47 protein-coding genes, 3 pseudogenes and 1 riboswitch (1 of these 51 running past the window's edge) are annotated in these 57,671 nt (G+C 71.3%); of the genes and pseudogenes, 26 read left to right on the top strand and 24 right to left on the bottom strand.

Annotated features, from left to right (window positions below):
• From MXD59_RS20695 to MXD59_RS20675, 5 genes are all read left to right on the top strand, one after another.
• Positions 1-662: the 3' portion of a U32 family peptidase gene (locus MXD59_RS20695; protein WP_248826288.1), read on the top strand. 325 nt of this gene lie to the left of the window's left edge; 662 of the gene's 987 nt are visible here — the last part of the coding sequence; its start codon lies off the left edge, out of view; it ends in the stop codon at positions 660-662.
• The gene (locus MXD59_RS20690) at positions 659-1,840 is read left to right on the top strand and encodes a mandelate racemase/muconate lactonizing enzyme family protein (protein WP_248826287.1); all 1,182 of its coding nucleotides are present in this window, start codon (positions 659-661) and stop codon (positions 1,838-1,840) included. Before MXD59_RS20695 ends, MXD59_RS20690 begins: the two co-directional genes overlap by 4 nt.
• Before the next feature lie 66 nt (positions 1,841-1,906).
• Complete coding sequence (locus MXD59_RS20685; protein WP_248826286.1) at positions 1,907-2,929, top strand: zinc-dependent alcohol dehydrogenase; 1,023 nt, start codon at positions 1,907-1,909, stop codon at positions 2,927-2,929.
• Positions 2,930-2,973: 44 nt separating this feature from the next.
• The gene (locus MXD59_RS20680; protein ID WP_248826285.1) at positions 2,974-4,560 is read left to right on the top strand and encodes an aldehyde dehydrogenase (NADP(+)); all 1,587 of its coding nucleotides are present in this window, start codon (positions 2,974-2,976) and stop codon (positions 4,558-4,560) included.
• Positions 4,561-4,586: 26 nt separating this feature from the next.
• Positions 4,587-5,453: an SMP-30/gluconolactonase/LRE family protein gene (locus MXD59_RS20675; protein WP_248813073.1), complete on the top strand. Its 867-nt coding sequence runs from the start codon at positions 4,587-4,589 to the stop codon at positions 5,451-5,453.
• A 333-nt stretch (positions 5,454-5,786) separates the two neighbouring features.
• Here the strand turns inward: MXD59_RS20675 and MXD59_RS20670 are convergent, their stop codons facing one another.
• The 10 genes from MXD59_RS20670 to MXD59_RS20630 all read right to left on the bottom strand — a co-directional run bounded on the left by MXD59_RS20670 (position 5,787) and on the right by MXD59_RS20630 (position 13,381).
• Positions 5,787-6,275, bottom strand: a complete 489-nt coding sequence (locus MXD59_RS20670) for a DUF4362 domain-containing protein (RefSeq protein ID WP_248826284.1) — start codon at positions 6,273-6,275, stop codon at positions 5,787-5,789.
• 167 nt (positions 6,276-6,442) lie between these two features.
• Entirely contained in the window at positions 6,443-6,997 is a 555-nt protein-coding gene (locus MXD59_RS20665; protein ID WP_248826283.1) for an ABC transporter substrate-binding protein, read from the bottom strand.
• A 115-nt stretch (positions 6,998-7,112) separates the two neighbouring features.
• Positions 7,113-7,910, bottom strand: coding sequence for a MerR family transcriptional regulator (locus tag MXD59_RS20660; RefSeq protein ID WP_248826282.1), 798 nt, complete (start codon positions 7,908-7,910; stop codon positions 7,113-7,115).
• Between the two features lie 12 nt (positions 7,911-7,922).
• Positions 7,923-8,717 carry an ABC transporter permease gene (locus MXD59_RS20655; RefSeq protein WP_248826281.1) on the bottom strand — a complete coding sequence of 265 codons (795 nt, stop codon included), beginning with the start codon at positions 8,715-8,717 and terminating at the stop codon, positions 7,923-7,925.
• Complete coding sequence (locus MXD59_RS20650; RefSeq protein ID WP_248826280.1) at positions 8,714-9,670, bottom strand: ABC transporter ATP-binding protein; 957 nt, start codon at positions 9,668-9,670, stop codon at positions 8,714-8,716. The genes MXD59_RS20655 and MXD59_RS20650 overlap by 4 nt, the downstream gene beginning before the upstream one ends.
• Positions 9,671-9,727: 57 nt before the next feature.
• A complete protein-coding gene (locus tag MXD59_RS26650) occupies positions 9,728-9,856 on the bottom strand; it encodes a hypothetical protein (protein WP_283097225.1) in 129 nt (42 codons plus the stop codon).
• Positions 9,857-10,242: 386 nt separating this feature from the next.
• Entirely contained in the window at positions 10,243-11,055 is an 813-nt protein-coding gene (locus MXD59_RS20645) for an enoyl-CoA hydratase/isomerase family protein (RefSeq protein WP_248826279.1), read from the bottom strand.
• A 335-nt stretch (positions 11,056-11,390) separates the two neighbouring features.
• Positions 11,391-11,831 carry a YbaK/EbsC family protein gene (locus tag MXD59_RS20640; RefSeq protein WP_248826278.1) on the bottom strand — a complete coding sequence of 147 codons (441 nt, stop codon included), beginning with the start codon at positions 11,829-11,831 and terminating at the stop codon, positions 11,391-11,393.
• Positions 11,832-11,900: 69 nt separating this feature from the next.
• The gene (locus tag MXD59_RS20635) at positions 11,901-13,085 is read right to left on the bottom strand and encodes a cation:proton antiporter (RefSeq protein ID WP_248826277.1); all 1,185 of its coding nucleotides are present in this window, start codon (positions 13,083-13,085) and stop codon (positions 11,901-11,903) included.
• Positions 13,082-13,381 (bottom strand): hypothetical protein, encoded by a 300-nt coding sequence (locus MXD59_RS20630; protein WP_248826276.1) that lies wholly within the window; start codon positions 13,379-13,381, stop codon positions 13,082-13,084. The genes MXD59_RS20635 and MXD59_RS20630 overlap by 4 nt, the downstream gene beginning before the upstream one ends.
• Positions 13,382-13,457: 76 nt before the next feature.
• On the opposite strand from MXD59_RS20630, the gene MXD59_RS20625 reads away from it, so the two are divergent.
• Positions 13,458-13,931, top strand: coding sequence for a Rossmann-fold NAD(P)-binding domain-containing protein (locus MXD59_RS20625; protein ID WP_248826275.1), 474 nt, complete (start codon positions 13,458-13,460; stop codon positions 13,929-13,931).
• A gap of 158 nt (positions 13,932-14,089) precedes the next feature.
• Here MXD59_RS20625 and MXD59_RS20620 read toward each other — a convergent pair whose 3' ends face one another.
• The 3 genes from MXD59_RS20620 to MXD59_RS20610 form a co-directional block, all read right to left on the bottom strand.
• Positions 14,090-21,784, bottom strand: a complete 7,695-nt coding sequence (locus tag MXD59_RS20620) for a LamG-like jellyroll fold domain-containing protein (RefSeq protein ID WP_248826274.1) — start codon at positions 21,782-21,784, stop codon at positions 14,090-14,092.
• Positions 21,781-22,602 carry an HNH endonuclease family protein gene (locus MXD59_RS20615; RefSeq protein WP_248826273.1) on the bottom strand — a complete coding sequence of 274 codons (822 nt, stop codon included), beginning with the start codon at positions 22,600-22,602 and terminating at the stop codon, positions 21,781-21,783. Before MXD59_RS20615 ends, MXD59_RS20620 begins: the two co-directional genes overlap by 4 nt.
• An 88-nt stretch (positions 22,603-22,690) precedes the next feature.
• Positions 22,691-24,703 (bottom strand): HNH endonuclease, encoded by a 2,013-nt coding sequence (locus MXD59_RS20610; RefSeq protein ID WP_248826272.1) that lies wholly within the window; start codon positions 24,701-24,703, stop codon positions 22,691-22,693.
• Positions 24,704-25,170: 467 nt separating this feature from the next.
• On the opposite strand from MXD59_RS20610, the pseudogene MXD59_RS20605 reads away from it, so the two are divergent.
• From MXD59_RS20605 to MXD59_RS26645, 9 genes and pseudogenes are all read left to right on the top strand, one after another.
• Positions 25,171-25,394, top strand: a pseudogene (locus MXD59_RS20605) (hypothetical protein); the annotation flags it as partial.
• A 3-nt stretch (positions 25,395-25,397) separates the two neighbouring features.
• The gene (locus MXD59_RS20600) at positions 25,398-25,757 is read left to right on the top strand and encodes an LLM class flavin-dependent oxidoreductase (RefSeq protein WP_248826271.1); all 360 of its coding nucleotides are present in this window, start codon (positions 25,398-25,400) and stop codon (positions 25,755-25,757) included.
• An 853-nt stretch (positions 25,758-26,610) separates the two neighbouring features.
• The gene (locus tag MXD59_RS20595; protein WP_248826270.1) at positions 26,611-28,272 is read left to right on the top strand and encodes an ABC transporter substrate-binding protein; all 1,662 of its coding nucleotides are present in this window, start codon (positions 26,611-26,613) and stop codon (positions 28,270-28,272) included.
• Between the two features lie 6 nt (positions 28,273-28,278).
• Positions 28,279-29,241, top strand: coding sequence for an ABC transporter permease (locus tag MXD59_RS20590; protein WP_248826269.1), 963 nt, complete (start codon positions 28,279-28,281; stop codon positions 29,239-29,241).
• Positions 29,238-30,125: an ABC transporter permease gene (locus MXD59_RS20585; protein WP_248826268.1), complete on the top strand. Its 888-nt coding sequence runs from the start codon at positions 29,238-29,240 to the stop codon at positions 30,123-30,125. Before MXD59_RS20590 ends, MXD59_RS20585 begins: the two co-directional genes overlap by 4 nt.
• A 71-nt stretch (positions 30,126-30,196) precedes the next feature.
• On the top strand, positions 30,197-32,401 hold the full coding sequence (locus MXD59_RS20580) for a dipeptide ABC transporter ATP-binding protein (protein WP_248826267.1): 2,205 nt from the start codon (positions 30,197-30,199) through the stop codon (positions 32,399-32,401).
• Positions 32,401-33,462 carry an alpha/beta fold hydrolase gene (locus MXD59_RS20575; RefSeq protein ID WP_248826266.1) on the top strand — a complete coding sequence of 354 codons (1,062 nt, stop codon included), beginning with the start codon at positions 32,401-32,403 and terminating at the stop codon, positions 33,460-33,462. Before MXD59_RS20580 ends, MXD59_RS20575 begins: the two co-directional genes overlap by 1 nt.
• On the top strand, positions 33,459-34,490 hold the full coding sequence (locus tag MXD59_RS20570; protein ID WP_248826265.1) for a 2OG-Fe(II) oxygenase family protein: 1,032 nt from the start codon (positions 33,459-33,461) through the stop codon (positions 34,488-34,490). Before MXD59_RS20575 ends, MXD59_RS20570 begins: the two co-directional genes overlap by 4 nt.
• A gap of 78 nt (positions 34,491-34,568) precedes the next feature.
• Positions 34,569-34,694 (top strand): hypothetical protein, encoded by a 126-nt coding sequence (locus MXD59_RS26645; protein ID WP_283097223.1) that lies wholly within the window; start codon positions 34,569-34,571, stop codon positions 34,692-34,694.
• A gap of 53 nt (positions 34,695-34,747) precedes the next feature.
• Here the strand turns inward: MXD59_RS26645 and MXD59_RS20565 are convergent, their stop codons facing one another.
• The 4 genes from MXD59_RS20565 to xylA form a co-directional block, all read right to left on the bottom strand.
• A complete protein-coding gene (locus MXD59_RS20565; RefSeq protein ID WP_248826264.1) occupies positions 34,748-35,944 on the bottom strand; it encodes a cytochrome P450 in 1,197 nt (398 codons plus the stop codon).
• Between the two features lie 197 nt (positions 35,945-36,141).
• Positions 36,142-36,720, bottom strand: a complete 579-nt coding sequence (locus MXD59_RS20560; protein ID WP_248826263.1) for a zinc-binding dehydrogenase — start codon at positions 36,718-36,720, stop codon at positions 36,142-36,144.
• Between the two features lie 603 nt (positions 36,721-37,323).
• Positions 37,324-38,766, bottom strand: a complete 1,443-nt coding sequence (xylB, locus tag MXD59_RS20555; RefSeq protein ID WP_248826262.1) for a xylulokinase — start codon at positions 38,764-38,766, stop codon at positions 37,324-37,326.
• Positions 38,767-38,779: 13 nt separating this feature from the next.
• Positions 38,780-39,958, bottom strand: coding sequence for a xylose isomerase (gene xylA / locus MXD59_RS20550; protein WP_248826261.1), 1,179 nt, complete (start codon positions 39,956-39,958; stop codon positions 38,780-38,782).
• Between the two features lie 75 nt (positions 39,959-40,033).
• On the opposite strand from xylA, the gene MXD59_RS20545 reads away from it, so the two are divergent.
• Complete coding sequence (locus tag MXD59_RS20545; RefSeq protein ID WP_248826260.1) at positions 40,034-41,308, top strand: ROK family transcriptional regulator; 1,275 nt, start codon at positions 40,034-40,036, stop codon at positions 41,306-41,308.
• A gap of 1,687 nt (positions 41,309-42,995) precedes the next feature.
• Here the strand turns inward: MXD59_RS20545 and MXD59_RS20540 are convergent.
• Positions 42,996-43,592 (bottom strand): TetR/AcrR family transcriptional regulator, encoded by a 597-nt coding sequence (locus MXD59_RS20540; RefSeq protein ID WP_248826259.1) that lies wholly within the window; start codon positions 43,590-43,592, stop codon positions 42,996-42,998.
• Between the two features lie 139 nt (positions 43,593-43,731).
• Between MXD59_RS20540 and MXD59_RS20535 the strand changes: the two genes are divergently transcribed.
• Positions 43,732-44,925, top strand: a complete 1,194-nt coding sequence (locus MXD59_RS20535) for a cytochrome P450 (protein WP_248826258.1) — start codon at positions 43,732-43,734, stop codon at positions 44,923-44,925.
• 15 nt (positions 44,926-44,940) lie between these two features.
• Positions 44,941-45,240, top strand: a pseudogene (locus MXD59_RS20530) (hypothetical protein); the annotation flags it as partial.
• A gap of 111 nt (positions 45,241-45,351) precedes the next feature.
• Here the strand turns inward: MXD59_RS20530 and MXD59_RS27050 are convergent.
• Positions 45,352-45,876, bottom strand: coding sequence for a hypothetical protein (locus tag MXD59_RS27050; protein WP_248826297.1), 525 nt, complete (start codon positions 45,874-45,876; stop codon positions 45,352-45,354).
• 1 nt (position 45,877) lies between these two features.
• Between MXD59_RS27050 and MXD59_RS27045 the strand changes: the two genes are divergently transcribed.
• Positions 45,878-46,003, top strand: coding sequence for a hypothetical protein (locus tag MXD59_RS27045; RefSeq protein ID WP_308301749.1), 126 nt, complete (start codon positions 45,878-45,880; stop codon positions 46,001-46,003).
• A 229-nt stretch (positions 46,004-46,232) separates the two neighbouring features.
• Here the strand turns inward: MXD59_RS27045 and MXD59_RS20520 are convergent, their stop codons facing one another.
• Positions 46,233-47,372, bottom strand: coding sequence for an NAD(P)-dependent alcohol dehydrogenase (locus tag MXD59_RS20520; RefSeq protein WP_248826257.1), 1,140 nt, complete (start codon positions 47,370-47,372; stop codon positions 46,233-46,235).
• A gap of 1,066 nt (positions 47,373-48,438) precedes the next feature.
• Between MXD59_RS20520 and ltrA the strand changes: the two genes are divergently transcribed.
• The 3 genes from ltrA (at position 48,439) to MXD59_RS20505 (ending at position 51,381) form a co-directional block, all read left to right on the top strand.
• On the top strand, positions 48,439-49,668 hold the full coding sequence (ltrA, locus tag MXD59_RS20515) for a group II intron reverse transcriptase/maturase (RefSeq protein ID WP_248826256.1): 1,230 nt from the start codon (positions 48,439-48,441) through the stop codon (positions 49,666-49,668).
• An 87-nt stretch (positions 49,669-49,755) separates the two neighbouring features.
• Entirely contained in the window at positions 49,756-50,205 is a 450-nt protein-coding gene (locus tag MXD59_RS20510) for an MmcQ/YjbR family DNA-binding protein (RefSeq protein ID WP_248826255.1), read from the top strand.
• Positions 50,206-50,463: 258 nt separating this feature from the next.
• Entirely contained in the window at positions 50,464-51,381 is a 918-nt protein-coding gene (locus tag MXD59_RS20505; protein ID WP_248826254.1) for a class I SAM-dependent methyltransferase, read from the top strand.
• A gap of 65 nt (positions 51,382-51,446) precedes the next feature.
• Here the strand turns inward: MXD59_RS20505 and MXD59_RS20500 are convergent, their stop codons facing one another.
• From MXD59_RS20500 to MXD59_RS20490, 3 genes and pseudogenes are all read right to left on the bottom strand, one after another.
• On the bottom strand, positions 51,447-52,049 hold the full coding sequence (locus tag MXD59_RS20500; protein ID WP_248826253.1) for a hypothetical protein: 603 nt from the start codon (positions 52,047-52,049) through the stop codon (positions 51,447-51,449).
• Between the two features lie 116 nt (positions 52,050-52,165).
• Positions 52,166-52,243: pseudogene (locus tag MXD59_RS27455) on the bottom strand (IS6 family transposase); the annotation flags it as partial.
• 120 nt (positions 52,244-52,363) lie between these two features.
• Complete coding sequence (locus MXD59_RS20490) at positions 52,364-52,666, bottom strand: VOC family protein (protein ID WP_248826252.1); 303 nt, start codon at positions 52,664-52,666, stop codon at positions 52,364-52,366.
• Positions 52,667-53,692: 1,026 nt separating this feature from the next.
• Between MXD59_RS20490 and MXD59_RS20485 the strand changes: the two genes are divergently transcribed.
• The 4 genes from MXD59_RS20485 (at position 53,693) to MXD59_RS26630 (ending at position 57,307) form a co-directional block, all read left to right on the top strand.
• Positions 53,693-55,069, top strand: coding sequence for a transposase (locus tag MXD59_RS20485; protein ID WP_248826251.1), 1,377 nt, complete (start codon positions 53,693-53,695; stop codon positions 55,067-55,069).
• Between the two features lie 219 nt (positions 55,070-55,288).
• Positions 55,289-55,380: riboswitch (SAM riboswitch) on the top strand.
• A gap of 7 nt (positions 55,381-55,387) precedes the next feature.
• Positions 55,388-56,032 (top strand): GNAT family N-acetyltransferase, encoded by a 645-nt coding sequence (locus MXD59_RS20480; RefSeq protein WP_248826250.1) that lies wholly within the window; start codon positions 55,388-55,390, stop codon positions 56,030-56,032.
• Between the two features lie 212 nt (positions 56,033-56,244).
• Positions 56,245-57,000, top strand: coding sequence for an alpha/beta hydrolase (locus MXD59_RS20475; protein ID WP_248826249.1), 756 nt, complete (start codon positions 56,245-56,247; stop codon positions 56,998-57,000).
• Positions 57,001-57,181: 181 nt separating this feature from the next.
• Complete coding sequence (locus MXD59_RS26630) at positions 57,182-57,307, top strand: hypothetical protein (protein ID WP_283097221.1); 126 nt, start codon at positions 57,182-57,184, stop codon at positions 57,305-57,307.
• 69 nt (positions 57,308-57,376) lie between these two features.
• On the opposite strand, the gene MXD59_RS20470 is transcribed toward MXD59_RS26630, so the two are convergent.
• Complete coding sequence (locus MXD59_RS20470) at positions 57,377-57,577, bottom strand: hypothetical protein (protein WP_248826248.1); 201 nt, start codon at positions 57,575-57,577, stop codon at positions 57,377-57,379.
• Positions 57,578-57,671 lie beyond the last annotated feature (94 nt).

Below are 57,671 nucleotides of genomic sequence, written 5' to 3'. Positions count from 1 at the left end.
TCGCCACCGGTGCCGCGGGCCTGGGCGCCCAGGCACGCGGCACCGAACAGCTCGTGCACGTGCTGGAGGACATCCGCCGCACCTGTGAGGCGGGGATCCGCGGCGTCCTGGTCACCGATCTCGGGGTGCTGTCCCTGGCGGCCGACATGCGAGCCGCCGGCGAGCTGCCCGCCGGGCTGCGGTTCAAGACCAGCGTCCAGATGGGCCTGGCGAACCCGGCGTCGATCCGGATCGCCGCCCGCCTGGGCGCCGACTCCTACAACGTGCCGACGGACCTGTCACTGGCCCAGCTCGCGGCGGTCCGGGCCGCCGTGGACATCCCGATCGACCTCTACGTCGAAGCGCCCGACGACCTGGGCGGCTTCGTGCGGCACTTCGAGATCGCGGAGATCGTCCGCGTCGCCGCCCCCGTGTACCTGAAGTTCGGGCTGCGCAACGCGCCGAACATCTATCCGGCGGGCACCCATCTGAACGCGACGGCGGTGGCACTGGGCCGGGAACGGGTCCGCCGCGCCGAGATCGGCCTGGAGCTGCTGGCCCGCTACGGGCCGACGGCCACCGGCTCGACCCTGCCCGCGGCCGACCTGGCGGTTCCGGTACCGACGGCACAACCACCAACCGGGACCGAGCCGAAGGACGCACCGCGGCTGGTGACCCGGTGAGGATCTCCAGGCTCGAGACGTTCGTGCTGGGCACACCGTGGCGGGACCTGACCTATGTGCGGCTGCACACCGACGACGGGCTCGTCGGGGTCGGGGAGACCCGGATGCTCGGCCACACCCGCGCCCTGCTCGGCTACCTCGACGAGGCGGCCGGCAACCACGTGCTCGGTTCCGACCCGTTCGACATCGAGTCGCTGGTCGGACGGATGAAACGCGGCGACTACGGCCGGGCCGGTGAGATCGTCATGTCCGGGATCGCCTGTGTGGAGATGGCCTGCTGGGACATCATCGGCAAGGCGCTGGGCCAGCCGGTGTGGCGCCTGCTCGGCGGTAAGGTCCGCGACCAGGTCAAGGCGTACGCCAACGGCTGGTACACGGTGGAGCGCACGCCGCAGGAGTTCCACGCCGCCGCCCGCCGGGTGGTCGAACGCGGCTACCGCGCGTTGAAGTTCGACCCGTTCGGCCCAGGCTGGGCCGAACTCGAACCCGCCGAGCGCCGCCGCTCGATCAGCCTGGTCGAGGCCGTCCGGGACGCGGTCGGCCCGGACGTGGAGATCCTCGTGGAGATGCACGGCCGGTTCTCCCCGCACGAGGCGATCCGGATCGCCACCGCGCTGGTGCCCTTCGAGCCGTCCTGGGTCGAGGAGCCCGTGCCACCGGAGAACCTGCGCGCGCTGGCGAAGGCCGCCGCCGGCATCCCGCTGCCGGTCGCGACCGGAGAACGCATCCACGACCGCATCGAGTACCGCGAGCTGTTCGACCTCGGCGCCGCCGACATCATCCAGCCCGACATCGGCCACCTCGGGGGCATCGCCGAGACCCGCAAGCTCGCCGCCACCGCGGAGACCCACTACATGCTCATCGCCCCACACAACGTCGGCGGGTCGGTCCTGACCGCCGCCAACCTCCACCTGGCCGCGACCACCCCCAACTTCAAGATCCAGGAACATTTCAACGACTTCGCCGACGAGGAGGTCAAACAGGCCGCGCCCGGCCTGCCCGAGGTCATCGACGGATACTTCGCGCTGCCCACGGCCCCGGGCCTGGGCGTGGAACTCGACGTCGACTTCATCCGCGACCGCCCCTCCCAGGGCGCCCACTTCGACCTGTACGCCGACGGCTGGGAACTGCGCGGTACCCGACCGGTGACGCCGGCCGACCGGCGGCCGTCGACATGAGACCGACCCGCGCGGTTCGGTCCGAGGCCACGGCCGGTGGTATCACCGGAGCACCAGGTGGCAGCCGTGGGTGATCGGGCGGTGTGGATCGACGCGCCCGGCCAGCTCCGTGTTCGTCCGGCGCGACCCGCGGCGCCGGCGGCCGGGGAGGTCCTGGTCAGGGTGGCGTGGGCGGGCCTGTGCGGTTCGGACCGGGAGATCATGCGCGGCACCCGACCCGCCGGCTACGTCCGCTATCCGGTGCTGCCCGGCCACGAATGGTCCGGCACCGTCGAAACGGTGGGTCCGGGGGTGGCGCCGTCGCTGGTCGGGCAGCCGGTCGTGGCGGAGGGAGTGTGGTCGTGTCGGATCTGCGCCGCCTGCCGACGCGGCGACACCAACCTGTGCGCCGGCCCGTACGACGAGACCGGCTTCACCCGCCCCGGAGCCTGGTCCGACCACCTGATCGTGCCGGCCACGCTGCTGCACCCCCTGCCCGCCGGCATCGATCTGCGTGCCGCCGCCGTGCTGGAACCAGCGGCCTGCGCCGCCGCCGCGTGCCTGCTCGCCGGCGCCGTGCCGGGTATGCGGATCGCCGTGGTCGGCGCGGGGACCCTGGGCCTGCTCGCCACACAGCTGCTCGCCGCGGGAGGACCGGCCGAACTCGTCGCCGTCGACCCGCGCACCCACCGGGCCGACCTCGCGGTCGACTGCGGCGCGACCACGCTGATCAGCCCCGACGAGGCGGCCACCGGCACCCGTTGGCGGCGGCGCTTCGACGTCGTGGTGGAGGCGGCCGGCGCGCCCGGCAGCGCCCACCTGGCGACCGCGTTGGCACGCCGCGGCGCCCACGTGGTTCTGACCGGTCTGGCCTCGACCGAGGACCATCCGTTGGTACCGGTCGATCTCGTCGTCGGAGGAATCACCCTGCACACGGTGTTCGGCGCGCCCTCACGGGCCTGGACACACGCGGTCCGCGCGTTCACCGCCGGCCTGCTGCGCCCCGAGCCGTTGATCACCCACGAGGTCGCCCTCGACGACGCCGCGCGGGCGTTGGCGCTGCTGGACACGCCGTCATCCGACATCACCAAGATCCTGCTCCGCGTGTGAGACCGGACCGCGGGCACGGACAGACCCCAGAGCGGGAGCACCCATTGACCCCGACCCTCACCCCGCCGGCCGGTACCGATCCGCTCGCGGCGGCCCAGGCCGCGGCCCGGCCGTTCGCCGCGCTGGCACCGAGCCGGCGCGCGGACATCCTGCGCGCGGTGGCCACCACACTGGACGCGGACGCCGACCGCCTGACCGCCCTGGCGGGGGAGGAGACCCACCTGCCGCCGGCGCGGCTGCGCGGCGAACTGGTGCGCACGACCTTCCAGCTGCGGTTGTTCGCGGACCTGCTCGACGACGGCGGCTACCTGGAGGTGGCCGTGGACACCGCGGATTCGGACTGGCCAACCGGACCGCGCCCACAGCTGCGTCGGATGATGGTCCCGGTCGGCCCGGTCCTCGTCTTCGCCGCGTCGAACTTCCCCTTCGCCTTCAGCGTCGCCGGGGGTGACACCGCCGCGGCCCTCGCCGCCGGCTGCCCGGTTCTGCTCAAAGCACATCCCGGCCATCCGCGGCTGTCGCGGCACACCGCGCGGCTGGTGGTCGCGGCGCTCACCGACGCGGGAGCCCCGAGCGGTGTCTTCGCCCTGCTCGAAGGCGACGACACCGGACGGGCCGCCCTCGTCGACCACCGGGTCCGCGCGGCGGCGTTCACCGGATCCACCCGGGTCGGCCGGCTGCTGTTCGACCTGGCCGCGGGCCGCCCCGACCCGATCCCGTTCTACGGCGAGCTGGGCAGTATCAACCCGGTGTTCGTGACCCCGGCCGCCGCCCGCGCCCGCGGCCCGCGGATCTGGTCCGGCTTCGTGGAGTCCTTCACCCTGGGCGCCGGCCAGTTCTGCACCAAGCCCGGCCTGCTGCTCGCCCCGGCGGGTGCCGCCGAGCAGGCACTGGTCGAAGCCCTCGAGGGCCATCCGGGCGCCGCGATGCTCAACGACCGCCTCCAGGACGGGTACGACCGGGACCTGGCCGCGTTGACCGCCCATCCGGCCGCCACCATCCTCGTCAACACGCGAACGCCCGAAACACCGGACGTGCCAGCATCGGACGTGCCAGCATCGGACGTGCCAGCGCCGGTCGGACCGGCACTGGTGACGGCGACGGTGTCCGCGCTGGTCGCCGACCCGGACGCGCTGGCCGCCGAGGTCTTCGGACCGGCCTCCGTCCTGGTCACCTACACCGACCCAGCCGAGCTGCTCGACGCCGCCCGGGTGCTCGAGGGCCAGCTGACGGCGACCATCCACGGCGAGGCCGACGATCCCCAGGACGCCGCGCTGGTCCGCGGGCTGCTGCAGGAACTGTCCGAGCGGGCCGGGCGGGTGCTCTGGAACGGCTGGCCCACCGGCGTCTCGGTGACCCACGCGATGACGCACGGTGGCCCCTACCCGGCGACCACCTCGCTGTTCACCTCGGTCGGGACGAGTTCCATCGGCCGGTTCCTGCGCCCCGTCACCTACCAGAACCTGGCGGACGACCTGCTGCCCGAGGCGCTGCGCGACGCCAACCCGTGGCGACTGCCGCGACGCCTCGACGGCCGACTCTTCCAACCCGACACCACCGACACGCCCGACACGCCAGACGTGCCCGACGTGCCCGACACCGCGAGCGTGGCACCGGTGTCCCCGCAGTGACCACGGTTGACCAGGTAACCGGGCCCGTGACGACCCACGGCGAGGGGCCGCTGTGGGTGCCGGCCTGGGGCGGCCTGCACCTCGTCGACCTCCTCGCGGGCGACGTCCTCGCCCTCGACACGAGGACCGGTGCCGTCGAGCGCCACCATCTCGGCACGATCGCGGCGACCATCCGGCCGAGAACGAGCGGCGGCGCGGTCGTCGCACTGGAACGCGGCTTCGCCCTGCTCGACGCACCCCCCGCCGGGTCGCCCTTCCGGTCGGACGCGGCGGGTTCGACGTCCCGGCGGGTGCTGCCGAGCCTGTGGCCGGCGGCGCGCGGCCTGCGGATGAACGACGGCGGTTGCGACCCGCACGGCCGTTTCTACTGCGGCTCGATGGCCTACGACGAGACACCCGGCGCCGGCTCCCTGCACCGGCTGGATCCCGACGCCACGACCACCGTCGTCCTGAGTGGGGTCACCATCTCCAACGGTCTGGCCTGGAGCCCCGACGGCACGCGGGCCTACTACGTCGACACACCCACCCGCCGGATCGACGTGTTCGACTACGACCCCGCCGACGGCCTCACCGGACGGCGCCCCTGGGCGGCGGTCGCGGACGGCCCGGGCCAGCCCGACGGCCTCACCGTCGACGCGGACGGCGGTGTCTGGACAGCGCTGTGGGGCGGCGGCGCGGTCTGCCGGTTCGCCGAGAACGGCAGCCTCGACCAGGTCATCGAGCTACCCGTGCCACGGACCACCGCCTGCGCCTTCGGCGGCCCCGACCTGGGCACGCTCTACGTGACGACGTCCCGGCTCGACACCGACACCGACCGACACCCCGCCGCCGGCGCGATCTTCGCGATCGACGCCGGCACCCGCGGCCTGCCCGTCCTTCCCTTCGCCGGCTGACGACGACCACCGTGCCCGGCGCTACGGACCACAGGCGATGTTTGTGGTTTGGATGTCGAACTCTCCTATGTACACGATTCCTGGCGTTCCACGAATCTCCTTCTCCGGGAAGCCGTCCCGCGCGACAGCAGGGTCGGCGTCTTTCCGTTGTCGCAGAGCGTCCGCGCTGCTGGTGGGAATCAATCAGGCCGCCGACGCGCACCGGAACATCGAAAGCGGGCATGGCCGCGGGAAAGTCGTTCTCGTCGTGGCCTGAGCGCCGCCGTGGTGTCGACCTGGCATCGACCTGGCCCCGACAACGAACGTCTCCAGGCAGGTGGTCCGGCCGCCGTCTCAGAACGGGGTGGGGGTGCCGCAGCCGTGCAGGTGGGCATTGATGTCGTCGGGGATGCCGTGTTGCATGCGCGGGACGGGGTCGAGCGAGGCGCAGACGTAGCGTGTGCGCGGGGGAACACCGGTGCCGCGGAAACCGTCCTGACTGGTGTCCATCACAACGGTGATGGTGCCTCGCTGGTCACTTGCGAGGAAGTAGACGATCGGATCGCCCTCGGTGGTGGGCACCGTGCTCTTCAGGGATGCCACCCGCCTGGCGGCGACCGCGTCGAGGAAACACCGCCTGGCATCTGCGGGCTCCGGCCGATCCAGGCTGATCCGTTCGCTCCCGCAGTTCTGGCCTGCGACCGGCCGCGAGTTTCCGCCACCCGGGCGAGCAGGAGACGGTCCGGGGTCAGGTGAGTCCGTGCAGGCGGTCAGCGTGAGTGCGGCGAACGCGGCGAACGCGGCGGCCACCAGGAGATATCGGCTGTACGCGGCAGACCTCATGGCGGATGGTACGCACGTACCGACGTCGACGTTCCGCTTCGACCGCGCGGAACGTGCGCGGGCACCCGGGTGAGATCCGTCCTGGAACGGCGGGTGGCCGGCTCCCCGCTTCTTGCGGAGCCGGCCACCGACACCGTTCGGATGTGGCTGCTCTTCGGCAACCTGCGCTATGCGGGATTCTGGGCGTTGATGATTCGTGTCGCCTCGGCATCGGTCAGGTCGTAGTGCAGGAAGTCGTGATAGAACGTCTTCGTTTTCTGGACGATGTTCTGATCGGTGAACAGGTCGGGGTTCAGGGTCCTGGCTGCCCACTGGATCTGCAGTGCTCCCTCGACGCCGTACCGGTCCCAGAGGAAGACGCCGGACGGGTTGATGTAGGCCCGGTGGTTGCGCAGTGCCGGCTCGTTGGCCCAGAACGGATCGGTGGCCAGCTTGTCCAGTGTCTGCTGCCCGGTGTCGTTGCCGGCGATCGTGCTGCTGGCGAAAACGATCACGTCGGGGCTCCAGCTGGCGATCTGCTCCTTGGTCACCTGCTTGCCGTTGCCACTGATCTGGGCGGCGTTGCGGCCTCCGGCCAGGGTGATCCAGTCATCGATGATGGTGTTGGTGCCGTCGACGGTCAGCGGGTTCAGTTGCCCCGCCCGGAGCGGGTGACTCCGAGCCCGGCAGCACCAGCGCCGCCACCCCCGCCGCCCAGGGGTGGTGCTGGGTCGCCTGCACAAGCCAGCGGCGTCGCAAGGCGTGGATGGCGAGGATGATCGAAGATCCACGAGATGCGCCGTAGCGATCCGTCGATGAGCCAGTCGTCCCGGCGGGGCGACCTTGTCAGCCTCGGCCTCAGTCGAAGGCAGCTGCCCGCTGGGGCGTGGGGATGCGCTCGAGTTTGGTCCATCCGCGCCAGCCGCGTTCCTCCAGTAGCTCGAGGAGTCGAGGGGCGATCCGCACCGAGGCCAGGAAAACGGCATCGAGGAGCTGCGCGAGCTCGTCGGGCATGGCCTCCTGGTAGCCCTCCGCTCCCGCTCCCTCTCCCTCGCCGTCAGCCTCGAAGAGGGCGACGAGCTGGTCACTCATGGCCGCGACGCGTGGGTTGTCCGGCTCCCAGTCCGCGGCGTGGACCAGATCGCGGTAGAGCTGGAGGGTCGCCGGATCGTCGAGTTGCTGCTGCTTGGCCTTCATGTAGAAGGGCATGTGCTCCGGGAGCTGGGCGGCGATCAGGATCCAGGCGTCCCGCTCGCCTTCGACCATCCGGTCCGGCAGTCCGAGCGCGCGCATCCGGTCCAGGTAGGCCACCGCCTCCGGTGGTAGTGCCAGGCTGTCCCCGGCTGCCAGCCGCGCGATCCGCTCGCGGTGTCGTTGGAGCTGTCTGATCTCCGCGCGCAGGCGCCGGTCGATGTCGGTGACGGCCGCGCCGAACTCCTGCTCGCCCGCGGCCAACAGTTCGCGCACGCGCGCGAGTGGCACACCGGCTTCGGCGAGGGTGCGGATGCGGACGAGCTCGACGACGGCGTGGGCGTCGTAGCGCCGGTAACCGGAGTGGTCGCGCTCCGGTTCCGGCAGCAGGCCCCTGGCATGGTAGTGCCGCACCGCGCGCACGGTGACGCCGGCGTACGACGCCAGCTGGCTGATCGTGAGCACCGTGCCAGTCTCCTACTTCGCGGGCACGCGCAGGAACAGCCGGCGCGACCAGAGGTAGCCGGCCAGCGCGATCAGGGCGGACCAGCCGAGCGCGAACCACAGGTCGGAGTCCGTGTGCGCCCCCGTCACGAGCGCCCGGAGAGTGTTGATCATCGGGGTGAACGGCTGATGCTCCGCGAACTGGCGCAGCCCGGCCGGCATCGCGTCGGTCGGCACGAAGCTGCTGCTGACGAACGGCAGGATCATCAGGAACAGCGGGGTGTTGCTGGCCGTCTCGACGCTGTCCGCTGCCAGACCCATGCCGACGGTCAGCCAGGTGAGCGCGAACGCGATGAGCATCAGCAGCCCGACCGCGCCGAGCCAGCCGAGCGGACCCGCGTCGCCGCGGAACCCGAGTCCGAACGCGAACGCCGCCACGATCACCACGGCACATCCGGTCCTGATGACGGCGCCCAGCACGTGGCCGGTGAGCACCGACAGCCGGGCGATGTTCATCGTGCGGAACCGGGCGATGATCCCGGTGGTCATGTCGGTCGCGGTCGAGATCGCGGTGCCGAGCGCGACACTGGTGACGGTCAGGAACAGGATGCCCGGCGTGATGAACACCAGGTAGTCCCCGCGGTCTCCGCCGCCGTCCTGGCCCGGCAGGCCGGCGCCGAGAGTCCCGCCGAACACGTACACGAACAGCAGCAGGAACAGGATCGGCTGCGCGATCAGCATGATCGAAAGCGATGGATAGCGGCGGATGTGCAGCAGGTTGCGCTTCAGCATCGTCGCCGAGTCACGGACGGTGTGGGCGGTGCTCATGCGGGGACCTCCTCGGCTGCGGGCGCCTCGGCCGTGCGGCCGGTGAGCGCGAGGAACACGTCGTCGAGGTCGGCGGCCCCGACCGTCAGGCCGGCCACGGCGGCGTCGTCGAGGCCGTGGAGCACACGGCGCAGCCCGGCGATGCTGCCGTCGCCGGGTATCTGCAGGGTGAGCGTCTCGGCATCGGTGGATGCCTGCGGATGCGCCGCCGCCGCGGCGGACAGCCCCGCCGCATCGGTGAACTGCACCGACACGTGCCCGCCGGGCACCCGACGCTTCAGTTCGGCGGCCGTGCCCTCGGCGACCAGGCGGCCCCGGTCGAGGACCCCGATCCGGTCGGCCAGCTGATCGGCCTCCTCGAGGTACTGCGTCGTCAGCAGCACCGTCACGCCGTCGGCGACCTGTTCGCGCACGATCGCCCACAGGCCGCGACGGCTGCGCGGGTCAAGACCGGCCGTCGGCTCGTCCAGGAAGATCAGCCGGGGCCGGGTGATGAGCGTCATCGCCAGGTCGAGGCGCCGTTTCATGCCGCCCGAGTAGGTCTGCGCCCGCCGGTCGGCCGCGTCGACCAGGTCGAAGCGTGCCAGCATCACGGTGACGGCGGTTGTCGCGGTCGCCCGGTCCAGGTGTGCCAGGTCGGCCATCAGCCGCAGGTTCTCGCGGCCGGTGAGCAGCTCGTCGATCGCCGAGAACTGCCCGGTGACACCGATCGCGGCGCGCGCCCCGGCAGGCTCGCGTCGTACGTCGAAGCCGGCGACGCGGATCTCGCCGTCATCCGGGGCCAGCAGCGTGGAGAGGATGTTGACGACGGTCGTCTTGCCGGCGCCGTTGGGCCCCAGGAGCGCGTAGACGGTGCCCGGAGCGACGGTCAGGTCGACGCCGTCCAGCACGGTGTGGTCACCGTAGGACTTGGTGAGTCCGAAGACCTCGATAGCAGGCCTGGTAGCGGTCATGCCGCCATGCTGGAGGCCTGACGCAGGGTCAGGGTCAAGCCCCGGTTGGTCCCCCGCTCAGTCGAGGGCGGCGGCGCGGGCCAGCAGGTCGGCCCGCACGGTCGGCAGCAGGTGGTAGCCGCGCAGCGCCGGGTCATCAGCCAGCGCGTCGACGAGCGGCAGCGCGATGGCCGGCCCGTCGGCCATCGACGCCCCTCCAGCAGCTCGACCAGGCCGGCCTCCAGACCGAGGCCGGCCAGCAGCAACCCGATCCGATGCCGTGGCAGCCGTAACCGGATGAGCAGGCCGGCCCCGCCGAGCGCGATCGCGTTGAGGGGCCAGAACGCGGTGTCGACGGCGGGCTCCAGCCCGGCCGACAGCGGCGGCGAAACCCGCGGCCTCTGTGGATCAGCTGAACTCGGGCACCTGCTCGTCGAATCCGAGCGGGGTTGTTCTGGCGTTGACCCGCAGATTCAGAACGGCTGCCCGGTCAGCGGCCAGGTCACGCGGCTTTCGAGAACGTCGGCTCATGCGCTGGCAACGATGTGGCGGCGGGCCGAACGGGTCGGCTCGCCGCCTGCCCGTATGACATGTCAGCGCCGGTCGTCGCGGGAGGCGAACTCGCCGGGAATCCAGGCCGGCGCACGCTTGTCCATGAAGGCGCGCATGCCCTCCCGAGGTTCGGGGGAGTGCTGCAGGCCCCAGAACATCGTCGGGTAGTCGATCGGCCGGTAGTGCTCGCCGAGCATGCGCTTGACGTGCATCCGGGTGTCCGGAGCGGTCTGCACGATCTCCCGGACGGCCTGGACCGCCGCGTCCCGCAGCTGCTCGTGCGGCACGACCCGGCTGATCACGCCGAGGCGCTGCGCCTCGGTGGCGTCGAACCGGCGGGCCGACAGCATCAGGTCACGTGCCACCGCGACGCCGACATGGGCGGGCAGAACGGCGGCGTAGGTCGCGTCGATGATGCCCCGCAGCAGCTCCGGAACCCGAAACGTCGCCCGGTCGCTGGCCACCGCGATGTCGGCCAGCATCGCGATCAGCAGCCCCCCGCCCTGGCAGATGCCGTTCACCGCGGCCACCACCGGGGCCTGACTGTCCCGGACGGTGACGAACGGCAGGATGTCCGGACCGTCGAGACCGGGCGGCAGCGAATCCCCCGGCTCGGACCGGCCACCCAGATCGCCACCCGGGGCGAACACGTCACCCGTGCCGGTGATGACGAGCGCGGCCAGGTCCGGATCCCGGTTGACCAGCCACACCGCCCGTTTGATCCCGAAGTACATGGCCGGCGTCAGCGCGTTACGCGCCGCCGGTCGGTCGATGACACACCAGCCGATGGCGCCGTCCCGCTCGAACCGCAGCCCGGCCGCCCCCAGATCGTCCGTCCCCAGACCGTCCGCCATCCGCCCACCCCTCACCGTGCCATACCGCCCTCTTCGTCATAGCACTGTGGCGGTGTCAGGCGGTGCAGGTGCGTTCTTCGGACGGCGGTGGCCAGGGTAGAACCGGTCGGTCTGGTTTCCGGGCCATCGGCCGGCCTGTGGTGCGTAAGAGCCCAGGATCATGGTCCGGGTCGAACGAACGTACTGCCCTCGTTGTTTCAGGGCTGCTGGTATCCGACCGGCTTCAAGGACGTGTCGCCCTTGATCCAGATCTCGCGTACTGGGGTGCTTGTCGTACAACGTCGGCGGTACAGGTCGGCTGCTCGGCGCGGCGGCAGGCGCGCTTTGCCGACTCGTCATGCGGGAACGACGGTCTGCCGTCGGGCCCGCCAGGCGGCTGGCAGTCCCACCGGGGTGATGCCGCCGTACTCCATCCCGGTGCTGGACACGGCGGTGTCCATCGGGGCGAACGACACCTTGCGGGCAGCCAGCCGGCGCCGGACCAGCCCGTTCACATCCGCCCGGGTCGTCGCGAGAACGACGCACGCCGCGAGCGTGGTCTCGGCTCCGCGCCGAGCGGCGACGATGACGCAGTTCGCCGAGTCGGCCGGCTCCACCCCGTAGCGCGCGCAGAAGGCCGCGGTGTCGGCCAGCTCGGGGTCGATCTCCGCCACCTCAACCTGCTCGGCGGGCGGCGCGGACGCCGCCTGCGGCCAGGCGGCCAGCGCCGCCGCGGTCGCTGCCGCGAGCAGGTCTGGTCGGCGCAGGGCCGGTACCGGCCGCAGAACGTCGGTCACGGCAGTGATCCTACGGCGCTTCTCGTCGCCCTCCTCCTGCTCGTGGCTGCTGGCGGCCGTCACCCGCGGTCAGGTTGGCCTGGGATCCGGCTTGTCGGTTGGGGTGGGTCCGGCCGGGTCGACCGGCGTGACGGGACCGCGGCCGGCGAGTGCTGCTGCCACAGAGGTGACGGCGATCGTGACGAGGGCGCCGAGGACAAGGGCGGCTGGTTCGCCGGTGGCCAGCAGGTGCGACTGCGCACCGAGGGTCGCGGCCGCGACCGGCACGCCGAGTTGCGCGGCGGCCAGCGCACCGAGTGCTGCCGGCTGGCCGATCAGACGGTTGACGAGGTGACACACGACAGCCCCGAGACCGAGCGCCAGGCCGAGCCCGATCAGGGCGGGGCGCTGGGCGAGCGCCCGCAGGTCCAGGGACGCTCCGAGCCAGAGGAAGAACAGCGGGCCGAAGAAGCCTTCCGTGATGGCGAAGAGCTGGCGGGCCAGGCGGCGCGGTTCACCGGCGGCGGCTACGGCCAGACCGAAGGCGAACCCGGCCAGCATGATCGACACCTGGGAGGTCTGGGCGATGGCGGCCAGACCGAACAACAGGGCGAGATTGATCCGCAGTTCCAGGGCGAACTTGCGTCGTTCCGACAGGTGGTGGAGCTTTCTACGCCACCCACGGCGTTCGGTCTCGCGCAGGACGGCGAACAGCGCACCGGCGCAGACCAGCACCACGACGGCCCCGATGGCCGCGCGGCCCGCCCTGGTCGGATCGATCGCCAGGGGCAGGGCGACGATGCACACGGCGTCGGCGATGGCCACCTGGGGCAGCAACTGCAGGACCGCGGTGCCCTTGAGCCGTAGCGCGTCGAGGATGGGCAGGACGAGGGCGGCGGAGGACGAGGACAGCAGCACGGCGTACAGGGCCGGGTGGCCGGTGCCGAAGACCGTGGAGATGGCCAGAGCGACGGGAACGGACGCCGCCCCCACGGCGGCGGCACGGCGCAGCCCGACCGGCAGCGCCCGCCGAAGGCCACGGTCACCCACCGGGACATGCGAGCCGGCGACGAACATCACCAGCGCGAACCCGACGTTGGCCAGGAACGCGAAGGTGGACGCGGTCGGGTCCAGGCATCCCACGCCCATCGGGCCGAGGAAGATCCCGGCCAGGAGCTCACCGACCACGACGGGCAGTCGCCAGCGGTGCGGGAGCGCCAGCAGCGGACCGGTGATCCCGGCCAGGCAGACCAGTGCCAGAAGGGCGAAACTCACTCCTGCTCCGCCGCTGGGGCCCCTGGCTGGGTCAGCTGGCTCGGGCGGGTGCTGGGGGCCGCCAGCCGGCAGGGGATCTCGGTGTTCTCGTCGGTGTGGTAACTCGCGCAGACCCGGTGGTAGCCGTCGGCGACCTGTAGTGCCCGTCCCGACATCAGGTCGCCGCGAACCAGTAGCACCGGAGACAATGCCTTGCGGGCGACGATCTCCTCGGGCCCGGCCAGAAGCCCCAGATAGGCCGCCGCCGCGGGGTAGTCATGCTCTTCGGGGTCGCTCTTCCACCGGACGTCGGACATCCGTTCATGTTCCTCTTATCACCCACCTGGCACGTCGACGCCAGGCCGTCCCGGCCGCGGGGTCAGAAGGACAGTCATGGCACCGAAAGTCGCCCTGGTCACCCACGCCACCCAGGGCCTGGCCCTGGCCCTGATCGAGAGTCTCTCCCAACAGCTGACTGCTGCGGACATCATCTATCTCACCGGCCGCGACACCGACCGTGTCACGCAGGCCGCCGGTGCGCTGCTGGACCTGGTCTTCAACAGCGGACTAGGTGTCGATGACCGTGGCTGCGATCTTCCACTGCCGTCCCCGACGCCATGGGCCGGTGCGCTTCAGCCCGACCTCGGCGAGCAGCAGGTCGGCGGCCCGTTCGAGCGAGCCAAGGTCGGCCTCGCGGTCTGGCCGGCCGAGCCGGGCGACGCCGGTGTTACCGATGCTCTCGCCCTCATCATTCTGGTGCCGGATGATGCGCACCTCGCCGGTGTCATAGTCGGCCTGGGCGCGCAGGTCCCTGTCCGTCAACGGGTCTCCTTCGGTTACCGGCGTCGCTGCGCAGCTCAGTTGTGACCCTCGCCGAGCGCGGACGCCCGGCGCCGCGGCTGCGGCCCGTACGGGATGTCTACCGCACCAACCCGTTGTGACCCTCGCCGAGCGCGGGTCTTGGCACCGCTGAGGTAGGCACAGGTCGGGAGACCGAGGTCGGCCAGGTGTGCCCCGGGCCGTACTTACGGCGCCCCCCAGGCGGTGTTGCGCAGGGTGAGGTTGTTGGCGTCGATGGCGTCGGTCGCGGTGGTGCCGGAGCCGTCGCGCAGTGGCCAGTAGGCGCCGAGGCCGTGCGGGATGAGGTCTCCCAGGCGTGGGCGCAGGTCCTGGCCGATGGTCGCGCCGATCTCCTCGGGTGGGCGCGGGCCCTTCCACACGCGGATCTCGCGCAGGTAGCCGCGGAAGTGGTCCTCGCCCGAGCGGCCGACCTCGTAGACGTCGAAACCGGGGTAGGTGGCGCTGTAGTAGCCGCGGGTGACCTCCTGGCCGTCGACGTGGAGGATGGTCGGGCCGCTGTAGGGCTGGGTCACCGCGAGGTGGGTCCACGTGCCGGTCGCGATCGGCTCCGGGGCGGCGATGACCTGGAAGCGTGGGTTGGACGGCACCCCGCTGTCCCAGGTGTAGCAGGTCATCCCGAAGGCGGCGTGGCCGTCGCGCAGGAACAGCAGGAGTGACGGACCGTCCGCGAGGTAGGGGCTGCCGTCGGCCTGGGCGACGCGCAGGATCGGGCGTTCGCCGGTCAGGTCGCCGACGTGGACCTCCGCCTCGAGGGTGAAGCCGTCGTTCATCAGGTTGTACAGGGTGTTCACTCCGACGTTGGGGCGGCGGGAGTCGCGGGTCCGGTAGCGCACCGAGCCCCAGCCCTCGCCGGCGAGCTCCAGGAACGGCTGGCCGCCCGCGACGGCGTCGGCGAGCTCCGTCCATGGTCCGGGCAGGAGGTCGCCGCGCGCGTTCTCCGCGCGGACACGCACCCGCGGATCCGTCTGCGGTGTCGGCGTGGTCGTGGGTGCCGGAGCGAGGAGTGTCACCGACGTCGACGGGGTGACGAGCTTCGCCGGGGACGGCCCGGCGCCGTGCAGTTCGACCCGGTACAGGTCCGCGCCGGCCACCGGCTCCCAGCTCGCCGTGATCGAGTCCCCGAACCGGGTTACCGCGGTGAGGGGCGGCGGACCGCCGAGGCGGGTGATCCGGGCGTACTCGCTCCACGGCTCCCGCTGCGACTCGGCGGTCCCGTCCGGCTCGTTCCAGCGGTTGGCCCGCAGGCGCAGGCTGTACTCGCCGGCGGGCCACCCGTCGGCGACGTCCGGCGGCGGGAACTCCAGTGCGAGGGCGTTACCGGTGGCCTCGGTGGCGATCATGACGGTGCCGTCCGGGCCGGTGAGTTCCACCTCGTACGACGGGCCCTGCGGGTCGGCGGGCTGCCAGTTCGCCGTGATCCGGCTGCCGTCGTACCCGAGGTAGGTCAGCGACGCCGGGGTGTGCGGAGCGCGGCGGACCCTGATGGTTTCCGACGGCGGGCCGAACGAGCGTCCCACCCGGGCCTGGACGCACACCGCGTACGTGGCCCCGACCGTGAGATCGGTCAGCGGGCCGACGCCCGGTTCGGCCGCCGCGGGAACGTCGTGGGACAGCGGTGGCTGGTTCTCGGCGTCGGTGTCGGTGAGGGTGAGCCGGTAGCCGTCTACCTCGGCGCTCACCGGCGTCCACCAGATCCGCACCCCGCTGGGCAGGTCGTCGGCGAAGGCGTAGCCGACACCGGGCAGGAGACGCACCGTCAGCCAGGTCGCGGCGAGCGGGTCGAAGGCGCCGGGGTCGCTCCACGGGCCGGCGCAGACGTCGTTGCGGGCGCGCATCCGCGCGCCGACCCGCTGGCCGTCCTCGAACGTGGCGCTCAGATGGGCGGTGGGCGGCCGGTCGTTGTCGGGGCCGGGGAGCTGGTCGACGTAGCCGTCGACCCACTGCGGCCAGGGCGCCCCGTCGCCGTCGACGAGCGACGCGTCGTAGTCCGTGGCGCCCGCGACCGACGTGGCGACCACGACGACGGCCGAGCGGTCGAAGCGCACCTCGCTGATCGTCGGGGCGTCGAGGGTGGGCAGTGTGAGGTCGCGCGGCTCGCCCCAGACCAGCCGGCCGTCGGCGGCGCGGGAACCGACCCGGGCGCGCACCGCGCCACCCGGGGTGAACCCCGGGTCGGTGAATGTCGCGTCGCCGCGACGTTCCCGGTCGAGCACCGTCGCCGCGTCGAGGACCAGCGGCGCCGCCGCGTCCGTGCCCGCGGCGGCGGTGCCGGTGGCGAGCAGTTCGACGCGGTAGCCGCCGTCGGGATACCGCGGCGCGTCGGGCCAGGACAGGACGACGGCGTGTTCCGCCACGTCGAGGAAGAGCCGCAGGTCCGCCGGCGCCTGCGCGTCGAACAGGGTGACGGTCGTGGTGATCGGCGCGACGGGGTAGGCGGTGCCGGTGGCGGTGACCGTGATCTCGATGGGTGTCTCGGCTGGCAGCCCGTCCGGCGTCGACCACGCGGCCGGCCCGTCTCCCGGCAGCGTCATGACGATTGGCGTCGTGACGTGCGGTTCGGTGTCGTCGCCGTGCGCGTCCGGTTCGCCGGCCTCCTCGTCGTCCGCGCCGGCCGGCGCCGCGGGGACGGGCCGGGCGGCGGGGGTGAGGGAGACCCGCCAGCCGCCGGGTGCCGTCGCACCCGAGTGCCACCACAGCGACAGCCCGGCGCCGACCTGCTCGACGCCGAGGTCGCGCAGGTCGTACGAGGGCATCAGGTAGGTCGTCTCGGCGACGGCGCCGACGTAGCGGTCGAACGGGTTCGTGGGCTTGGGGATGGAGGCGGTCACCCGCAGCGTCACGCGCCGGCCGGGGCCGAGACGGGCGTCGGTGACCTCGATCGAGGTGGCGTTCTGCCCTTGGGGACGGGCCAGGACGGTGACGCGGTTCGCGCCGTCGCCGTCGCTGACGACGAGTTCCGGTTCGTAGCTCACCTGGTCACCGGGGACGTCGGGCCAGCTGGCCCGCAGGGTGTGCGCGGCGGTCGCGGTCAGGCTCACCTCGGTGATGCGCAGCTTGGCGCGGACCGCGGCGGCGGCCTGCGCGGCCAGGGCCTGCGCCCGTTCCCGTTTGTGTCGCGCGTCGCGCTCCTCGTCGGACTCGGCGCCGAAGAAGCGGGTGATGGCGGACAGCAGCGACCCGAAGAAACCGACCGCGACGGCGACGGAGGCGAACACCAGCTCCGCCGAGGTGGCCGCCGCCTGCGCGGTCGCCGCCTCGGCGGTCCGCGCGGTCAGCTGCGCCGCGCGGGCCAGCTCCGCCTCGCCGGAGTTCGGGTCGTCGGGGTTCTCGGCGTGGCGTTCGCTGTACTGCCGGCGCAGCGCGGGGTCGTCGGCGCCGCGGCAGATCAGCGCGCCGATGGCCTTGCTCGACAGATGTTCGAGCGCGATCGCGCCGGTCAGCTCGACGAGCGCGGCGGGATCGTCGAGGATCGCGTGGACGATGCCCGCCACCCCGCCGAGCACGGTGTTGACGATCATGGCGGCGAGATCGCCAAGGTCAGCGGACGCCGGCGCCTCGATCGTCGTCGAGATCGTCAGCGGGTCCATGCCCGGGTTGAGCAGGACCGGGCCGGCCGGCGTCCGGACGGACACGTCGTAGTACACGTCGACGTCGAGGCGCGCGCGGGCGCGCTCGCGCGGCCCCGCCGGCTCCTCGCCTGACGCAGCGCCTGACGCGGTGGCCGACGCGGCGGGGACCGGCGAGAGGCGGATGTTGGTGCGGCACTGGCCGGTGACGATGTCCGGGCCGATCCCGAGCGCGCCGAGGGCGCCGCATGGATCACCGGAGCCGATGCTCTCCAGCAGCCCGACCAGGTCGATGTCGGGCAGCGTCGGCAGCGCCGGCCAGTCCGTGACCCGAAACCCGCCCGTCTCGGTCCACTCCACGGCCAGGGTGAACGTCGAGCCCAGCGGGGTCGACGTCCCGTCGTAGGTGATCTGGCCGGCGTAGACGGCCGCCCGGGTCGCCGTCGCCGCCGTGTAGCTGAGCCGGCCGTCCCGCAGGCGAAGGCCGAACAGGTCCAGGCCGAAGCCGAGGGAGAGGATCGTCGGCGCGGTGCGGCGCATCTCGACGGCGGCCCGCGGGCCCGCGAGCCCGGCCGGCCCCAGAAGCGTCGCGAACCCGAGCTCCAGCGGGTCGCCCAGGCCGATGCTCCCCGTCAGACCCGTGCCTTCGGTCAGCTCGGCGGCCAGCGCGAAGTCGACGCCGAGGACCTCCACCGTCGCCGCGAGCCGCGTTCCCGGCCGCGCCGGCGTCCCGTCCGGACCGGCTGGCGCGCCCGTCGGGACGTGGACGAGCTCGCCGTCGCGCAGGATCAGATCCGGCAGCCCGGTGGAACTCCAGTCGCCGGCGCCGACACACTGGCTGAGCACCTCGCCGAGGCCGACGGACCCGGCGAGGCCGACCCGGGCCAGCGCGGCGACACCGTCGCGGAAACGCACCTCACCGGTCAGCTCGGCGACCGAGCCGACGGTGACCGTGCCGACGAGGGCGAACCGGGTCAGCCGCCGCGCCGGCGCGGTGCCCGCGGGGCTGCCCGCCGGCGCCGACTGGCTCGTCCATTCCAGCTGGAGCGCGACCGAGCGCAGTGCGATGCCGGGCATACCCAGCGGCCGGCGCAGCGGCGCGGTCGTGCTCAGCACGGCGCTGGCCCGCGTCGCGGTGACGACGAACGCGCCGGTGAGGTCGAGCAGGACGGTGCCGGGGCGGCCCGGGGTCGCCTCGCCGGGCACCGAGACGCTGCCCGCGCAGGTCACGTTCACCGGTGCGCCGTCGCGGGCGACGTAGCTCAACCGCGTCCGCGCGACGGTGACCGTGCGCAGCAGGACGAACTCGCCGAGGTCGGCGGTCAGGACGGTGGCCGCCGGGTCGAGCGGGTCGACGGTGGCGTGCACGATCACCGCCGTGTCCGCCCGCGTCTCCAGGACGACGGCGAGCATCTCCCACACGTCCCCGCCGCCGCGCAGCACGAGCTCGCCGTCGACGTTCAACCCCCGTCCCCGGACCTGCGCGACGGGCACCGCCGGGATCGCCACCGGCGTTGGCAGCGCGGCGGCGGCCGCTCGCAGCCGGGCGACACTCGCGTAGGGACCCGGCGCGTCCGCACCGCCCGCGGGCAGCGCGAACGAGGACACCGAGACGCTGGCATGGCGGATCCCGACGAACGCGTCGATCGCCGCGAACGCCGCGCGCAGTGTCGCGGCCGGGCCGCCGGCGCCGTCGGGGACGAGATGGGCGAACCGGAAGCCGTCGGCGAGGTCGAGCACGAAGGTGACGCCGAAACCCGCCGCCCGCGGCGGCGACCCGGTCCGCTCATCCCCGCCGGGGGAAGTGCCGGCCACGGCCGGCAGGCGCTGGATGATCAGTGCGGCGGTGCCGAGGCGGTTCGCCTGGCCGAAGACCATCAGCGTCTCGGCGGTGAGGTCCAGCAGGACACCGCCCGCCGCGCCGAGACCCGGCACGGTGAACCCGGCGGGCACGGGGATGGCGGACCAGACGCCCGCGCCGGCGAAACCGTCGGAGACGGCGGCGACGTCGAGACCGCGGGCGTCAGTGGAACTGAGGACGCCGAGCAGGGCGGTGCCGTCCGGGCCGATCGTCGCGACCGCGTCCAGGGTGGGCAGCGGCGCGAGTGCCAGCGAGCCGGCGACGGTCAGCGTGGTGGCGCGCCGTCCGGAGCTGTCCGCCGCCGCGACCGCCAGCGCCATCGACAGGTTCGCCATGCTCCCGGTCGTGCCGGCGAACGACGGCCCCCAGGTCGCCTTCGTCGCCAGCGACGCGGTGGTCGCGAGCGTCGCGGGCACGACGCGGACCGAGGCACCCGTCAGAGCGATCTGGGGGAAGCCGCCCGGCAGCGACAGCGGACCCGCCGCCGCGGTGAGCAGATCCGTCATCACGATCTGTTCGCCATCCGCCAACGCCAGACTCACCTGCCAGGCATCGGCGGAGCTCCCACCCACGCCGTCGCCGTCGCCCTCGGTGTCGGTGGGCTCGGCCGCGGCGTCGTTGACGGCGGAGATCCAGAACAGTGCGCCGCCGAGCAGCAGCTCCCCGTCGAGCGCGACGCGCACTGTCGTCGAGGGAGGCACCGTCGTCGCGGGAGGCACTGTCGTCGGGGGAGGCACTGTCGTCGGGGGAGGCACAGTCGTCGGGGGAGGCACAGTCGTCGCGGGGGGCACAGTGGATGCCGGGGCCGCGGAGCCGGACGGCGGGGGAGCCGGGCGCTCGACGTCGAGGGACAGGGACAGCTCGGGCAGCTCCAGGCGATCCTCGAGGAGCACCCAGGTGTCGGCGAGTTCGACCTCGCTGTGGACCGCCACGGCCCGCCGCGCGCTCAGGCTGTACACGATGTCGAGGCGTGACAGGCCCAGATCGGCGACCGGCGACAGACCCGGCGGCAGCGCGGCGGCGAAGGCGGCACCGTCCAGGCCGACCAGTGTCAGCAGCTCGGGCGTGCCGATCGGGTCGGAGGCGACCAGGCGGATCAGGCACTCGTCGGAGCCCGGTTCCCGCGCGAGGTCGACGGTGACGGCGCACTCCGCGACGGTCGTGCCGACGATGGCACGCCCGCCGATCGCGCGCCTGGCCTCGTCCAGTGGACGCGTCGCGACCAGCTCGACGCTCAGCGACTCGAGGCTGAGACCGGGCAGATAGGGCAGCGACCAGCTGACGTCGTCGGGGATGCTCAGTCCGACCGAGACCCGTTCCAGCGTGCCGGCCGCCGGATCCACGGTCAGGGCGAGCTGGTCGACGGTGACACCACCGATGGCGGTGATCCCCGGCGGCAGGTAGGAGCTGAGATCGTCCACACCGAGCAGGTGGGCGAGGCCGTCACCGAGCTCGCCGAAGGTGGGCAGGTCGACGCCGGGCCGGCAGGACAGCTCGAGCGGGCCGCCGCCGACGGGCACCTCGACGTCGATCGCCAGCCCGAACAGGGTGAGCGTCCCGTTCAGCGAACCGATCGTCGACCAGCCGGTGACCGCGCCGTCGATGTCGGTGCGCGGCTCCAGACGCAGCCGGGCGCCGAGGGCGTCGACGCTGAGCACATCCGCGACCAGGACCCAGGGGCGGGCCGTGGCGATCTCGAACGACGCCGACAGCGGGTCGCGTGCGGCGTTCGGCGCGAGCTCGGTCTCCAGCGCGGTCAGCCGGAAGGCCCCGGGCAACCCCGGCGGCAGCGCGACGGCGACGCCGACACCGGTCACGGCGAGCAGGTCACCGGCCAGGTCGGCGAGGTCCGCGCCGACGGGATCCGCGCCGCGTACCCGCCAGGGCAGGCCGCCGCCGGGCAGGTCGATCGTGACCGGCAGCCCACCGCCGGCCCCCGCGGTGGCGGGGTCGGTGGCGGGCGGGGCGAGCAGCGCCGTGATCTCGGCTTCGGCGTAGCCGACGTCGGATCCGGCGCCCGGGACGAGCAGCATCCGCAGCTGGCCGGCGCGCAGCGGCAGCGGATCGGTGAGCAGCCCCGCCCGCGGCGGCAGGGGCGCGGTCGCGACGATGTTCCCGCGTTCCGGCTCGGTCCTCAGGGTGAGTGCCGCCACGGTGAGCTCCGGCAGCGCGTCGACGTCGACCTCGGCGCCCAGCCAGCCGCGCGCGCCGAGAGCGCGCAACGTCGTCGGACCGGTCGCGACCGAGGCGGTGACCGTGAGGCCACCGGAGCCGTCCGGGCGGATCGTCGCCGTGACACTGCCGTCCCCGCCGAACACCCGAGCCGGCCCGATCACCGTCACCTCGCCGGCGGTGACAGTGATCGTCGCCGCCGCGAGCGTCAGCCCGTCGGCACTCAGCCCAGCCAGGTCCGCCAGCGTCTCGATGATCAAGATTTCGCCTTCGTCATGACCGGCAGGCCGGTGTATCCGGAGTAGGGGAGTTGCTGGGTGACGCGCAGCCGCCCGCGCAGCGTGCCGGTGAAGGTGTCGCAGAACAGTCTGTCGAGCTGGCCCTGCACGATCGGGTCCGGAAGGTCGGCCGCGTACAGGCGGTCCTCGAACACCGTCATCCAGACCGACCAGAAACCCAGCGTCGTCGCGATCGCCTTGATCTGTTCCGCCAGCAACTGGGGGAAACGCCGGTCGAACCCTCCGGTCGCGGCCCCGGCCTGGATGTACCGGTCGGCCAGCGTGACGGCGGTGTCCCAGGTGTTCGTGCGGTTGCGGACCCGGCGGTCACTGGAGCGCCTGTCGTTCTCGGCGGGAACGTTGTTGAGGCCGAACAGGGCGATCGTCGCCGCGGCCCTGGTCGCAAGCGTCCCCGCGACGGGCTCGACCAGCACCAGGCCGTTCACCCTGCGGTACCGGAACGCGGTCGAGGTGTCGATCCGCATGTCGCACGGCCACAGGAAGTCGCCCAGGTTGATCGACGTTCCCTTGACGGCCTTACGGGAGTTGCAGTTCGTGCAGGCGAGCAGCAGGTTGTTCCAGGCGTTCTCGAACTGCGGCTCGAAGCCCTTGCCGGCCAGGTGCTCGATCGCCGCGTTGCCACACAGGGCGACCTCACAGTAGGAGCAGTACTCACCCAGGCGTTCCAGCAGCGCGCCGCCGTAGGCGTGGTAGTCGTAGACGACGGTGGACGCGCTGCGGCTGGCCCGGCCGTACAGCGACAGGATCGACGGCGCGGCGTTGCGGAAGACGGGACGCATCGGAGTCCTCGGGTGGGAGAGACGGGTGAGGGCCGCGCGTCCCGCGGACGGCGCGCGGGGACGGGCCGCGAGGGCGACCCGGCGGGCGTCAGGTCCCGGGCACGTGGCTGGTGGTCGTCTGCGTCGACTGGCCCGTCTGCGCGGTCTGCGCGGTCTGCGCGGTCTGCTGGACCGGCGGCGGGGGTGGGGGCGGTAGCCGGGTGCCGAGGAACTGTCCGTCGAGGGCGGTGAGCAGGGCCGCCTTGAGCTCCCGCTGGGCGCCGGTGCCGCCGGGGAGGCTCCTGATCAGCGTTGTCCACACGGTGGCGCAGCCCGTCGCGCCGGCCGTCATGCCGATGGCGTCGATCAGCACCTGTCGCTGGGCGGTCGGGAGGTCCGCGGCCAGGGCGTCGAGGGCGCGCCGCAGGCTCTCGACGGCGACCGTCCAGGCGAGGGTGCGCCGGTAGACCCGCCGGTCGAAGATCCGGTTCTCCTTCCTGCCCTTCGCGGCGCCGCCTTTGTCGTTGCGGTCGTCGTTGAGGTTGACCATGGAGATCGTCCTCGCGCTGGGATGTGGCTGCCCCAGCGCCGGCGCGGGTGCCACCGAGCGCACGGACAGCTCCAGCGGCATGTCGGAGATCTCCCCGGCCCGTAGCGTCGCCTCGCGCGGCGCCTCGCTGCCGGGATGGAGCTCCGTCAGCTCCACCCAGTGCCGCTGGGCGAACGTGATCTCGTAGTTCTCGGTGTCGATGACCTTCACGCCGGCCACCGCGGTCCAGTCCGGCAGACCGAGCTGCCCGGTGACCGCGGGAGTGAAGGTCCGCGCGAGCAGCATCAGGCGCGCGTCGATGGCGTCGACGGTGATGGAGCGCGACGACGTGCCCAGCGTCACCCGGCACTGCTTCACCTGCCCGCGTCCCCTGGCCCCGGGGATGTTCATGGTGATGACGACCCGATGCTCCAGGTAGAAGGCGCACGCGTCGTCGGTCAGGCGTGTGCGGGCCGCGACCCGGTAGGTGCCAGCCGTGCGGATGAACAACGGCGCGATCACACGCACGGCCGGGTGTACCTGGTTCCAGTCGGCCGCGGCGGTGGTGCCGGAGAAGGTCCTGATCGCGTCGAGCGCCGCCGCGTTCACCCGGGTCGCCCCCATCCGGTTCGGGGCGGCGACCCGGGCGACGAGGACACCGACCGGCGACGTCGTCCGACTGAACGCGCCGCGGGTGAACCACTCGGTCACCCGGGCGCTCGGAATGTCCACGCGGTGCACGACCGCCGAACCGATCCGCACGACGTGCTGCAGGACATGGGTGTACTCCGCGCCGAAGTTCGTGTACGCCGGATCGCGGGGGCTGCGGAACGTCGCACGGGCCCGCGTCGCGGCGGTGGCGAGGGTGAGCGTGGCGCCGGGGTCGACCGAGTCGTAGGCGGGATTCTCGCCTTTCGCGCTGTTGCAGGCCGCGCAGGCGAGCAGGAAGTTGTCCCAGGCCGCCCCGTAGACGGGGAACGACGCCTTCGGCAGCACGTGTTCGGTGGCGAGGGAGGTGACGACGGGAAGCTCGCAGTAGCTGCAGAAGGCGCCGAGGCGCCCGATCAGTCCACGCCGTGCCCGTCGGTAGATCTTGAGTCGTTCGGCCCCGGCCGTCAGCGCGGGCTTCACGAGCGGGCTGAGCACGCGCCACAGCTCCGCGCAGATCTGCGCCTTGTTCCGGAGGTCCCCAAGCACCCCCTGGCTGCGGCCGGTCAGGTCGGGAGTCCGTCCCTGACCCGCGACATCGCGCACGTCGTCGAGGCGGTCACCGAACTCCTTGAGCAGCTTCGCCGGGTCGCGGCCGCAGAGTTTCAGGATCTCGTCGGCGTCGACCTCCGCGAAGTCGTGCAGCACCTCGTCCACGGCGGTGACGACCCGGCGGCAGAAAACCGCGTCTGTCGCCCCCCGCAGCGACGCGAGATACAGGTCCTGCAGGTAGGAGGCGAACGGAGCGATGTCCTCCTCGAGATCCCGGTAATCGTCGACGACCGTGCCAGGATTGACCGGACGCACGTGCTCTCCCCACGACAGAAAAGCCGGCCCGACCGCGGGCGCGACGAAGAAAATCCTGAACGAAAGCCTGTGTGGCACGCACGCATGCGCGCACACTCGACCGCGCCGCAAGCGAGCGCTCACGAAATGATGTGAAGGTGTCGGCTCGTCCATCCCCCCATGACGACGGCGAACCTGGCAAACGTTATCGCGTGGTTCGAAGGACGACAAGTGCCCGTGGGTGGCCGCCTGGCGACGCCCATGGAGCATCATAAGGTACATTTTAGCTGTAATATCGCTATTAGGATTAAAAGGGACGTAGCCCGTCGAAAGGGGGAGATGGCTCAGGCGTCGACTGCGCGCCGCGGGCGCTGGAGTGGTTCCAGGATTCGATGACGGTGGCGTGGCCCGCCACGATCGGAGCCCGAAAAAGAATACGGAACACCGTCGAACTGTTGGCCGATCCCCAGGGCAGGGGAATTCGCGAGCCCCGCCTCTGGTCATAGTCAGCGGACGCACCGCCGAACTGTCGACTGTCGTGGCGGCCACCGCTGTGAACGGCCGGAATCGGCTTCAGAGGGCTTTGTTGCATCGGCGAAGTCCGCCGTCATGCCTACCTGCGGTTCGCGCTGTCTTACAAGGGACGTCGAGGAGCTGATCGCCGAGCGCGGCATCAAGACCGATCACGTCACGATCTACCGGTGGGTGCAGCGCTTCACGCCCTCGCGTGTCGACACGGTCCGCACCCTACCGACACCGTCCTGGTGACAGATGGTGCGTTGAGGAGACGTAGGTGAAGGTCGCTGGCCGTTGGACCCACCTGTACAGGGCGGTTGACCAGCGACGATCAGCATCGGGTCTCGTCCAGCGGCACCTCCTTTCGGCCTCCTCACGCACGTCGAGGGTCATGCTGTTCGGCGGCGGGCTGCCCTCGCCCTGGACGTTCCTGGCCCACGCCGCCGCACTCACCCGGCGCATCCGGCTCGCCACCGCGATCACCCTTCTGCCGCTGGAGGACCCGGTTCGCCTCGCGGAGGACGTCTCGGACGTCGACACGCTCAGCGGCGGACGGGTCGAGATCGGGGTCGGCAGCGGCGCCGGTGAGCAGGAGTACGCCGTGTTCGGCCGGGACGTGGCCGCCGACGTGAGCTGACCAGTCAGGGTCTGGCGGTGCTGCGTAAGGCGCTGTCGAACGAGGAGGTCGGGGCGCCCGGTATGCGGCCCAGCCGGGCTCCGACCTGCTGCTCAACCGGGCCACCTACGGCCATGACGCGCCGACCGACGAGGTGCGGCGGCCATGGGCCGACGCCTATCTCGACACCTGGGACCCTTCCACGACCGGGAGGGCCTCGACGTGCTCGCCACCGAGGTCCACCCGCGGCTGCGGCGCCGCGAGGACGCGCTCATCCCGAGGCCCGGAGGTCAGAGGATGGCGATCGCGGCTCGGGTCGTTCCTCATGTTTGTGCTGGGCGCGCTCAGCGCTTTCCCGCTCATCACCTGGATGTCAGGAGCGACATCGCCTCAGGGCCGAACCCGACGTCGGCTCGCCGCCGATCCAGGTCATGTCGGGGCCGGGTATAGGGGTAGATAGGGGTCCGGGGCAGGAGGAAAATAAGGCCGACTGGGGTGTGACATACGGGCCGTGTATCCGTCCGATACCCAAGGTTGCGCGAGCGTGCGTTATTGCGCTGCGCCCGACCCTCCGCTATTGTTTGGCCGTGGCGTTGCAGCGGGCATTTTTTACCCGGCGGTACCTCGACCTCCGCCGCGCGGCAAGCTCGCTGTGTTGTCGCTGACCGGGAGAGTGGGCTGGTCGCGTACGGATTTGGCGGCCAACGCTATTCCCGAAGATCTCCCTTGGATTTTCAGTAGCCTTCCCCCGGGATGATCACCGGGGTCGGGTGTCGGATCCGATCGCCGACTTCGCGGGCGGGCGTGTGCCGTTCGGGTGATCGTGTCGTGCCCGTCCGGTCGTTCTTCTCGTCCATCGCGCAAAGGACCCCCCATGCCGCTGTTCCCGACCGGTCCGATCGGTAGTGCCGGGGATCGGGCCGCCCGCTCCGCCGAGCATCCCGTGCGGGCGCTGCTCACCCGCCGGGGCCTGCTGGCCGGGGTTGGCGCGGGCGGTGCCGCCGCCTTCCTCGCGGCCTGCGGCAGCTCCGGATCCGGCGCGCAGCCGGGTGCGGCCGGCGCGTCGGCCGGCTCGGGCGGGCGGCGGGGCGGCCTGATCACGCTGGGAGCTCCGACACCACCCACCGCCCTGGATCCGGTGACCATGTACGACGGCACCGCGATCGCGCTGGTCCAGCTGGTCGCCGAATACCTGGTCTGGCTCGATGAGGACTTCCAGCTGCGCCCCGCGCTCGCGACCGCATGGACCTCGTCCGAGGGGGGACGGACCTGGTCGTTCACGTTGCGCAAGGGGGTGGTCTTCTCGGACGGCACCCCGCTGGACGCCCCGACGGTGAAGGCGTCGTTCGACCGGCTGCTCGACCCAGCGAACAAGTCCGCCGCCCTGTCCGCCTTCGCCTCGGTCCTGACCGCCGGTGGCGTGGCGGTGTCGGGTCCGGACACGGTGGTCTTCCACCTCCAGCGGCCGTTCTCCGACTTCCCCTACCTGGTGTCCGCGGGCAACTACAACGCCCTGGTCCTCAAGTCCGACTACAAGGTCGGCACGTTCGCCCGGCAGGCGATCGGCACCGGCCCGTTCCTGCTCGACTCCTACGACGTGGGCAGGGGGGCGTCCTTTGGTCGCAACCCGAAATACCGGGATGCCGCCAAGCTCTACCTCGATGGCGTCAGGGTGGTCTTCCACAAGGACGCTCAGGCCGACCTGCTGGCACTGCAGAGCGGCGCCATCGACGCCCAGATCCTCTCCCAGGCCGACCTCGTCACCCCGATCGCCGGAAGCGCCTCGATCGCCGTCGACAAGGTCGACGGAACCGTCCTGGCCGCGTTCACCCTGCGCGTGGACAAGGAGCCGTTCACGAAGAAGGAGGTCCGCCAGGCCATCGCCTGTGCGCTGGACCGCCCGGGTGCGCTCAGCACCGTCTACAACGGGGTCGGCGTCCTGGGTAATGACCACCTCGTCGCGCCCGCGTTCGCGTCCGCCCCGAAGGACCTGCCGCAACGTGGGAAGGACGCGGCGAAGGTCAGGTCGCTGCTGTCCGCCGCAGGGGTCGACAAGCTACGGTTCACGCTCAGTTTCGACCCGCCCAACAAGGACTATGCGCTGGTCATCCAGGACCAGCTCAAGCAGGTGGGGATCACTGTCGATCTCGACCAGCAGACCTCCGACGCGTTCTACGGCGGCAACCAGGAGACCGACACCCCCTGGCTGTTCACCGACGCGAACCTCGTCGGCTGGGCGGGCCGCCCGACACCGAGCCAGTTCATCATCCCGATGGTGAAAAGCCACGGTGTCTGGAACGGTTCGAAGTACGCCAACCCCGCCCTGGACGCTGCGGCCGACGCCTACGACGCCGCGACCGACCCCGCCGAGCGGGGCAGACAGGCCGAGATCATCGCGCGGGCCCTGCACGAGGACGTGCCGGTCATCGTCTCCGCCTGGGCCGGAGCGGTGCGGGCCTACCGCTCCGATCGGGTGAAGGGGCTGCGCGCCCACCCGTCGGCCTACCTCGACCTGACGACCGTGAGCCGGGTCTGATCCGGCGTGGGACGCTTTCTGGCCCGGCGGCTGGTGACGATCCCCATCACCATGCTGGCGGTCAGCTTCCTGGTGTTCATCGCCACCGAACTGGTCCCCGGCGACGTGGCGCGCGTCGTGCTGGGCCGCGAGGCCAGCCAGTCGTCGGTGGACGCGCTGCGCCACCAGCTGCGCCTCGACGAGCCGCTGCTGCCCCGCTACCTGCACTGGCTGGGCGGGTTCGTCACCGGTGACTGGGGCCGCTCCTACACGCTCGGGGTCGACGTCCGCCCGCTGGTGATCGAGCGCCTGCTCGAGAGCGCGACGCTCGCCCTGTTCGCCTTCGTCCTGCTGGTTCCCGTCGCCCTGACGCTCGGCCTGGTCGCGGGACTGCGGGAGGGACGGCCCACCGACCGGATCATCAGCGTCGCGGGGCTCAGCCTCGCCGCCATCCCCGAGTTCGTCACCGGCATCGTGCTGCTGGTGGTCTTCAGTGTGCAACTGCACTGGCTGCCCTCTTCGGCGCAGGCGCCGCCGGGGGCCGGCCTGCTCACCAGGCTGCAGCATCTGCTGCTGCCCGCGATCAGCCTGGTCCTGCTGTGTGCCGGCTACGTCGCCAGGCACGTGCGGGCGAGCACGGTGGCGGTCCTGGCCAGCCCGTTCATCCGGGCCATGCGGGTGCGGGGGATGTCCCAGGCGCAGCTCATGCGCGGGCACGTGCTGCGCAACGCGCTGGTGCCGGCGACGAGCGCGCTCGCCGTGCAGCTGCAGTTCCTGCTCGCCGGGCTGGTCACCGTCGAGCTGCTGTTCGGCTACCAGGGCATCGGCGACCTGCTGTTGTCGTCGGCGACCAGCAAGGACGTGCCCACCCTGCAGGCCAGCGCACTCGTGCTGGGCGCGGTGGGGATGGGCATCTACGTCGTCGCCGACCTGGTGTGTGCGCTGCTCGATCCGCGGGTGCGGGTGCGGGTGGGGCGGGCACGAGCGTGAGCACCGCCGAGGCCGACGCCACGGCGGTGCGTCCCCCGCGCGAGCCGGCTCGCGGGCGGCACGGATCGCGCCACCCGCGGGGAGTCGTCCGCCGGCCGTCGTTCGTACTCGGCGTGGTCCTGTTGGTCGGCTGGGTCGTTGTCGCGGTGTTCTGGCCACAGCTGGCGCCGGCGGACCCGATGGCCCAGCATCCGTCCCAGCGGATGCTGGGCCCGGGCGGTGGCCACCTGTTCGGCACCGACCAGTTCGGCCGGGACGTGCTGTCGCGGGTGCTGGCGGGAGCCCGTCCGGTGCTGGCGGTCGCCCCGCTGGCGACCGCGCTCGGGGTGGTGATCGGCAGCCTGCTCGGGCTCGTGTGCGGCGTGCGGCGCGGCCTGTTCGACGAGATCGTGATGCGGGTCGTCGACGTGTTCGCGGTCTTCCCGAACCTGGTTGCGGCCGTGGTCGTGGTGGCGCTGCTGGGCCGCTCGGCGACCACCCTCATCCTGGTCATCGGCACGTTCTTCGTTCCGATCGTGACGCGTAGCGTGCGGGCGGCCGTGCTGGTCGAGCGGGAGAAGCCCTACGTCGAGGCGGCCCGGCTGCGCGGCGAGCCGAACTGGTCGCTGCTCGGGCGGGAAGTACTGCCCAACGTCACCCCAACCGTGCTGGTCGAGGCAACATCGAGGCTGGGCGACGCGATCTTCGCCGCGGCGACGCTGTCCTTCCTCGGGCTCGGCCAGCCACCGGGATCCCCGGAATGGGGCGCCGCCGTCGCCGACAACCGGGTCTTTCTCCAGCAGGCCTGGTGGACGGTGCTGTTCCCGGCGCTCGCGGTCGCAAGCCTCGTCGTCAGTATCGCGCTGATCGCCGACAACCTGCGTGAACAGGCCGCACGGCGATGAGGGGACCGGCGGGAGACGTGTCGGTAGGCGGTGACCGGAGAGTGGGCGGTGACCGGAGAGTGGGTGGTCTCGTGGGTACCGAGGGGCTCGTCGTCGAGAAGCTGACGGTGAGCTACCCGTCGCCCGCCGGACCGGCCGTCGCCGTGGACGATGTCAGCCTGCGAATTCGACCTGGCGAGACCTACGGGCTGGTGGGGGAGTCGGGGTGCGGCAAGAGCACACTGGCCGCGGCGCTCGCCGGTGTGCTGCCCGGGGGCGGTCGCGTCGACGCCGGGGGCATCGCGCTGGACGGGGTCGACGTGCGGGCCCTGTCCGCCCGCGCGCATCGGCGGTGGCGGGCCAGCGCCTTCGCCATGGTCCACCAGGGCACGAGCAGCAGCCTGAACCCCACCGTCCGGGTCGGGGCGCAGGTGGCGCAGGCCTGCCGGTTGGCCGGTCTGTCCCGGGTACAGGCCCGCTCCCGGGCCGTCGAGCTGCTCGACGCGGTACGGCTGCCCGAGCCCGCGGCGTTCGCCCGACTCTGGCCGCACGAGCTCTCCGGCGGCCAGCAGCAGCGGGTCGGTATCGCCGCCGCCCTCGCCGGCAGCCCCCGCCTCCTCGTCCTCGACGAGCCGACGACGGGCCTCGACGCCGTCGTCGAACGGGAGGTCCTCGACCTGATCCAGGCGCTGCGCCACCGGTTGGACGCCGCCGTCCTGCTGATCAGCCACGACCTGGCCCTGGTGGCGCGCACCTGCGACCGGGTGGGCGTGCTGTACGCGGGCCGACTGGTCGAACAGGGCCCGGCCGCCGACCTGCTCACCGCGCCCCGCCATCCCTACACCGACGCCCTCGTCGCCGCCGTCCCGCGAGTGGGGGTGAGCCGGCGGGACCGCCGGATGCCGACGCTGCCCGGGCAGCCGCCGGCCCCCACCGACCGGCCGGCGGGCTGCACCTTCGCGGACCGGTGCGCGTTCGCCGACGAGGTGTGCCGCGCCTCGGAGCCACCGCTCGTCCCCACCAGCTCCGCCGTCGCTGCCACTGCTACTGCTGCCACCTTCGCCGGTTTCCCAGCCCGATCCGCCGGCTCCCTGGCCAGACCCGCCAAGCTTTTGGCTGGACCCGTGGACGTCCCGACCGGGCATACGGTGCGCTGCCATCACAGCGACCGCGCCGACTGGCTGCGCCGGCCCGAGCGGCCCGAGCGGGTCGCCGGTGTGCCGGCCGGAGAGGTCCGCCCGGGGCTGTTGACCGTGCGGGGGCTGTCCCGCGGCTACGGTCGCACGCCCGTGCTCACCGGCATCGATCTTGACATCGGTCACGGGGAGGTGCTCGGTCTCGTCGGTGAATCCGGCAGTGGGAAGACGACTCTCGCCCGAGCCGTGGTCGGGCTGGGGCCGACCGGCCCCGGCGAGATCCGCCTCGACGGCCGGCTGCTACCGGCGCCACTGTCGCGCCGCCATGCGCAGGACCGTCGCCGGGTGCAGATGGTCTTCCAGGACCCCGAGGGCACCCTCAACCCGAGCCACACGGCCGCCACGGTGCTGCGCCGGGCGCTGGTGACCCTGCGCGGCGAGGGCACGGTCGCCGACCTGGCCGGACGCGTCCAGCTCGGCCCCCGGCTGCTGGCGATGCGGACGCCGCGGCTGTCGGGTGGCCAGAAGCAGCGTGTCGCGATCGGCCGGGCCTTCGCCGGCAACCCGCGGCTGGTCGTCTGCGACGAGCCGGTGTCCGCGTTGGACGTCAGCGTCCAGGCCGCGGTGCTTGAACTGCTCGCCACCGCCCGGGACACGCACGGCGTGTCCTACCTGTTCGTCTCGCACGATCTGGCCGTCATCGGCTATCTCGCTGACCGGGTCGCCGTCCTGTACCGGGGCCGGATCGTGGAGGTCGGGCCAGCCGCCGCGGTGCTGGTCGGACCGCACCATCCGTACACCCACACGCTGAGCGCCACTCCCACGCCGACGACCATGCCGGTGGATCCGGCCCCGTCTGGGCAGGGCAGACCGAACAGGCAAGATGGCCGGCCCGGCCGGCAGGGCTGGCCCAGGCGGGTCCGGCGCGCTCCGACCGCGACCGCGGGATGCGGCTATGCCGGGAGCTGCCCCCGCAGGGTGGACGGTGTCTGTGACCGTGTCGACCCTCCCCTGCGGCTGCTCGGCGGGGCCGCCGCGACGACAGCCCACACCGTGCGCTGCCACCTCGACGTGGCCGATCTGCCCGTGCTCCCGCCGTCGATGGCGCCGCGTGGCGAGGTGACAGCGGCCCACGCGACGACCGAGAAGGAGAAGCTGTGATGTCAGAGAGACCCGCCGTGGCCGCGCTCGACCAGCTCGACGAGACGACGCTGCCGAACGAGTTCGCGCTGCTGGCGGAGGTGGCCGCGGATGCCGGGCTCGGCGGGAACACCGCACCGCTGGTCCAGCGCCGCTGGTTCAACCCCACGACCGGCGGGCACGTGAGCGCTGTGGTGTGGGGATCAGGACCACCCGAGGTGGTCCTCCTGCACGACGCCGGTCGCGGGGCCCGCCAGTGGGACGCGGTGATCCTCGCCCTCGGGCGTCCGGCCGTCGCGCTGGACCTGCCCGGCCACGGCCGTTCCAACCGGCGGCGCGATGGTCGGTACGAACCGGTCCGCCTCGCTGTCGTCACTGCCGAGGCGATCGCCTCGTTCGCCCCGCGGGCCCGCCTGGTGGTGGGCAGCGGCCTCGGCGGGCTCACCGCCCTGGCGCTCGCCGCCCGCCGGCCCGAGCTCGTCCACCGCCTCGTCCTGCTCGACACCCTGCCCGGCCTGGGCCGTGCCGTGCGGCCGGCGCCCGGCGCTGCCCCGGCCTCCCGTACGGACGCGGTCCGCCTGCTCGCCGCGACGGTGCCCCTGACCGGTTCTCCCGAGGCGGACCGTCCGGTCAGCGCAGGCGAGCCTGCTGGCCGCAGCGGGCCGGCCGAGGGCCTGGGATCCGCCGGGGGTGTCGCTCTGGTGGACCGGGCGCTGCGCCGTGAGGTGCTCTACGGCACGGTCCGGGAGCCTGACGGTCCCTGGGCCTGGCGCCATGATCCGGCGCTCGCCGCGGTCGACCATGATCCGCAGCGGTCCTGGGACCACCTGACCGCCGCGGTGAGTGCCACCGCCGTGTCCGTCGTGCGGGCCGCATCGTCGTTCTGGGGCGATGACCTCGACGAGGCGGCCCGGCGGGCTGGGGTCCCGGTGCTGACCATCGACGGCGTCGACATCGACGCGGAGATCGAACAGCCGGTGACGCTGGCCCGCGTACTCGACGGGGTCCTGGCGGACCCGGCCGACAGGACCCGTACCCCTGCCCCGAACGCACCCCTGCTGGAAAGGACACCTCGCTCATGACCGACGAGATTCCCGTCGTTGACCTGGCCGCGGCCCTGGCCGAGGACGCACCCGCGGACCTGCTGGCCCGCGTGCGCACGGCAGCCGAGCGGATCGGCCTGATCCAGGTGGTCAACCACGGCGTTCCCCTGGAGCTGATCGCGGATTTCGAGCGTCGGGTCGAGCGGATCCTGCGCCTGCCCCAGGCGGAGAAGGCGAAGCTGGCCAGCCCCACCGGGCACCCCTTCCGGGGCTGGCGGCAGTGGCCCGACGACTTCGGCCGGCTCGAACTCGAACGGTATTCCGTGGGCCAGTTCGACAACCCGGCCGACGCCGCCTCCGCGGGCGTGTCGCAGCGGTGGCTCGGGCTCTACGAACACGCCAATGTCTGGCCGCCGCAGGACCCCGACCTGCGCGAGGTCACCTTCGCCTATGCCGCAGCGACCACGGTCCTGGCCCAACGGGTGCTCGGCCTGTACGAGCGGGTGCTCGGCCTGCCGGCCGGCAGCTTCCCGCACGACGGGCCGCACCACACCAACCTGGTCGTCAACGACTACCCGACCTGGACCTACCCGGATGTCGAGTCCGACGAGGACAAGCTTCTTCTCCTGGAGCACGCGGACGGTTCCGCGGTGACGGTCCTGCACCAACGCGGCGACTACTCCGGGCTGCAGGCGCAACGGCCCGACGGCACCTGGATCCCGGTGCCCGTCGTGCCCGGGGCGTTGCAGGTGTTCTCCGGAACGATTCTCACCCGCTGGACCAACGGTCTGTTCCGGCCGGTGCGCCACCGGGTCGTCGCCGGCGGTGGCGTGACCCGACGGTCGACCGGAATCTTCTTCCATCCGAGCCTGGACACCGTGCTGGAGCCGCTGGCGGAGTTCGTCGGGGCGGACGGCACGGATTTCGAGCCCGTCGTCCTCGGCGAGATCGACGAGACCAACGTCGAGGACTACCTGCGGGTCTTCGGCCGGCCGGAGCAGGTGGCCGCGTGGCGGGAGGGCCGTCCGTACGTCTCGGAGCTCGCGGAGACCTCCGCCGGCCGCTGACCGGCTACGGAGACCAAACGCCGGCTACCCGTCAGCGTGCGGCCCAGCCCCGCCACCACGCTGGCGCTGAGGGTGGCGATGCTCGATACCGTCGCGGCGCTACTCAGCCCCGCCCTGGCCGTCATCGCGTGGAAGCTGGGCGGCCGCCAGCACCCGCCGCCGCAGGGAACGAGCTGCCGGCTGAGTCACCTGCCAGGGGAGTGACCGGTCCGGCAGCGACCAGGGTCCTGATCGCTGCGGGCCTCGGCAGGGCAGGGTCAGGCGATGCCGGCGCCTTTCAGGGTGACCGGTAGTTTCGACACGCCGCGGACGTTCGAGGAGACCTTCATCTCGGCGCGGGCGGGGTCGGCGATGAAGTCGGGGTACCGCTTGAGGATCTCCTCGAAAGCCACCTTGATCTCGAGGCGGGCCAGGTGGGCGCCGAGGCAGCGGTGGATGCCGAAGCCGAAGAACACCGTCGTCGGCTCCTCCGTGCGGTCGAGGCTGAACACGTCCGGGTTCTCGTAGACGCGCTCGTCCCGCAGCGCCGAGCCGGTGATCAGCATGACCCGCTGACCGGCGGGAATGGTCACGCCGTGCAGCTCGATGTCGCGGGTCGAGGTCCGGCCCTGCAGCTGCGACGGGGCGTCGAAGCGCAACGTCTCCCCCGCGGCCCGGTCGTAGAGCGACGGGTCGTCGAGCAGACGACGACGCTGCTCCGGAAAGCGGGTGAGCGCCATCATCCCGTTCGGGATGGTCTTGGCGACGGTCTCGTGGCCGGCGGTGCCGAGCTCGAGGAATCGGAAGGCGATCTCCTCATCGGTCATCCGCCGGGTGGTCGTGCCGTCCTCGTCGTCGGCGACCTCGGTCTCGATCAGCAGACTGATCGGGTCACCGGTCGGGTTCCTGCGCCGCTCGGCGATCAGGGACAGGTAGAGGTTGATCAGGGTCCCGGTGCTCTCGAGGAAGTCCGTATCGGCCTCCTGGCTCTCGCCGCGGGCCAGCATCCGGTCGGAGCACTCGTTGACGACAGCCCGGTGTTCCTCCGGGATGCCGATCAGTTCGCTGATGACGTCGAGCGGAAGCGCGACGGAGAAGTTCTGCACGACGTCGAACTCGCCGGAGTCGGCGACCGCGTCCAGCAGTTCGCCGGCCCGACGGCGGATGTAGGGCTCGAGGGCGAGCATCCGGTTCGGTGTGAACACCCTACCGATGATCTTCCGGTGCCAGCGGTGCTCCGGCGGGTCCTTGAGAATGATCATCGGGGCGCCGGCCTCCGCGCCCTCGATCGTCACGCCACCCGCGCTGGAGTACGTCTGCCAGTCCTTGTGCGCGGCGGTGACATCCGCGTGCCGGGACAGCGCCCAGAACTTCAGATCCGGGTTGTGGTACGCGGGCGCCTCGTCCCGCAGAGCCCGATAGACGGGGTACGGATCGCGGTACGTCGCGAGATCATAGGGGTTGAACTCGACCATCTGCCTTCTCCTACCGTCAGGTGGGTACATCCTGCCTCCAGTCCGCTATCCGCGCCGCCGTCAGCGGTATTGGTGAATATGGGGGCGGCCGCAGCCCGGATCAGGCACCGGAACGGCCGCCAGGGGCGTGCGGCGGTGACAGCGTGGTGGCTCATCGTGTTTCCCTCGGCCTCTGGTCGAACACCACCGGACCGGAATCAGGTCAGGCCCATGGGGCTCCAGAACCCCGATTCGGGCGGTGGTCCGCGCGTTTTCCTGCCGGGCAGGGCCCACATCGGGTAAGCATGGCCGGCCATGCTGTGATCGCTCTTGTCGAACAGGTCCATCATCGGCATCGGATCCAGCTCACCGCCGTACACACCGGACAGCGACACCGTCCCGCCGCGGCGCACCGCCCGGATCGCGGTGTGCAACGCCGTCAGCCTGTCCACCCCGAACCGCTCGGTCAGCGGCCGGGCGAGCAGATCCGGCAACCGGCCGACCGCAGCCTGTGCGGCCTTTCCCAGCGGCGCGCCGTGCGCCTCCATGCCGACCGCATCCACCACCGCGTCCGGCCCGCGCCCGCCGGTGAGTTCGACGAGCTGGGCGGGGACGTCGTCGACCTCACCCAGATCGACGACCTCGGCGCCGAACGCCGCGGCCAGTCGCAGGCGGGCCGGGACCCGGTCGACCCCGATCACCCGGATGTCCCGCGGCACATCCGCCCGGACACCGCCGGCGCCCACATGCCGGGCCACCCGGACGCACATCTGGCCCACCGGCCCGAGCCCGAGCACGGCGACCGTCCCGCCGTCGGGGACGTCGGCGTAGGGGTACGCAGCCGGAGACGGAACGCGACTTTCGATCCTCGCAATCCTCGAAACGAGCCCGAAGACGCTGCCCATCGGCACGCCCGAAAAATATCTGTTCCTGCTCGCCATCCAGACGAAAGGTGCTCTCGGCAACGAGCCTGCCGGACCACCGAGCCGAGCACGTCAACACCCACCGGCCTCACCGCTCCCTTGAGCCGGTCGAACGGGAACCGACCCCGTTTCCACAGGTCGACGAGCCACGGGAGGAAGACCGAGGGGATGCTGTCCCCCTCGAAGCCGTAGCTCACCGACCGGCCGGACATGGCCGTCGGGTGCACCGTCAGGGTGTCGGGCCAGGCGCCCACCAGCACATAGGAACCCGGCCGGTCCCAGTCGCATCGGAGCGCGAGATGTCCATGCACGGACGCGGCAACGGGTGGCGCAACGGATCATCGTGACTGGCGGGGACTCGGGCTCCTCCTGAACGTGGGCGAAAGACCTCAGCCGCGTACGATCTCGTCTCGCGATGCCCTGCGCTTCACACCTGCGGCAGGCCGAAGCCGGCGTCGTGTCCGGGGTTGCCTGCGGTCAGGTCTCATAGGAGGCGGCTGCGGCGCGGTACTGCTCGAGGACCCCGTGGAGGGGTTCGGCGGTGTGCGTGATCGCGTCCGGCTCGGGCCAGGCCGGCGGTCGACCCCCGCCCAGCAGGACGGTGGCGGCCTGTCGCGCGGCGCCGTCGGCGACGTACTCGCCGGCTGGCGGCACCGCCACGGGCACACCGAGCAGGGCTGGGGCGAGTGCGCGGATCGCGGGGGAGCGTGCACCGCCGCCGACGAGGGTGACCTGGTCGATGGGCGCTCCCTGGACGCGGACCGCGGCCAGGCATCCGGCCATGAGGCACAGCACGCCCTCGACCGCGGCGCGGGCCAGGTTCGGGCGTGTCATGGACGCGAGCGTCAGGCCGTGGAGCGAGCCGGTCGCGGTGGGCAGGTTGGGGGTGCGTTCGCCTTCCAGGTAGGGCACGAGGACCAGACCCTGGGCGCCCGGCTGTGCGGTCAGGGCCAGGCGGCTGAGTTCGTCGTGGTCGACGCCGAGGAGCCTGCGGGTCGCGTCGAGGACGCGGCTGGCGTTGAGGGTGCAGGCGAGGGGGAGGTGATGTCCCGTCGCGTCGGCGAAGCCGGCGACGGCACCGGTGGCGTCGTGGGTGCCCACGGGGGAGACCACCGCGACGACACCGGAGGTTCCGAGCGAGACAAGAGCCTCGCCTGGTCGTAGATGCAGCCCCAGCGCGGCGCCCGCGTTGTCGCCGCAGCCGGGGCCGAGGACGACGTGTCCCCAGCCGGCGGTGGGGTCGCCGGACCCGATCGCCTCGTCGGGCGCCGCGACCCGCGGGAGAACGATGCCGTCGACGTCGGTGGGGTCGCGGCGCAGCGCGAGTGCGAGCAGGTCGCGGCGGTAGGTGTTGGTCCCGGCGTCGAAGTAGCCGGTGCCGGAGGCGTCGGAGCGGTCGGTGCGCAGCGTGGCCAACGATGCCGCGCCGGACAGGCGCCACGTCAGCCAGTCGTGCGGCAGGGCGACCGCCGCGATGCGGGCGGCTGCGGCCGGTTCGTGTTCGGCGAGCCAGCGCAGTTTGGTGACGGTGAACGAGGCGACCGGCACCGAGCCGACCGCGGCCGCCCACCGGCGGGCTCCCTGGCCGCGGTCGCCGTCGCCGAGGTCGGCGACGAGGTCGTCGGCCGCCCGGGCCGATCGGGTGTCGTTCCAGAGCAGCGCCGGTCGGATGACGTCGCCGTCGCCGTCGAGGGCGATCAGGGCGTGCTGCTGGCCGGCGACCGCGACGGCCTCGACGTCAGCGAGGCCGCCGGCCTGTTCGAGCGCGGTCCGCAGGGCCGTCCACCAGTGTTCGGGGTCGATCTCGGTTCCGCCGGGATGCGGCGCGGATCCCCGGCGTACGAGTGCGCCGGTGTCGGCGTCCCGGATGACGACCTTGCACGACTGGGTGGAGGAGTCGATACCCGCGACGAGTGCCATGGCGGTGGCCGGCTCAGCCGATGAGGTGCTCGATGGCCAGTTGTTGGAGGGCGACGAACCCGAAGTCCCGTTCGGCGGCCTTGTCGGGGTCGAACGGGTCGTCCGAGGCGAGCAGGTCCGCGGCGGTCTCCCCGGGGTCGAGGGTGGGTTCGGCCAGTTCGAACACGCCGGAGTAGGCCAGTGCCGCCCGCACGCGGGGGTCGGCACGAAACGCGGCCGCCTTTTCGGCCAGCAGCAGGTAGCTGGACATGCAGGCCTGGGCCGATGCCCAGACTCCGGCCATGCCCTCCGTGCGGGACGGCTTGTAGTCGAAGTGGCGTGGCCCGGTGTAGCGGGGGCCGTCCGGATAGCCGGGGAAGCCGTTCTCGAGCAGGTCGACGGTGAAGAACGCCGAGACGAGGTCCCCGTGTCCGAAGACGAGGTCCTGGTCGTACTTCAGGCCCCGTTGGCCGTTAAGGTCGAGATGGAACAGTTTTCCGCTCCACAGGGCCTGCCCCAGGGCGTGGGTGTAGTTGAGATTGGCCATCTGCTCGTGCCCGGTCTCCGGGTTGAGCCCGACGATGTCGCCGTGCTCGAGCTGCGCGATCAGCGCCAGCGCATGCCCGACGGTGGGCAGGAAGATATCCCCGCGTGGCTCGTTCGGCTTCGGCTCGAGGCCGATCCGCAGGTCGTAGCCCTGGGCCTTGATATGGCCGGCGACGGTGTCGATGCCTTCCCGGTAGCGCTCCAGCGCGGCGAAGACATCCTTCGACCCGTCGTACTCGCTGCCCTCCCGGCCACCCCACATCACGAAGGTGGTCGCGCCGAGCTCGGCGGCGAGGTCGACCGCCCGCAGCACCTTGCGCAGACCGAACCGGCGCACGCCCCGGTCGTTCGAGGTCAGTCCGCCGTCCTTGAAGACCGGATGGGTGAACGTGTTGGTGGTGACCATCTCGATGACGAGACCGGCCGCGTCGGTGGCGTCCTTCAACCGGCGGCACCGGCGTCGCGCGGTGGTGTCATCGGCGTCGAACGGGAAGACGTCGTTGTCATGCAGGGTGATGCCCCAGGCGCCGATCTCGGCGAGCCGGTCGGCGTACTCCCAGGGGTCCAGGGCCGCGCGGGTGGCGAGCCCGAACGGGTCGGTCCCGGTCCAGCCGACCGTCCACAGCCCGAAGGAGAACCTGTCGTCGCGGCTGGGCTGACGCGGCATCCCGTGCTCCGATCCTCGTTTTCTCCATTTTGTATTTTCATAAAACATAATTACGTTGGTCGGTAGTGTCAACGCGTGTCCACCGTGCCGCCTCATGCCGGGCCCACCCGTCCCGGGGCGGCACGCCTCGAGACGGGTGCGCCTTCGTCGCCTGGCGGGGCACCGAGCGGCGCCCGCCAGGCGACGCTGCGAAGGAGCAACCTGGCCCTGGTCGCCCGCACCGTTCATGCCCACGCGGAGCCCCCGTCGCGGGCCGATGTCGCCGCGGCGACCTCGATGACCCGGGCCACCGCGTCCCGCCTGGTCGACGAACTGATCGCCGGGGGTGTCGTGGACGAGATCGCGCGCCCGGCGACGGCCCGTCGGGGCCGACCCGCGACCCCGCTCGTCCCCGGCGCCCGGATCGCGGCGCTGGGCCTGCAGATCGATGTCGCCTTTCTGGCCGCCCGGCTGGTCAACCTGCGGGGGGACGTGCTCGCGGAACAGGTCGTGCCCGGCGACTTCGTGGCCAGCGAGCCGGTGGCGACGTTGCGCCGCCTGGGAGCGGCTGGCAGCCGTGTGCTGTCCGAGCTGCCGGCCGGGGTACGGGTCGTCGGAGCCGGCCTGGCCCTGCCCGGCATCGTGTCGCGCGACGAGGGGCTGCTGCTACGGGCGCCGAACCTGGGCTGGACCGACATCCGTCCCGCGCCCCTGCTGGGCGCGCGGTCCCTGCGCGGTCTCCCGTTGACGATCGGAAACGAAGCCGATCTGGCCGCCGGCACGATCGCCGCGGTGGCGCCGGGCCGACCGGGACCGCGGACCGATTTTCTCTACGTGTCGGGCGAGATCGGCATCGGCGGAGCCGTGGTGCGGGCCGGAGACGTCGTGGGCGGCCGCCACGGGTGGGCCGGCGAGATCGGGCACGTCTGTGTCGACCCCGCCGGTCCGACCTGCCGGTGCGGTTCCACCGGCTGCCTCGAGCAGTACGCCGGCCGCCACGCCCTGCTCGCCGCCGCCGGACTACCGGTCACCGCCCCACCGGAACGGCTGCGCCAACGCGCGCAGGCGCGGGATCCCGCGGCCCGCCAGGCCATCTCCACCGCGTCCTGGGCGCTGGCGGTCGCGCTGGCCAGCGTGATCAACGTCTTCGACATTCCCACGGTCGTCCTCGGCGGCCATCTGGCGCAGCTCGTCTCCTGGCTACAGCCGGACCTGGAGGACCAGCTGCGGACGCGGGTGCTCTCGGCACGTTGGTCCCCGCCCCGGATCGTCGCCGCCGAACTCCGCGCCGCCCCGGGGGCGACGGGTGCGGCCTTCGCGGAACTGGCCGCGGTGATCGCCGACCCGGCCCACTGGATCGGGAGCACCTGACGCGACCGCTGGCACGTCGGCGCCGGACGAGCCGACCGCGCCGGGACGGCCACCCGCGCTGGCCGAGGAGCGTGCGGGCTGGCCTGGTCGGGATCCCGCGGGGTTCAGTCGACGGCCGGCCCACCCGGGCGGCGACCACGCAGGACGCGACCTGGAGCCGGGCGGGCGGACTGATCGCGGCGCTGTTGGTCGCTGGCGCCGTGGTGACGGTCTGCGTACTGTTCCTCCTACCCCAACGACCTGGCCTCGGGCTTTCACCGGGATGATCGTCTGTTGGGTTGCCGCAAAGAGGAAAGTGCTCCTGAACAGGGAGGATCGGGCTTGTCGAGGGCCTGATCTATCCCGTACCAAGGAGCACCTTCGCGGTGAAGCCTACCGGTGTGTACCCGTCTGTCGTCGTCGACGCCGCGGGGTTGAGGCTGGCTCGCTTGACACCCGTGCGGACGGGTCGGCTGGGGTGCGCTGCCGGATAAATCTATGTCGCAGGGTGAGCGATTCGCTGCTGCAGGTATATGATCGTCGACCCGACCTGGCCAGGATCGGGTGCGCCGATGCAAGATTACATCTCCTGGATGGCGAGCGCGAGATCGGGCTGCGTTGCATGCCGGGTCGCTTCAGGGGAGGCCCAGAGCAACCGGATTCGTCGATGCGGAAGTCACCGGCGCTGTGAATGCAGATGATGGCCGTATACAAGGTTGTGCTGCGGCTCATTGGTCGTGCTGTGGGCTCTGATGAGCCGCAGCGTCGTCGTTGTGGGATTCGGCGGGCCACGCGTCCGACTCGGGTGAAGGTCTGGGCTATGAGGTCGACGGCTACGGTAAGGCTCGCGTTGGTCCCGGGTGCGTCGCATGCCAGGTGGGTGGAGGCGCCAGTGGCGACGGAGGCGCGGCGCGAATGAGGGCGAGGACGGCGGCGAGGACTGCCCGGTGGTGGTGAATGTTGATCGCGGGTGCGGCGCTGGCCGATGACGCAGGCGGTGTTTCGTTCGTGTGGGGTCTGGATGTGGGCGAGGTGGCGTTCGTGCCGCTCTGCGGGAGGGGAGCTGGTCGCGGCGCCATGAGCAGGTCGAGTCAGCGGGCTGAGCAGGAAGAGCTGCGGATCCGGATGCACGCGGCCGGGATGAGCCGTGACGAGATCGCCGCGGAGCTCGGCCGCCGCTGTCGGCTTCGGCCCCGGGCGGCCCACCGTCTCGCGTGCGGCTGGTCGCAGAGAGGGGCCGGCCCGTGCGGCGGCAGGGCAGGAGCTTCTCGATCCGGCCCACGATCTCGGCGATCTCGTCCGTGGACAGCCCCACGGTAGACTGGTAGCGCACCGGCTTCTGCTTCTTCGGGATTTTTGTTGTGTGGTAACTCCAATCTTTCCGTGAACAGGGCCGGTGTCCTTCACCGGCTCCCGGCAGAGTCGACCCGTTGGCAGCTGGTCGAGAAATGTTGACGCTGCGGTGGTTGGCGACTGATTGTGCGGCGTCGCCGTCCCCCTTCAGGTTCCCGGCCGGACATCAATCAGTCAGGTAGGAAACGGATCGGATGTCGGCACTTCAACACTTCAATCAGGGCCTATGAATAACGCTCTGGGCGTTGGAACACTCGCTGGAGTCCCGTGAGGGCATGCTCGCGTTTGTGGAGAAGTGAGCGCCCGAGCGGGTCAAAAGTGTAGTTCGCGTAGCACGGACGGCTCTGACATGCCATCACGCCGGACCTGACTCCGCGGCGCTCGGCTCGAGCTGGTCGAGATAGCGCTCGACGAGGTCCAGCACTTCCTGGTGACCGGTCGTGATGCCCATGACGTCCTCCATCACGAGGATGCGCGCGACGGCGCTCATCATGACGGTCACCGCCCCGGCCGGAACCGCTTCGTAGCCGTGGCTGGCGAACCGCGCCGCGACGGCCTTGATCTCGAGGGCGCGAAAACGCTCGGCATACTCGGCTATTTCCGCTCGGATGGTCTTGCGGTGGTTCGCGAGCGCCTGGAACTCGGCGAGCAGCAGCGCTCCGCCAGGTTCCCTGGCCAGTCCCCACAGGACGCGTAGTGGCTGGTGGGTGGCGAGGGCCTGTTCGTAGCGGCTGAGGTTCGCCTCCGCGCCCTTCCGGAAGAGCGCCAGGAACAGGTCGTCCATTGTGTGGAAGTAGTAATGCACCAAGGCGGGCTTCACGCCCGCCCGCGCCGCGACCCGGCGTGAGGTGGCGGCGGCGTAGCCCTCCTCGATCATGATCGCGGCGGTCACGTCGAGCAGCGCGGCTCTCGTCTCCGAGTCCGCCGCGCCCAGTCGACGCGTCGCGGTCACCGCGCGGCGCCAGGCGCCGCAGGCAGATCGCTTGACGAGCCGGCCGGTCGGACGATAGGCATGTGCTCAGCATAGCGATTGGGCGAACGCTCAGCATCACGCGTCGCCGCCGGTAATTCGCGTGGTGAGGAGCGAACGGATGACGACGGACACCGCCCTGGCCTGGGATCCCTACGACCAGGCCTACGCCGCGGACCCGTACCCGATCTACCAGCGGCTACGGGAGCGGGCTCCCCTCTACTACAACGAGCAGTATGACTTCTTCGCGATCACCCGGTTCGCCGACATCGAGCGCAGCGTGCCGAACTGGAAGACGTTCTCGTCCGCCAGGGGCGGTGTTCTGGAAATCATCAAGTCGGGTATGGAACTGCCCCCCGGAACCCTCATCTTCGAGGACCCGCCGAGCCACGACCTGCACCGCGGTCTGCTGGCCCGGGTCTTCACCCCGAGGCGTGTCCTTGGGCTCGAGCCGAAGATCCGTGAATTCTGCGTCCGCACACTCGATCCGCTCATCGGGGCGGGCGAGTTCGACATGATCGAGGATTTCGGAAACGAGTTCCCGATGCGAGTCATCGGCATGCTCCTTGGTATTCCGGAGTCCGACCAGGCCGACATCCGGGACGCGGGCAACGAGGCGTTGCAAACCCAGCCCGGAGGCCAGATGGACCTCTCCGGGGGCGCGCTCATGTCCGGGGAGATCTTCGGCCCCTACATCGACTGGCGCCGCGAGAACCCGTCCGACGACCTGATGACCGAACTGCTCACCAACGAGTTCACCGATGAGAACGGCGTCACCCGGACCCTGACCCGCGACGAGATCCTCACCTACGTCACGGTCGTTGCCGGCGCCGGTAACGAGACCACCGGCCGTCTGATCGGCTGGGCCACCTCGACGCTCGCGAAATTCCCGGATGCCCGCGACGAACTGGTAGCCGACCCGTCGCTGATTCCCAACGCCATCGAGGAGCTGTTGCGTTTCGAGCCGCCCGGCCACGCGTTGGCCCGCTATGTCACCAGCGACGTCGAGTTCCATGGTCAGTCGGTGCCCGCGGGCTCGACGATGCTCTTCGTCCTCGCGGCGGCCAACCGTGACCCGGCCCGTTATCCGGATCCGAACACCTTCACCATCCGTCGTCACGTCGGCCAGCAGCTGACCTTCGGGCTGGGGGGTCATTACTGCCTCGGCGCCGCGTTGGCCCGGCTGGAGGGCCGAATCGCGCTGGAGGAGATCCTTCGGCATTTTCCGAGGTGGGAGGTCAACTGGGCGCAGGCGAAGCTCGCCTCGACGTCGACCGTACGCGGCTGGGAGTCCCTGCCGATCACAGTCGGCTAGGGTCTGTTTGGGACAGTGCCGTCGACGAGCGCACTCAGCCAGGCCCGTGAGCGGCTCCGCGAGGAGCCGCTGAAGCTGTTGTTCGAGCGGGTCGCGGTCCCGCTCGCGGAGCTGGGCACGACAGGTGCGTGGCTTCGTTCGTGGCGGCTCCTGGCCATCGGCGGCGTCAACATCGACGTCCCGGACACCGCCGAGAACCTCACCATGCTGGTCACCGCAGACCGGGGATTCCTCAGCTTCGAGCTGTGGGCGGAGTTCATGGCGACCGGCGCCGACCTGATCCCGACCGTCGAACGGCCGATCGTCCTGAGGGTGAGGCACCGCTGATGGGCGAACCGATTCCCACGCTCGGCCAGCTGGCCGTCACGGGCGAGGGCCCGGCGGATGCCGCCGGGCGGCTCCGGCCGGAGGTCGCTGCCGAGATGCTCACGAGCGCAACGCAGGCGGCGACGTGCGGCTGCGCCGCCGTGCGCTGATCGTGAACGCGCCGCTGTCGGCCGACGACGCCGACACCTTCCAGACGAAGTACGGGGTGCCGGTGCTGACCTCGTACGCGGCGGCGGGTTCACGATCCTGCCCCACGAGGTGCGCGCCGCCCTCGAACGCGACCCGCGCATCCGCGGCGCCTGCGTGGTCGGGCGGGCCGATGCCCGCCTCGGCGCCGTCCCGGTCGCGGCCGGCGTGCTCGACGCCGACGGGTACCTCTGGTACCGCGGCCGTCTCGACGACATGTTCAAGGTCTCCGGCGCGACCGTGTACCCGATGGAGGTGGAGGCGGTGCTGCGCGCCCCGCCGCGGGTCCGCGACGCCGTCGTCACCGACGTGGCCGAGGACGACGGTACGCGGCACGTCGCCGCGCTGGTCGTGGCCGGGGTGCTGGCCGGGCAGGCGGACCTGGACGAGCAGACGGACCTGGCCGAACCGGTGCCGGTCCCGGTTGAGCAGCTTCAAGGTGTCGACCCGCTGGCTGGTGGTGGACGACGCCGCCGACGTGCCTCGGCTGGCCAGTGGCAAGCCCGACGTCCACGCGCTGCGCCGCCTCCTGCGGGACCGGGGCGTGCGCACTCCTGGACGGTGAGGACGGCCCGGCTCCAGGATCAGCCGCTGGCCGACGGAGCGCGGCAGGCCTTTCTGGACAGATCCGAACGCCGGACCGCGACGCTGGTCACCAGGAGTTCAGCGGCACGACGATGGCGCCGGCCAGCGCGGCGCCCCGGTGGAAGAGGTCCACAACGGCGGATCGTCGCGGTGGGCCGGTGCGATGTCGGGGGCAGCCGGCCCGCCGGGGCGAACCGCGGGCCGCGTCATCAGGTGTGCATCGCGGGGAGCAGGACGGGCTTGATGACCTTCCCGGACAGCGAGGCCTCCTCCGCGGCGTTGATCGCCTCCAGCGGGAAGGTCTCGATCAGCCGGTCGAACGGGAACTGGCCCCGGCGCCACAGGTCGAGCAGCCGGGGGATGACGACCTGGGGGTCCGCCCCGCCCTCGAGAATGCTCGACACGGTCTTGCCGATCAGGGCGGCCGGTCCCAGAGTGAGGGGTGCGGTCTGGATCCCCACCAGCCCGCAGTGACCGCCCTGGCGCAGCACGGCGAGCGCATCGCCGATCACCGAGACGTTCCCGGTGGTGTCGAAGCTGAACTCGGCTCCGCCGCCGGTCAGGGCCTGGATTCGCGCGACGAGATCGGACGTGGCACCGTCGAGCAGGTGGGTGGCGCCGAGCTCCATGGCCAGCGTCAACCGATGCTCGTGGAGGTCGACGGCGATGATCGGCCCGGCGCCGGCGACCTTCGCCGCCATGACGGCCGCCAGACCCACCGCGCCCGCGCCGAACACGACGAGGCTGGCGCCGGCCGGGACGTTCAGGTCGACGAACACCGAACCGGCGCCGGTCAGGATGCCGCAGCCCAGCGGCCCCAGTTTCTCCAGGGGCAGGTCCCGGTCGACGACGACGACGCTGCGCTCGGAGGCCAGGCAGTGCGTGGCGAACGAGGACTGGCCGAACCACCGGGAGGAGATCTCGCCGCCGTCACCGCCGTGCACCGCGGTCGTGCCGTCCATGCGCCGGCCGAGGAGGTTGCGCAGCAGGAACGTGTCGCAGTACGGGGGCGCGCCCTTGCGGCAGTTCGCGCACGCACCACAGGAGTCGAAGGAGAGCACCACATGGTCGCCGAGGGACACCCGCCTGACGCCGGCCCCGACGGCCTCGACCACCCCGGCGCCCTCATGGCCCGTGATGATCGGCGGTGGGGAGAACGACCCGGCACCGCGCGGCACCATATCGGTGTGGCACATGCCTGTGCCGACGATCCGGACCAGCACTTCTCCCGGCCCCGGCGGATCGAGCTTGACCTCCTCGATCAGGTAGGGACCATCCGTCTGGCGTAGCACCGCGGCGGTGACCATTGTCGCCTGCCCGGCCGACTCCGGCGGTACGGGTTGGGTCATGCGCGGATCACCAGCATGTCTGTCCCTTCGACGACGCGACCGTGGACCATCGGGCCCGCGGCGGCTTGGCCCCATGCGAATGGCCCCATGCGAATGGCCCCACGCAAAGACCCTAGTTTATATAAATATAATCTATATACGTATCAAGCCGCCACCGGCCATGGTCTCGAGGCCCGCTGACGCCCCTGCTCCCAGCGGCCCGCAAGGCCGGTCGGCTGCCTCGAGCCGGCCGGTTCGGACGACGTGCCCGCCCGGGCCGACCACCGCTGCGCGGCCGGAGAACGGAGGCCTGGCTGGCCGGGACGACGCCAATCTGGCGCGACCTCATGCGATGGGTGACCGTAGCGCTCCGCGAGCGCCCGCATGACGGCGTACAGGTCGGTCGCGAACGGCCCCGGCGAGACCGTGCCGACGAGGATGTTCAGCTCGCCCCAGTGCGCCACGAGCGCAGAGAGCGAGGTCGACAGGTAGGAGATCTTGCTCGATGCGGTGCTGCGTGGAAGATGAAGGATTTGTGGCCCTTCGGCGTCGCCCTGCGGGGGGAGACGTCAAACCACCTCATGCTGCGTTGGCTGAAGACCGTCGTGGTGAGTGATGAGGAAAAGGCACATCGGATGCGTCAGGTGGGGACCAGGAAGGCGAGCGAAAGCGAACCGCTGTCGAAGTGTCGAAACCAGATCAGACAGCATCGAAACTGGGGCGCTTGGGGTTGCTTCAGGATAAGCCTGGCGGGAGCCCGTGTACTGGCCAGGTGGTGCCCGGCATGGAGGCGGCGCGAGCCTGGTCTGCGGCTTTCACGTGGAACGTGGGAAGGCAGATGCCGACACTGCGTGCCCGCCTTGTGGGGCGGGTGGGTGAGAGGGAGCGCGCCGAGCGGCAGGAACCGTAAGGCGCTGAGTACCGTCGCGGCGTCTGCTGGCGGACCGGCCCGTAGTAGCGGGGAAGCCCCGGTAGTCGGGGTGGATGTGAAGGGGTCGGCTCATCGATGGTTTGTTTCGCGCGAGCAACCGGCGTTGCCGGGAGGAGACGTGTGAGCAGGTCAGGTCCGGAAGGCAAGCCGTTTCAGATGCCGAAGCAGCTGGTGTGGGAGGCGTACAGGCGTGTAAGGGCCAACAAGGGTGCCGCCGGGGTGGACGGGCAGTCCTTGGCCGAGTTCGAGTCCGATCTGAGGAACAACCTCTACAAGATCTGGAACCGGATGTCGTCGGGGACCTACTTTCCGCCTCCGGTAATGGCGGTGGAGATACCCAAGGCGGCTGGGGGCACGAGAGTTCTCGGCGTGCCCACGGTTGCCGACCGGGTGGCGCAGACGGTGGCCGCGATGGCGCTGGAGGCCCGCACGGAGTCGATCTTCCATGCGAACTCCTACGGGTACCGGCGTCGGCGCGGCGCGCTGGATGCCGTGGCAGCGTGTCGCCAGCGGTGCTGGAAGAAGGACTGGGTCATTGATATCGATGTTCAGGACTTCTTCGACAGCGTGCCGTGGGACCTCATGACCAAGGCGGTCGAGGCCAACATCACCACCGACCAGACATGGGTGCTGCTCTATGTGAGGCGGTGGCTTGCCGCCCCGCTGCAGCTGCCCGACGGGACCCTGGCAAGGCGGGATCGCGGGACCCCGCAGGGATCGGCGATATCACCCGTGCTCGCCAGCCTGTTCATGCATTACGCGTTCGATCTGTTCCTGGCCCGGAATTTCCCGGGTGTGCAGTTCGAACGCTATGCGGACGACGCGATTGCGCACTGCGCGTCGGAACGGGAGGCCCGCGTGGCGCTGGCCGCGCTTACCAGCCGGATGGCCGAGGTCGGGCTGCGGCTGCACCCGACCAAGACCAAAATTGTGTATTGCAAGGACGGCAGGCGGCGTGGCTCGTACGAGCACACCTCGTTCACGTTCCTGGGGTACACCTTCCGGCCCAGGGGCGCCAGGAGAGCCGACGGGACCATGTTCGTGGGCTTCCAGCCCGCGGTCAGCCCCGAGGCGCTGAAGAAGATGAGCCGGCGGGTCCGCCGATGGCGGATCCACACGCGAACCAGGCACGACCTGAGCGAGCTCGCCGCACTGATCAACCCGGTCGTGGCGGGCTGGATGAACTACTACGGCCGGTTCTACCGGTCGCAGCTGTCGCCCCTCCTGCAACGCATCAACACCTACCTGATGCGGTGGGCTGGCAAGAAGTACAGACGGCTACGCCCGTTCAAGCGGTTCAGGGCATGGTGGACCGGGCTCCTCGATCGAGAGCCCGGCCTGTTCGCGCACTGGGCCTGGGCATCCATGCCGACCGGATCACGGTGAGAAGAGCGGAGTGAACCGAGAGGTTCACGCTCCGTTCTGTGGGAGCCCGGGGGTGGAGATCCCCCCGGGCCACCCGACCAGGGCGGTGTGCCTGGCGGTAGCCTGACTGCCGTGGCGACCTGGGCCGACGTGCGGCGGATCGCGCTCGCCCTGCCGGAGACGAGCGCGGGCACCTCGTTCGGGAACGAGGCGTGGAAGGTGCGGGACAAGACGTTCGCCTGGAGGCGGCCCCTGCGCCGGGGCGATCTCGCGGCCCTCGGCGCGGCCGCGTCGGATGAGACGCCGCTGGCCGTGCGGGTCGCCGACGTGGGCGTGCGTGCGGCGCTCATCGTCGACGACCCGGCCGTCTACTTCACGATTCCACACTTCGAGGGCTATGCCGCGGTGCTGGTGCGGCTCGACCCCGTCGACGTCGACGAGCTCGCCGAGGTGCTGGCAGAGGCCTGGCTAGCCCGCGCCCCCGCCAGTCTCGCCCGCCGACATCCCGACGTCGCCGGTTCGCGTTCGGGGACCGCGCCGCCGGACGCCGCGGGCTGACGCCGTGCGGGAAGCGGAACCTGCCGGGATTCCGCGAACCTTCGGGATCGTCCGAACACTCTGGACCGCGCGGTGGCCGGGGCTCGCGCGGAGGCATGGGACCGCGCGGTGATGGGAGGTCGCGCGGTGGCCGGGGACCGTGCGGAGGTCAGGGCTCGCGCGGAGGGTCGGTATCGCGGGGCGGTTCGGACGGTGCGGAGGTACGCGACGGTGCGGCGGTTCGGGTGGGCACGGCCGGGTGGGCGAGGGCACCGGGCGATGGGCGGGGCCGGCGGGGCGAGCCGAACCGCGATCCTCGTCTGTCAGGGGCGGGCGGTCGCGCACGGCCGGCTGGCGCCTGGGCGGTTCGACGATCCGACGGCGCTGGCGTTGCTGCGTCCCGCGGAACGGGTGGCCGTCGAGCAGGTGCGGGCCGACGCGGTGCCTGTCGGCGCCAGGCCACGGATGGCGTTCGAGATGGTGCGGGCCTGCGGTGACGCGATGGCCCCGCGGACCGTCACGATCGATGACGCCGTCCGGGAGGTGGTGGCGCGCCACGGCGCGGCGGGAACCCAGGTGGTCATCCTCGGCGCGGGCCTGGACGGACGGGCCTGGCAGCTGCGCGAGCTCGCCGGTATACCGGTGTTCGAGGTGGATCATCCGGCGACGCAGCGGGAGAAGCGAGAGCGGGCCGGCGGGCTGGCCGAGCCCGTCTCGGCGCCGGTGTACGTCCCGGTGGACTTCAGCCGGGACGACCTCGGCGACGCGCTGGCCGCCGCGGGGCACCGCGAGTCGGCGCCGACCGTCTGGATCTGGGAGGGCGTCGTGCCCTACCTGACCCGCGGTCAGACGCTCGGGACGCTGCAGGTGATCGCGGCGCGGTCCGCGCCCGGCAGCCGGCTGATCATCCAGTATCACTCGCCGACACCGGGGTTCGCCCTTGGCCGGGGAGCCGCGGCGGTGCTGAGCCGGCTCACCGGCAGCGAGAACCCGATGGCACGGGAGCCGAACCGCTCCGCGTGGACGCCACGGGCAATGGGCCGCGCCGTCGCGGCGGGCGGCTTCACCGTCACCCGCGACGACACGCTGCTCGTCCTGGCCCGGCGGTTCGACACCCCGGCACGGCACCGCCAGTCACTGCGCGGCACCCGCATCCTCGTCGCCGACCGTCCCGCCGGCGGGCCATCGCCTGGCTGAGCGGGCCGCGGCCCGCCGACCACGGCACGGGGCAGCCTTGGCCCTGACTCGCAGAGGTGAGATCATCACGGGTAGCGCCGGTTGTCGCCATGCGGGCCAGCGAGGTCACCGTCGGCCGGTATCGGGGGGCGCACCGGCACCATGACTGTCGAGGACCGGCAGGAACCTGGCACGGAGGATGACGGCGAGCGGGTGGACGCCGCGGGGCTGCTGGGTCTGGCCGCGCTCGCGCGGGACCGGCTGGCGCACCTCCCGGACCCGGCGGACCAGCGGGCGAGTTCCTCGCCGCTGGCGGCCAGCTCGCCGTCATGCTGGAACGGGCCTTCGACGAGTCCGGCCAGCGGCGGCTGCTCGACGCGGCGATCGCGGTGAGCCGACTCGTGGTCGCCGGTGGTGACGGTTCCCAGCGGCTCGCTTCTCGCGGTGCGCACCCCCGCTGGCGAGCTCTGCGGCGGGGTGGTCCGGGTGCACGACGGTATTCTCGAACTACACACCGCACTCGGCGCGACCGCCATCGACCTGCGGACGGTCACCGAGATCCAGGCCGTCAGCTCCCGGTCGCCGTCGCTTTCCGCGTCGGCGATGTAGGTCTCGAGCCGCAGGGCGTTGTCGAGGCAGCTCTCGGTGAACCACAGCAGGTCGTACCGGGTGTCCTTCGCTCCCGTCACCGAGCCCCTCTGCGCGGTGGACGTCATGGTGAACGTCCTTCCTGGCGGCTGCTGCACTGCGTGGTGACCAACCGGGCACCGGCCGGTCGGGGAGCGCGACGGGGTCTGTTGCATCGGCTGATCGTCTGGGCGGAGCGCAGGCGTTTCAGTCCGCGCATGGGCCGGAGCCTGGCTTTCAGACGGCTGTGGTCGGATAGGGTGACGCGTCGCGGTGGGCTGGAGGAACTCCAGCCGGTTTCCCAGGATGTCGAAGGCGTAGAAGCGGCGGAGCCCCGGGAAGTTGTCGTCCCAGGTGACCGTGATGCCCTTGTCGGTCAGCCGGTTCGCCAGCCCGTCCAGATCCTCGACGAGGATGCCGGGGTGGGCCTTGCGCGCCGGCCGGAAGTCTCCTCGACACCGAGGTGGATCTCCAGTCGGTCCGCGCGTAGCCACAGCCCGCCGCGCGTTGCCAGCACCGGCGGCTTCTGGCTCTCGGTCATGCCCAGCACGTCGACGTAGAACCTGCGGCAGAGTTCCTCGCTGCCGGGTGGGATCGCCAGCTGGACGTGGTGTGGGCCCAGGCCGTGCGGGGAGGTGGCGTCGGTCGTGTCGTAGGGCAGTGCGGGACGGTGAACCATGGGTCGCTGTCCTCTCGGGTCACGGCGGCCATCAGCCGGCCGCCCGGTCGAGTCGCGCGCCAGACCCGGTCCACCTCGGACGGTAGGTAGCCGTCCTTCGGCCCGCCAGCACGGCTTCTGAGGTGCCCGGCGCGGCGAGCCAGGTCCATGTTGATCGCCACGAACAGTCGCCGAAGATCCGGAGCGGCGCAGAGGCAACCGTACTCGAGGACCAGGCTCCGGCCGGGGTCCTTCGTCATCCAGACGAAAGGTGCTCTCGACAACGATTCTGTCGGACCACCGGTCGGGCATTTTGCCCATAATATTAGGGGACTACTGCCCTATTTTGATAGACGCTTTGCAGATGTGGATTAGTTCGTGATATGAATATCCAGTCAATTGAGGACTATGTGACTGGTCTCCGGAAGGATTTAATAAGAATGCGTCGGAATCGGATGTGCGTAGTTATTTTCGGAACGCTTCTCGCGTGTGGAGGTATGCTGCCTCTCGCCGGTGCGGCGGTTGCCCAGGCTCCGTATGACAACATCGGTGACTTGGCCTACCAGAATCAGCAGCTCAACGCGAATCTGATCTCCCAGAATGGGACCTACCAAAATATCTACTACAACACCCGGGGGATGGCGCCGATCCGTTCCTGGTAGATTTTCGTCGCCGTGTGCGACATCAATGCGGGGCGGATTCCAACGGTCAGTGCACCGACGGTCCAAATTCTTTCAGATTGTGGGTCTCGGCGTAGGCCTCGTCGGGGTTTTCCAGTCGAGGACTTTCCGGGGTCTGCCGTTGAGTTCGGCGGCGATGGCGTCGAGTTCGTTTTGACTGAAGCCGGAGAGGTCGGTACATTTCGGGCTCTCCGCAGTGGGTTGGGGAGTGTGTACGGTCATGAGCCGTGTGTGACGGCTTGGGGTGACGGAACGTAGTCGCGGTTTGGTTCGGGAAGCGGGACACCCGCCCGCTGAAATGATCGCTCTTGCCAGAAAAAGATCATCAAGCGGGCGGGTGCGTGTGTCCCAGGGTAGAGGCTGTGCGTTGGGTGGGTTGCCGGGGCTGCCGGCCGGGGTCGAGGTCGAGCTGGTCGAGCGGGCGGCCGGAGTCAGCTGGCACACCGCGCACCGTGGCTTCGTCGCGGTGGCCGAGGAGGCGGGGATCGTGGTCACCGCCCCGGCCGCTGGGACCGGGCCCGACGGGCCGGTCGCAGACCAGGAGACCACCGCCGACGGGGAGGCAGGCCGGCCGGTGCGGTCGGTGTCCGGGCCGCTGCCGGGCGTCGAGGTGCTCGGGATCGACGACCACCGCCGGGGCCGTCCCCGCTACCAGCGGGACCCGCTCTCCGGCGGCTGGGTCGCCGACGCCGACCGCTGGCAGACCGGGTTGTTCGACTCCGCTGGTGGCCACGGCCTGCTCGGGGCCGTCGAGGGCAGCACGGCGGCGGCCACGGTCGGCTGGATCGAGGCCCGGCCCGCCGCCTGGCGCGCGGGCATCCGGGCGGTCACGATCGACATGTCCACCGTCTACAAGGCTGCCGCCCGCGACGCGCTCCCACACGCGATGATCGCGGTCGACCCGTTCCACGTCGCGCAGCTGGCGAACAAGGCGGTCGGGGATGTCCGCCGCCGGGTCACCCACCAGCTCCGTGACCGCCGCGGCCGGGCCACCGACCCCGAATACACGATCCGCAACCTGCTGGTGCGCGGCCCCGGCGCACTCTCCGGCAACGGCCGCGCGAAGAACCACCTACTCGACCTGCTCGCGCTCTCCCCGACCCGCACCGGCCGAGCCACCACCCGCACCGACGTCGACCGGGCCCTCACCAGGTTCTTCGACTACTGCGCCACGACCGGCGCGACCGTCCCCGAGATCGTCGCTCTCGCCGAAACGATCTCGGACTGGCGCGTCGAGATCACAGCCGCCGTCCTGCACGGCCTGTCCAACGCCGCGGCTGAGGGAGCCAACCGGCTGATCAAACTCGTCTACCGGACCGCCTTCGGCCTGACCAACGTCGCCAACCAGCAACGTCGCCAACCAGCAACGGCGCGCCCCCACCGACCCCCGCCCCCAGCGCCTCGCCCACATCCGCGGGCTGCTCCTGTCCGGCCAGGCCTCTCCCGCGGTGCTACTGGCATGCGAAGACCACGAGGTGCTGGGCATGGCCACCTACGCGTTCCTCTGGCCGGCCGCGGGCGTGACACAGTCACTTTTCCTCAAGGAACTCTACGTTCGCGAACACGCCCGACGCCGCGGCATCGGAGGCCTCCTCATGGATCACCTCCGCCGCATCGCCACCGAAACCAATTGCAGCAGAGTCGAATGGACCACCGACCTCGACAACCAGTCAGTGCAAAGTTTCTACCGTGCACAGGCTTCACCGTGAATACGGGAAAGGTGTTCTATCGGACGGAGATCTGATGAGCCGAGCCGCATGAGCCGACACCACAGCTCGGCCAGTGTTGTCCGGGGCAGACCGAGGACCGTCGACAGCTCGACGTGGATCAGCTGTTCGCCGTGGGGCCAGTGACGGGTCCCACGGCGTTCTCGACGGGCAGGGCGCCGAGGTCCTGCGTTCCGCACTTCATCGCATGTTCGTGTTGACGTGGCTCTCTGTGGCCGGGGACAATCGACTCTCGTTGATCATCCAGAGGATCTGAGGGACCTGGCCCGGTGACGGTCCGGCAACCTGTCCAGCGCGGGCAAGGTGCCAACGCCAGGAACGATGAGGAAACTCCGATGAGTGTTCAGCTCGATGTTCCTGTTCTCGCTGGTTCCCTGGTGCGGCTGGAGCCGTTGACGATGGAGCACGCGGTCGACCTGGCCGCGGCCGTCGAGGAGGACCGGGAGACCTACGGGTTCACGCTGGTTCCCCGTGGGAGCCAGACGCGGGGGTATGCGGCGGCGCTGTTGGCCAGGCCTGGGCTGACGCCGTTCGCCCAGGTCCGGGTGCGTGACGGGAAAGCCGTGGGGTGCACCGGATTCCTGGATCCGCGGCCCTGGCCGGATCGGCCGGCCCTGCGAGCCGTCGAAATCGGCTCCACCTGGCTCGCGGCGTCCGCGCAGGGCAGCGGCATCAACGCCGAGGCGAAGCTTCTGCTGCTGGGGTATGCGTTCGAGACCCTGGGGGTCGCACGGGTCGATCTGAACACCGACGCCCGCAACCACCGGTGCCGGCGGGCGTTGACACGACTGGGTATCAGCTTCGAGGGCGTCCTTCGCAACTGGTCGATGTCCTGGGCGCCGGGGGAGGAGGGGACGGTGCGGGACTCGGCGATGTTCGCGGTGGTCGCTTCCGAATGGCCGGCTGTCCGACGAGCCCTCATGACCCGTCTGGCCTCGGCGGGCATGGCCGCAGGAGTGTCTGGCCCGCCGGCGTCGTGATCGACTCGATCTTCACCCAGAGATCAACGGGTGCTCAATCTGGCCGACAGGTGCTGCCCGTTCTCAGGAACCGGCGCCGATCTTGTGATGGCTGTGTCCCAGTTTCGGCGGTTGGCCTGCCTTGGGAAGGTCTTCTGTCTCATCCCATCTTGGCGGGCAGGGGGACAGGGGCCAGGTCGACCAGCGGCGGGTGTCCTTGATGTGATGTGGGTATGGCCATCCCGCCGCACATGCATCCGTTCGTGCTCGACGTGGCGCCCGCCCACCGTCGGCGTATCGGCGCGATCGACGTCCACAGCACCGACCCGTCCGCCGAGCGGCGTCGGCCCGCCGTGGTGTTCGTGCACGGCGGGCCCGTACCGGCGCAGCTGGAGCCGACCCCCCGGGACTGGCCGACCTTTCTCGGTTACGGCGCGCTCGCCGCCGCCCATGGCCTCGTCGGGGTCACCGTCGACCATGGCCTGCACGGCCCCGGTGACTACCCGGTCGCCGGGCGGAACGTGCGTTCGGCCGTCGAGCAGGCACGCGCCGTCGAGGGCGTCGACCCCGACCGGGTCGGCCTGTGGTTCTTCTCCGGTGGCGGTCCGCTCGCGGCCGGATGGCTCGCCGCCGTGCCCCCGTGGCTGCGCTGCGTCGCGCTGAGCTACCCGTTCCTGAGCGTTCCGCCGGGCGTCCCGGACGGCGCCGAGTTCGACGCGGTTGGCGCCGTCGCCACCCCGGGGCGGCCGCCGATCCTGCTCACCCGGGTCGGTGCCGAGTTCCCGGTGGCGGTGCCCGGCCAGAACGCCTTCGTCGATGCCGCCCGTGCCCACGGCGTTCCGATCGAGGTCATCGACGTCCCGAACGGTCAGCACGGCTTCGACAGCCTCGACCACACCGACGAGTCCCGAACGGCCGTGACCAGGGCCATGACCTGGGTCGCGGCAACGCTGCACGCCAGGGGTGCCGTCGGGGCGTCCGGCCGCTGACCAACCTGGGCGGCCGGGTCAACTCCGGTGCGGTCTGCCGCGGTACATGGAGCGGAGTCCACGGACATGGTGTACAGAGTGTGATCGTCCAGCGACTTACTGGAGTGGCGGTCCGTGACGTGAAGCGACCGCCGCGTGATCCTTCTCGAGAACGACGAAGAGTTCGATGAGGAGATGCGCGATGGTCGTGCGTCCAGCTGCGGGGACGCTGCGCGCCACTGCTCCGGGGCGCCGGGCGTCCGCCCTCGGCGAGGGTCACAACGATGATCTCTTGCCGGCCGACCTCGACCTCAGCTGCCCGGGCTGATCAGGCTGGGCAGCTGACGTAGGCGCCGGCCGGGAGGCCGAGGTCGGCCAGGTGTGCCCCGGCCCGTACTTACGGCGCCCCCCAGGTGGTCCTGCGCAGGGTGAGGTTGTTGGCGTCGTTGGCGTCGGTCGCGGTGGTGCCGGAGTCGTCGCGCGGTGGCCAGTAGGCGCCGAGGCCGTGCGGGATGAGGTCGCCCAGGCGTGGGCGTAGGTCCTGGCCGAGGGGCGCGCTGATCTCCTTGGGTGGGCGCGGGTCCTTCCACGGGTACATTTTAGCGATAAAATCTCGTAACTGGTCAGGTCTCGTAGATCGTTTGTTTTTGGTCTCACGGCGTGCTGGGGTTTTCTGGTGACCTGGTGGCCTG

Source organism: Frankia umida (assembly GCF_023242945.1).
GTDB classification, from domain to species: Bacteria; Actinomycetota; Actinomycetes; order Frankiales; family Frankiaceae; genus Frankia; species Frankia umida.
This window is presented reverse-complemented; position numbering and strand designations above follow the sequence as displayed.

Bases quoted from the DNA above. Each gene is read 5' to 3' on its own strand.
- MXD59_RS20670 (WP_248826284.1), bottom strand. From the start codon at position 6,275: ATGAGGTCTGCCGCGTACAGCCGATATCTCCTGGTGGCCGCCGCGTTC.
- MXD59_RS20655 (WP_248826281.1), bottom strand. From the start codon at position 8,717: ATGAGCACCGCCCACACCGTCCGTGACTCGGCGACGATGCTGAAGCGC.
- MXD59_RS20650 (WP_248826280.1), bottom strand. From the start codon at position 9,670: ATGACCGCTACCAGGCCTGCTATCGAGGTCTTCGGACTCACCAAGTCC.
- MXD59_RS26650 (WP_283097225.1), bottom strand. From the start codon at position 9,856: ATGGCCGACGGGCCGGCCATCGCGCTGCCGCTCGTCGACGCGCTGGCT.
- MXD59_RS20645 (WP_248826279.1), bottom strand. From the start codon at position 11,055: ATGGCGGACGGTCTGGGGACGGACGATCTGGGGGCGGCCGGGCTGCGG.
- MXD59_RS20630 (WP_248826276.1), bottom strand. From the start codon at position 13,381: ATGTCCGACGTCCGGTGGAAGAGCGACCCCGAAGAGCATGACTACCCC.
- MXD59_RS20625 (WP_248826275.1), top strand. From the start codon at position 13,458: ATGGCACCGAAAGTCGCCCTGGTCACCCACGCCACCCAGGGCCTGGCC.
- MXD59_RS20615 (WP_248826273.1), bottom strand. From the start codon at position 22,602: ATGCGTCCCGTCTTCCGCAACGCCGCGCCGTCGATCCTGTCGCTGTAC.
- MXD59_RS20595 (WP_248826270.1), top strand. From the start codon at position 26,611: ATGCCGCTGTTCCCGACCGGTCCGATCGGTAGTGCCGGGGATCGGGCC.
- MXD59_RS20575 (WP_248826266.1), top strand. From the start codon at position 32,401: ATGTCAGAGAGACCCGCCGTGGCCGCGCTCGACCAGCTCGACGAGACG.
- MXD59_RS20570 (WP_248826265.1), top strand. From the start codon at position 33,459: ATGACCGACGAGATTCCCGTCGTTGACCTGGCCGCGGCCCTGGCCGAG.
- MXD59_RS26645 (WP_283097223.1), top strand. From the start codon at position 34,569: ATGCTCGATACCGTCGCGGCGCTACTCAGCCCCGCCCTGGCCGTCATC.
- MXD59_RS20565 (WP_248826264.1), bottom strand. From the start codon at position 35,944: ATGGTCGAGTTCAACCCCTATGATCTCGCGACGTACCGCGATCCGTAC.
- xylB (WP_248826262.1), bottom strand. From the start codon at position 38,766: ATGGCACTCGTCGCGGGTATCGACTCCTCCACCCAGTCGTGCAAGGTC.
- xylA (WP_248826261.1), bottom strand. From the start codon at position 39,958: ATGCCGCGTCAGCCCAGCCGCGACGACAGGTTCTCCTTCGGGCTGTGG.
- MXD59_RS20535 (WP_248826258.1), top strand. From the start codon at position 43,732: ATGACGACGGACACCGCCCTGGCCTGGGATCCCTACGACCAGGCCTAC.
- MXD59_RS20520 (WP_248826257.1), bottom strand. From the start codon at position 47,372: ATGACCCAACCCGTACCGCCGGAGTCGGCCGGGCAGGCGACAATGGTC.
- ltrA (WP_248826256.1), top strand. From the start codon at position 48,439: ATGCCGAAGCAGCTGGTGTGGGAGGCGTACAGGCGTGTAAGGGCCAAC.
- MXD59_RS20505 (WP_248826254.1), top strand. From the start codon at position 50,464: ATGGGCGGGGCCGGCGGGGCGAGCCGAACCGCGATCCTCGTCTGTCAG.
- MXD59_RS20490 (WP_248826252.1), bottom strand. From the start codon at position 52,666: ATGGTTCACCGTCCCGCACTGCCCTACGACACGACCGACGCCACCTCC.
- MXD59_RS20480 (WP_248826250.1), top strand. From the start codon at position 55,388: ATGAGTGTTCAGCTCGATGTTCCTGTTCTCGCTGGTTCCCTGGTGCGG.
- MXD59_RS20475 (WP_248826249.1), top strand. From the start codon at position 56,245: ATGGCCATCCCGCCGCACATGCATCCGTTCGTGCTCGACGTGGCGCCC.
- MXD59_RS26630 (WP_283097221.1), top strand. From the start codon at position 57,182: ATGGTCGTGCGTCCAGCTGCGGGGACGCTGCGCGCCACTGCTCCGGGG.
- MXD59_RS20470 (WP_248826248.1), bottom strand. From the start codon at position 57,577: ATGTACCCGTGGAAGGACCCGCGCCCACCCAAGGAGATCAGCGCGCCC.